This window comes from Ferrimonas senticii DSM 18821, assembly GCF_000422665.1.
Lineage (GTDB): Bacteria > Pseudomonadota > Gammaproteobacteria > Enterobacterales > Shewanellaceae > Ferrimonas > Ferrimonas senticii.
Map to the genome: position 1 here is coordinate 113,737 of NZ_KE383900.1, position 57,671 is coordinate 171,407.

The 57,671-nt window shown below is 54.2% G+C and carries 57 protein-coding genes (1 of these 57 running past the window's edge); 16 read left to right on the forward strand and 41 right to left on the reverse strand.

Translation table 11 applies throughout. The features are described from left to right. Positions 1-287: 287 nt before the first annotated feature. Positions 288-1,949 (forward strand): FapA family protein, encoded by a 1,662-nt coding sequence (locus tag G506_RS20565; RefSeq protein WP_156904939.1) that lies wholly within the window; start codon positions 288-290, stop codon positions 1,947-1,949. A 70-nt stretch (positions 1,950-2,019) separates the two neighbouring features. After that, on the forward strand, positions 2,020-2,628 hold the full coding sequence (locus G506_RS0117275; protein ID WP_028117962.1) for a superinfection exclusion B family protein: 609 nt from the start codon (positions 2,020-2,022) through the stop codon (positions 2,626-2,628). A gap of 69 nt (positions 2,629-2,697) precedes the next feature. On the opposite strand, the gene G506_RS0117280 is transcribed toward G506_RS0117275, so the two are convergent. After that, positions 2,698-3,480 (reverse strand): TetR/AcrR family transcriptional regulator, encoded by a 783-nt coding sequence (locus G506_RS0117280; RefSeq protein ID WP_028117963.1) that lies wholly within the window; start codon positions 3,478-3,480, stop codon positions 2,698-2,700. Between the two features lie 421 nt (positions 3,481-3,901). Here G506_RS0117280 and G506_RS21270 point away from each other — a divergent pair, with 421 nt between their 5' ends. Beyond that, on the forward strand, positions 3,902-4,033 hold the full coding sequence (locus G506_RS21270) for a hypothetical protein (RefSeq protein WP_276197982.1): 132 nt from the start codon (positions 3,902-3,904) through the stop codon (positions 4,031-4,033). Between the two features lie 111 nt (positions 4,034-4,144). On the opposite strand, the gene trmB is transcribed toward G506_RS21270, so the two are convergent. The 5 genes from trmB to G506_RS0117310 form a co-directional block, all read right to left on the reverse strand. Continuing rightward, positions 4,145-4,804, reverse strand: coding sequence for a tRNA (guanine(46)-N(7))-methyltransferase TrmB (gene trmB, locus G506_RS0117290; protein WP_028117964.1), 660 nt, complete (start codon positions 4,802-4,804; stop codon positions 4,145-4,147). Between the two features lie 17 nt (positions 4,805-4,821). Further along, a complete protein-coding gene (locus G506_RS0117295) occupies positions 4,822-5,592 on the reverse strand; it encodes an ABC transporter permease (protein WP_028117965.1) in 771 nt (256 codons plus the stop codon). Further along, entirely contained in the window at positions 5,589-6,524 is a 936-nt protein-coding gene (locus G506_RS0117300; RefSeq protein ID WP_028117966.1) for an ABC transporter ATP-binding protein, read from the reverse strand. The genes G506_RS0117295 and G506_RS0117300 overlap by 4 nt, the downstream gene beginning before the upstream one ends. A gap of 69 nt (positions 6,525-6,593) precedes the next feature. Next, positions 6,594-6,932, reverse strand: coding sequence for a nitrogen regulatory protein P-II (gene glnB, locus G506_RS0117305; protein WP_028117967.1), 339 nt, complete (start codon positions 6,930-6,932; stop codon positions 6,594-6,596). Between the two features lie 15 nt (positions 6,933-6,947). Beyond that, entirely contained in the window at positions 6,948-8,567 is a 1,620-nt protein-coding gene (locus tag G506_RS0117310; RefSeq protein WP_028117968.1) for an NAD+ synthase, read from the reverse strand. Positions 8,568-8,667: 100 nt separating this feature from the next. Between G506_RS0117310 and G506_RS0117315 the strand changes: the two genes are divergently transcribed. Next, complete coding sequence (locus G506_RS0117315) at positions 8,668-9,174, forward strand: GspH/FimT family pseudopilin (RefSeq protein ID WP_028117969.1); 507 nt, start codon at positions 8,668-8,670, stop codon at positions 9,172-9,174. Between the two features lie 15 nt (positions 9,175-9,189). Here G506_RS0117315 and G506_RS0117320 read toward each other — a convergent pair whose 3' ends face one another. From G506_RS0117320 to G506_RS20575, 19 genes are all read right to left on the reverse strand, one after another. Next, a complete protein-coding gene (locus G506_RS0117320; RefSeq protein ID WP_028117970.1) occupies positions 9,190-9,483 on the reverse strand; it encodes a TapY2 family type IVa secretion system protein in 294 nt (97 codons plus the stop codon). Then, a complete protein-coding gene (locus G506_RS0117325) occupies positions 9,483-9,872 on the reverse strand; it encodes a type IV pilin protein (RefSeq protein ID WP_028117971.1) in 390 nt (129 codons plus the stop codon). Before G506_RS0117325 ends, G506_RS0117320 begins: the two co-directional genes overlap by 1 nt. Positions 9,873-9,874: 2 nt before the next feature. Beyond that, the gene (locus G506_RS20105; protein WP_051202234.1) at positions 9,875-12,868 is read right to left on the reverse strand and encodes a PilC/PilY family type IV pilus protein; all 2,994 of its coding nucleotides are present in this window, start codon (positions 12,866-12,868) and stop codon (positions 9,875-9,877) included. Between the two features lie 9 nt (positions 12,869-12,877). Beyond that, positions 12,878-13,291 carry a hypothetical protein gene (locus G506_RS0117335; RefSeq protein ID WP_028117972.1) on the reverse strand — a complete coding sequence of 138 codons (414 nt, stop codon included), beginning with the start codon at positions 13,289-13,291 and terminating at the stop codon, positions 12,878-12,880. Next, on the reverse strand, positions 13,288-13,920 hold the full coding sequence (locus tag G506_RS0117340; protein WP_169628124.1) for a PilW family protein: 633 nt from the start codon (positions 13,918-13,920) through the stop codon (positions 13,288-13,290). Before G506_RS0117340 ends, G506_RS0117335 begins: the two co-directional genes overlap by 4 nt. Continuing rightward, entirely contained in the window at positions 13,854-14,252 is a 399-nt protein-coding gene (locus tag G506_RS0117345; protein ID WP_028117974.1) for a PilW family protein, read from the reverse strand. The genes G506_RS0117340 and G506_RS0117345 overlap by 67 nt, the downstream gene beginning before the upstream one ends. Then, positions 14,249-14,794: a type IV pilus modification protein PilV gene (gene pilV, locus G506_RS0117350; RefSeq protein ID WP_169628125.1), complete on the reverse strand. Its 546-nt coding sequence runs from the start codon at positions 14,792-14,794 to the stop codon at positions 14,249-14,251. Before pilV (G506_RS0117350) ends, G506_RS0117345 begins: the two co-directional genes overlap by 4 nt. A gap of 113 nt (positions 14,795-14,907) precedes the next feature. Continuing rightward, positions 14,908-19,302: a pilus assembly protein gene (locus G506_RS20110; RefSeq protein WP_084631560.1), complete on the reverse strand. Its 4,395-nt coding sequence runs from the start codon at positions 19,300-19,302 to the stop codon at positions 14,908-14,910. A 30-nt stretch (positions 19,303-19,332) separates the two neighbouring features. After that, a complete protein-coding gene (locus G506_RS0117360) occupies positions 19,333-19,725 on the reverse strand; it encodes a type IV pilin protein (protein WP_028117976.1) in 393 nt (130 codons plus the stop codon). Between the two features lie 3 nt (positions 19,726-19,728). After that, on the reverse strand, positions 19,729-20,241 hold the full coding sequence (locus tag G506_RS0117365) for a pilus assembly PilX family protein (RefSeq protein ID WP_028117977.1): 513 nt from the start codon (positions 20,239-20,241) through the stop codon (positions 19,729-19,731). After that, a complete protein-coding gene (locus G506_RS0117370) occupies positions 20,241-21,023 on the reverse strand; it encodes a PilW family protein (RefSeq protein WP_028117978.1) in 783 nt (260 codons plus the stop codon). The genes G506_RS0117365 and G506_RS0117370 overlap by 1 nt, the downstream gene beginning before the upstream one ends. Then, entirely contained in the window at positions 21,020-21,544 is a 525-nt protein-coding gene (gene pilV / locus G506_RS20570; RefSeq protein WP_051202237.1) for a type IV pilus modification protein PilV, read from the reverse strand. The genes G506_RS0117370 and pilV (G506_RS20570) overlap by 4 nt, the downstream gene beginning before the upstream one ends. After that, the gene (locus tag G506_RS0117380) at positions 21,513-22,043 is read right to left on the reverse strand and encodes a GspH/FimT family pseudopilin (RefSeq protein WP_156904940.1); all 531 of its coding nucleotides are present in this window, start codon (positions 22,041-22,043) and stop codon (positions 21,513-21,515) included. Before G506_RS0117380 ends, pilV (G506_RS20570) begins: the two co-directional genes overlap by 32 nt. 371 nt (positions 22,044-22,414) lie before the next feature. Then, entirely contained in the window at positions 22,415-26,758 is a 4,344-nt protein-coding gene (locus tag G506_RS0117385) for a pilus assembly protein (protein WP_028117980.1), read from the reverse strand. 16 nt (positions 26,759-26,774) lie between these two features. Beyond that, positions 26,775-27,167, reverse strand: coding sequence for a type IV pilin protein (locus tag G506_RS0117390; protein ID WP_028117981.1), 393 nt, complete (start codon positions 27,165-27,167; stop codon positions 26,775-26,777). A gap of 4 nt (positions 27,168-27,171) precedes the next feature. After that, positions 27,172-27,696, reverse strand: coding sequence for a hypothetical protein (locus tag G506_RS0117395; RefSeq protein WP_028117982.1), 525 nt, complete (start codon positions 27,694-27,696; stop codon positions 27,172-27,174). Beyond that, complete coding sequence (locus G506_RS0117400) at positions 27,696-28,511, reverse strand: PilW family protein (protein WP_156904941.1); 816 nt, start codon at positions 28,509-28,511, stop codon at positions 27,696-27,698. The genes G506_RS0117395 and G506_RS0117400 overlap by 1 nt, the downstream gene beginning before the upstream one ends. Then, positions 28,496-29,020: a type IV pilus modification protein PilV gene (gene pilV / locus G506_RS0117405; RefSeq protein WP_028117984.1), complete on the reverse strand. Its 525-nt coding sequence runs from the start codon at positions 29,018-29,020 to the stop codon at positions 28,496-28,498. The genes G506_RS0117400 and pilV (G506_RS0117405) overlap by 16 nt, the downstream gene beginning before the upstream one ends. Next, on the reverse strand, positions 28,989-29,519 hold the full coding sequence (locus G506_RS20575; RefSeq protein ID WP_051202238.1) for a GspH/FimT family pseudopilin: 531 nt from the start codon (positions 29,517-29,519) through the stop codon (positions 28,989-28,991). Before G506_RS20575 ends, pilV (G506_RS0117405) begins: the two co-directional genes overlap by 32 nt. Positions 29,520-29,764: 245 nt before the next feature. On the opposite strand from G506_RS20575, the gene G506_RS0117415 reads away from it, so the two are divergent. Further along, complete coding sequence (locus tag G506_RS0117415; RefSeq protein WP_028117985.1) at positions 29,765-30,274, forward strand: GspH/FimT family pseudopilin; 510 nt, start codon at positions 29,765-29,767, stop codon at positions 30,272-30,274. A 6-nt stretch (positions 30,275-30,280) separates the two neighbouring features. Here G506_RS0117415 and G506_RS0117420 read toward each other — a convergent pair whose 3' ends face one another. From G506_RS0117420 to murJ, 10 genes are all read right to left on the reverse strand, one after another. Then, positions 30,281-33,823: a pilus assembly protein gene (locus G506_RS0117420; protein WP_051202239.1), complete on the reverse strand. Its 3,543-nt coding sequence runs from the start codon at positions 33,821-33,823 to the stop codon at positions 30,281-30,283. 2 nt (positions 33,824-33,825) lie between these two features. Further along, positions 33,826-34,293, reverse strand: a complete 468-nt coding sequence (locus G506_RS0117425) for a PilX N-terminal domain-containing pilus assembly protein (RefSeq protein ID WP_240473452.1) — start codon at positions 34,291-34,293, stop codon at positions 33,826-33,828. Next, positions 34,290-35,276 (reverse strand): PilW family protein, encoded by a 987-nt coding sequence (locus G506_RS0117430; protein ID WP_028117988.1) that lies wholly within the window; start codon positions 35,274-35,276, stop codon positions 34,290-34,292. The genes G506_RS0117425 and G506_RS0117430 overlap by 4 nt, the downstream gene beginning before the upstream one ends. Next, on the reverse strand, positions 35,273-35,857 hold the full coding sequence (gene pilV / locus G506_RS0117435) for a type IV pilus modification protein PilV (protein ID WP_169628126.1): 585 nt from the start codon (positions 35,855-35,857) through the stop codon (positions 35,273-35,275). Before pilV (G506_RS0117435) ends, G506_RS0117430 begins: the two co-directional genes overlap by 4 nt. Before the next feature lie 185 nt (positions 35,858-36,042). Beyond that, a complete protein-coding gene (ispH, locus tag G506_RS0117440) occupies positions 36,043-36,972 on the reverse strand; it encodes a 4-hydroxy-3-methylbut-2-enyl diphosphate reductase (RefSeq protein WP_028117990.1) in 930 nt (309 codons plus the stop codon). Then, positions 36,969-37,421 carry an FKBP-type peptidyl-prolyl cis-trans isomerase gene (fkpB, locus tag G506_RS0117445; protein ID WP_028117991.1) on the reverse strand — a complete coding sequence of 151 codons (453 nt, stop codon included), beginning with the start codon at positions 37,419-37,421 and terminating at the stop codon, positions 36,969-36,971. Before fkpB ends, ispH begins: the two co-directional genes overlap by 4 nt. Next, on the reverse strand, positions 37,422-37,943 hold the full coding sequence (gene lspA / locus G506_RS0117450; protein ID WP_051202241.1) for a signal peptidase II: 522 nt from the start codon (positions 37,941-37,943) through the stop codon (positions 37,422-37,424). It lies immediately after the preceding gene. Then, a complete protein-coding gene (ileS, locus tag G506_RS0117455) occupies positions 37,936-40,746 on the reverse strand; it encodes an isoleucine--tRNA ligase (protein ID WP_028117993.1) in 2,811 nt (936 codons plus the stop codon). Before ileS ends, lspA begins: the two co-directional genes overlap by 8 nt. A gap of 22 nt (positions 40,747-40,768) precedes the next feature. Beyond that, a complete protein-coding gene (gene ribF / locus G506_RS0117460) occupies positions 40,769-41,710 on the reverse strand; it encodes a bifunctional riboflavin kinase/FAD synthetase (RefSeq protein WP_028117994.1) in 942 nt (313 codons plus the stop codon). Between the two features lie 88 nt (positions 41,711-41,798). Next, positions 41,799-43,349, reverse strand: coding sequence for a murein biosynthesis integral membrane protein MurJ (gene murJ / locus G506_RS0117465; protein WP_028117995.1), 1,551 nt, complete (start codon positions 43,347-43,349; stop codon positions 41,799-41,801). Between the two features lie 273 nt (positions 43,350-43,622). Here murJ and rpsT point away from each other — a divergent pair, with 273 nt between their 5' ends. Both rpsT and G506_RS0117475 read left to right on the forward strand, forming a co-directional pair. Further along, entirely contained in the window at positions 43,623-43,883 is a 261-nt protein-coding gene (gene rpsT / locus G506_RS0117470) for a 30S ribosomal protein S20 (RefSeq protein ID WP_028117996.1), read from the forward strand. Between the two features lie 167 nt (positions 43,884-44,050). Then, the gene (locus tag G506_RS0117475) at positions 44,051-45,505 is read left to right on the forward strand and encodes a M20/M25/M40 family metallo-hydrolase (RefSeq protein ID WP_028117997.1); all 1,455 of its coding nucleotides are present in this window, start codon (positions 44,051-44,053) and stop codon (positions 45,503-45,505) included. Between the two features lie 59 nt (positions 45,506-45,564). On the opposite strand, the gene G506_RS0117480 is transcribed toward G506_RS0117475, so the two are convergent. Then, entirely contained in the window at positions 45,565-46,050 is a 486-nt protein-coding gene (locus G506_RS0117480) for a YajQ family cyclic di-GMP-binding protein (RefSeq protein WP_028117998.1), read from the reverse strand. Between the two features lie 139 nt (positions 46,051-46,189). Here G506_RS0117480 and G506_RS0117485 point away from each other — a divergent pair, with 139 nt between their 5' ends. Together G506_RS0117485 and G506_RS0117490 are read left to right on the forward strand one after the other, a co-directional pair. Then, on the forward strand, positions 46,190-46,567 hold the full coding sequence (locus G506_RS0117485) for a VanZ family protein (protein WP_240473453.1): 378 nt from the start codon (positions 46,190-46,192) through the stop codon (positions 46,565-46,567). Continuing rightward, the gene (locus G506_RS0117490) at positions 46,543-47,424 is read left to right on the forward strand and encodes a ketopantoate reductase family protein (protein WP_028118000.1); all 882 of its coding nucleotides are present in this window, start codon (positions 46,543-46,545) and stop codon (positions 47,422-47,424) included. Before G506_RS0117485 ends, G506_RS0117490 begins: the two co-directional genes overlap by 25 nt. On the opposite strand, the gene aroG is transcribed toward G506_RS0117490, so the two are convergent. Then, on the reverse strand, positions 47,421-48,476 hold the full coding sequence (gene aroG / locus G506_RS0117495) for a 3-deoxy-7-phosphoheptulonate synthase AroG (protein ID WP_028118001.1): 1,056 nt from the start codon (positions 48,474-48,476) through the stop codon (positions 47,421-47,423). The two genes, G506_RS0117490 and aroG, sit on opposite strands and share 4 nt — an antisense overlap. A 103-nt stretch (positions 48,477-48,579) precedes the next feature. Here aroG and G506_RS20125 point away from each other — a divergent pair, with 103 nt between their 5' ends. Continuing rightward, positions 48,580-49,128 (forward strand): GNAT family N-acetyltransferase, encoded by a 549-nt coding sequence (locus G506_RS20125; RefSeq protein WP_035387500.1) that lies wholly within the window; start codon positions 48,580-48,582, stop codon positions 49,126-49,128. Here G506_RS20125 and G506_RS0117505 read toward each other — a convergent pair. Further along, the gene (locus G506_RS0117505) at positions 49,125-50,057 is read right to left on the reverse strand and encodes a LysR family transcriptional regulator (protein WP_028118002.1); all 933 of its coding nucleotides are present in this window, start codon (positions 50,055-50,057) and stop codon (positions 49,125-49,127) included. The two genes, G506_RS20125 and G506_RS0117505, sit on opposite strands and share 4 nt — an antisense overlap. A 131-nt stretch (positions 50,058-50,188) precedes the next feature. On the opposite strand from G506_RS0117505, the gene G506_RS0117510 reads away from it, so the two are divergent. From G506_RS0117510 to G506_RS0117525, 4 genes are read left to right on the forward strand one after another with little or no spacing between them, the layout of a single operon-like run. Continuing rightward, positions 50,189-50,392 carry a hypothetical protein gene (locus tag G506_RS0117510; RefSeq protein ID WP_156904943.1) on the forward strand — a complete coding sequence of 68 codons (204 nt, stop codon included), beginning with the start codon at positions 50,189-50,191 and terminating at the stop codon, positions 50,390-50,392. 3 nt (positions 50,393-50,395) lie between these two features. Further along, positions 50,396-51,340 carry a sodium-dependent bicarbonate transport family permease gene (locus G506_RS0117515; RefSeq protein WP_028118004.1) on the forward strand — a complete coding sequence of 315 codons (945 nt, stop codon included), beginning with the start codon at positions 50,396-50,398 and terminating at the stop codon, positions 51,338-51,340. A gap of 5 nt (positions 51,341-51,345) precedes the next feature. Then, a complete protein-coding gene (gene purE / locus G506_RS0117520) occupies positions 51,346-51,825 on the forward strand; it encodes a 5-(carboxyamino)imidazole ribonucleotide mutase (RefSeq protein ID WP_028118005.1) in 480 nt (159 codons plus the stop codon). Next, positions 51,825-52,925 (forward strand): 5-(carboxyamino)imidazole ribonucleotide synthase, encoded by a 1,101-nt coding sequence (locus tag G506_RS0117525; protein ID WP_035387485.1) that lies wholly within the window; start codon positions 51,825-51,827, stop codon positions 52,923-52,925. Before purE ends, G506_RS0117525 begins: the two co-directional genes overlap by 1 nt. A gap of 161 nt (positions 52,926-53,086) precedes the next feature. Here the strand turns inward: G506_RS0117525 and thiI are convergent, their stop codons facing one another. The 3 genes from thiI to pomA all read right to left on the reverse strand — a co-directional run bounded on the left by thiI (position 53,087) and on the right by pomA (position 56,381). Beyond that, positions 53,087-54,541 carry a tRNA uracil 4-sulfurtransferase ThiI gene (thiI, locus tag G506_RS0117530; RefSeq protein WP_028118007.1) on the reverse strand — a complete coding sequence of 485 codons (1,455 nt, stop codon included), beginning with the start codon at positions 54,539-54,541 and terminating at the stop codon, positions 53,087-53,089. 134 nt (positions 54,542-54,675) lie between these two features. Next, complete coding sequence (locus G506_RS0117535) at positions 54,676-55,611, reverse strand: flagellar motor protein MotB (protein ID WP_028118008.1); 936 nt, start codon at positions 55,609-55,611, stop codon at positions 54,676-54,678. 5 nt (positions 55,612-55,616) lie between these two features. Then, positions 55,617-56,381 carry a flagellar motor protein PomA gene (gene pomA, locus G506_RS0117540; protein WP_028118009.1) on the reverse strand — a complete coding sequence of 255 codons (765 nt, stop codon included), beginning with the start codon at positions 56,379-56,381 and terminating at the stop codon, positions 55,617-55,619. Positions 56,382-56,565: 184 nt separating this feature from the next. Between pomA and xseB the strand changes: the two genes are divergently transcribed. Together xseB and ispA are read left to right on the forward strand one after the other, a co-directional pair. Next, the gene (xseB, locus tag G506_RS0117545) at positions 56,566-56,802 is read left to right on the forward strand and encodes an exodeoxyribonuclease VII small subunit (RefSeq protein WP_028118010.1); all 237 of its coding nucleotides are present in this window, start codon (positions 56,566-56,568) and stop codon (positions 56,800-56,802) included. Positions 56,803-56,804: 2 nt separating this feature from the next. Then, positions 56,805-57,671 carry the 5' portion of a (2E,6E)-farnesyl diphosphate synthase gene (ispA, locus tag G506_RS0117550; RefSeq protein ID WP_028118011.1) on the forward strand. 21 nt of this gene lie beyond the right edge of the window, so only the first 867 of its 888 coding nucleotides appear in the window; its start codon is at positions 56,805-56,807; the stop codon falls past the right edge of the window.

A 57,671-nucleotide genomic window follows, 5' to 3' on the forward strand; every position in this document is an offset into this window, starting at 1 on the left:
GTGGCGGAATTGGTAGACGCGCTAGCTTCAGGTGCTAGTGTTCGAAAGGACGTGGGAGTTCAAGTCTCCCCATCTGCACCAGATTTAGACCCCTTGAGTCGAAAGACTCGAGGGGTTTTCTGTTTTTGGCTCATTGCCTCAATTTCCCTCCCCTACCTCAACAGTTCAGAATTCATTCAGATTGTACTTAACTCTGAAACATTTCTGTGACCTGGCTGACATTCGACCACGTCGTAACTGTACTTCCCATAACGCTTCACACAACATGGACAACACATTGATCTGTTTTGCTTTTGTCTATGCTCGCCGCCGATATGCTGCAGTGGGATCCCTCATTGCGCCACCTTACTTTGACGCTACACCCCAACCAGCAACCGCACCCAAGCAGTGCCGATATCGAGCGCGTATTTCAGCACAGCCGTTTTAACGTTTTGCAACCGCAACCGCGCGAATGGCAAGCGGGACTCGATCGCTTAAATCAAAGCACCAGTGCCGTTACCATAGAGATCGCCAAAGCCGTTGACGGTTACTGGCAACTGGAACTAAGCCCAGATTATATGGAGCTTACCGCCAGTCTGACCCTGCCCTGCGGTGGCCAGGCTGCCAGCATCAATGATCTGCTGTTGCTGTTAAAGCAGAAAAAGATTGAACGCGGTCTTAGCCGCAGTGCCATCATCGGCTTATTTGAACGGCACAAACAGGGCAATCCTGGCAGCACTTATCAACAAGTGATCGCCAGTGGTAAACCGCCACAACACGGCCAAGATGGCTATTTAGAAAAATTAGTTACCCTTGCCAGTGAACGCCATCTGACCCCACAGGCGCGCGATGTTAACCGCGTTGATATGCGCGATCTGGGCAGCAACTACGGCATTGAGCGCGGCCAACCACTGATGCGTCGCCATCCACCAACCACAGGTGCGGATGGTTATGATCTGCTTGGCCGGCCTCTTGCGGCACATGTTGGCCATCCGGTGCCATTAGTCGCAGGCTCCGGCACCATCATCAGTGACCAAGATCCCGACCTGTTGCTGGCTACCTGTGCCGGCATGCCGATCGCCGTGGCCAACGGCATGGCGGTCGAAGAGCAACTGCAACTGGCACAGGTCGACATTCGCAGTGGCCACATCAACTTCAATGGCTCGGTCGAAATCACCGGCAACGTCGACGAAGGCATGAAAGTCATCGCCAGTGGCAACATTGTGGTTCGCGGTATCGTTGAGGGTGCCAGCTTACAGGCTGGCGGCAACATCGAGGTGCACCAAGGGGTGATCGGTCGCCAGCGGGACGATGGCAGTCTCAATTGTCAGCTTGCCGCCGGTGGTGACATCAAAGTCAAACGCGCGCAGTTTTGTCAGTTGCAATGCTTTGGCAATATCGAAGTGCAGTTGCAGTGCAGCCACAGCCAACTTCGCAGTGACGGCACGGTGCACGTCGGTGAACCGGGACGGATGCAAGGTGGCCTTTACGGCGGGGTGGTTGAAGCGCGGCTCGGCTGCACCTGCGTTGAACTTGGCACTAAGGCAGGGGCGGAAACCACCGTCAAGGTCGGTACCGACTACAGCAAAGTCAAAAGCAAGCTGGATCAACTGCTACAGCAGCGGACCGAGTTTTCCAAACAGATTATCGCCACCCAAGCGCAGCAGAAACAGAAGCTTCGAGAGGGCGCCGAACAGGCGGAGATCGAGCGCTTAAAAACGCTAGTAGAAGAATATAAACAACAGTTTAGCGATAACAGCCACGCCATCGATGAACAGCAGCAAAAGCTTGATGAGTTCTACAATCAGATCGACATCAAAGTGTTGAAGCAACTGTTCCCACGAGTACTACTTGTGGTCGGTCAAGAGCGACAGTTGACCGAAAAAGAACACGGCCCAAGCCAAGCCTTCGTCGATCATAGCGGCTTTAACCTTGACGCCTACATTCCTGCCCCGCGACGCCGAAAATAACCACCAATACGCCACTGGCATAGCTTTTGCTAGTGGCGTGTCATTGTCATCATCGTCAATGAGTTGACCTATGAACCTACAACAACATTTGGCCACACCACTGGCCAATCGACAATGGCTAACCTTGGTTGCGCTTTGGCTGCTGCTCACCGCTCTCACGTTGCTGTTGCTACCGATGTCGATGCTGCAATCGCTGCTCCTGCAACAGTGGGCCAGCAACCACGGCTTTTGGATCGGGTTAACCGCACTGGCCAGTGGCAGCTATCTGCTAGCCGAAGTGCTGCATTGGCAGTTTCGGCGTCACAGCGACAAACGCCAACAACGACATCAATTGGCACAGTTAGAACGCAAAATTGGCCTATTGGATAATCAGGAACGAGCGGTATTACGTGAGTTTTTCCTGCAAGCCAACAGCCTAGTACGAATGCCGTTGGCTAACATCGCCGTCAATGAACTGCTGCATTACGGCGTCATCGAACAGATTGGTGACAGCGAGCACTACGCCATCGAGGGGCGCGTTGCCCAAATGCGGATCAGCGATTATGCCAAGCCATTATTGAATCGGCAGATCTTGCGGATCCCAGAGGGCACCATGACCGAAGCGCAGCGCAACCAACTGTTGGCTGCACGCCCTGAGTTCATTATCTCCCTCGGCCGTAGCCGTCGCAAAGCTGCCTAACTTTTTAAGCGATGAACGACAACAGCCACCGTAAGGGTGGCTGTTGTCGTTTAACGGCTGTGGTGTCGATTACGATGCCGCACGCATCGCGTTTAGCACCTTGCGCTCTTCCTCACGCTCGCGTTCACACTCGGCCAACTGGTGCTCAACTTCCGCCATCACTCGGGTAAAGGAGTCGGCACGCAGCGGCGCAGTCCATTCCAGCGAATTAATGAATACCGCAAACGCATCAAACAGTTGGCGAGGATCCAAATTGGTGATTGCGGTCACCATCAATGGATTGTCGCGCGAACCACAAGCACCGCGCTCTAGGTAGGTCAGCATGCTATGAACCATATTGACTTGGCTGTCGCTGGCGTTCAATTCCCCTTGGATACGGGCACTTTCCACCACTCGCAAAATGGTGCTGTAGAACTGATCGATACGCATCTGCAGTTGCTGAATTCGATATTCGCTGGCTTGCTCCAACACTTTTGGCGCAACGCCAAGGCCATTTAAGCCTAGGGTCCAACTCGCTTGCTGACTCGCCAACACCGCGAACAGATGCATCGCCACCCAACGCTCGGCGTAGCTCAACTCACAACTCATCAGGTATGGCTGACGTTCAACAATGTGCTCCATGTGCCGAGCAAAGATCGCAATCAACAGATCTTCTTTACAAGAAAAGTGCTTGTACAGGGTTCCAGCACTGCAACGGGCCTCTGGTGCCAGTTCAGAGAAGCGGAATGAAACCAGACCTTGCTCTTTTAACAGGTCTTCGGCAAAGCACACCAACATATGATCGCGCTGACGAAAACGAGCTTGGTTTGGAGAGCCCCAACTCATCGATGAACCCAATTCCATGGCTGCCATTGTCAATATCCCCTAGGTGTAAGTTTTTGTTCGCAATTGCGGCTACTTTAATCAGCAAGCGAATAAGTGACTGTGCGTTAGCGCTAATTTTTTCATTTTCACGCGGACAATTTGTCAAAAGTTGATTTGGCCGACATTTTCAATTTTGCTAAAAACAGCCACAAACACCCCAAATATCACCCTTAAACACCCAGAAACGCCACTACCACCAAGACACTTTGTCGCACAATGAGTAATAACTTTCAATTTTCCGGCAAACCGCGTCGTAATGACCACAATGCAATTCAGCGTTTCGGTTGGGATTCAAAGCTGGCTTGCAGTCATTAGACTTTGGTCTAGACCAGCACGTTTAGTGATAGCGCCGCTGCGCCGGCAATGCTATTTATCTGATTCGGTTCAACGGTCACGCAGAGGTATTACCATGGAACAACAGAACGACAGCCAACCACAGCACGGCACCGAACAATCTTGGCGCGATGGCGCTGTTGGCCAACAATTGGTTGATCTGCTAGAGCAGAACCTGGGCGGCGAGGATACCTCGACAGCGGATTAGGCCAGCCTGAATTGACGTTACACAAAGCCCTGCTCGCGCAGGGCTTTGTGGTTTGTGGTTTGTGGTTTGTGGTTTGTGGTTTGTGGTTTGTGGTTTGTGGTTTGTGGTTTGTTAGGACAAATTAGCTTGCAGTTGATACAGCGACTGGCCGGAATCTCGATATTTGCGCTCGAACGGGGTCAATGGCTCAACCACCTCAAGAGCAGCAAGTTGCCCCTGATGGCCGGCCACAGCGAGTGCCTGTTGAAACTCTTGCAGGTAGATAAGCCAGTTGGATCGCAGTTGCAACTGGCCACCTAACGCTAACAGTGACGGGAACAGCGGCCCGCCATGCCAACGCCGCTGCAGATGAGCCGCCTTCGGCCACGGGTTAGGATAGAGTAGATAGTGATGGCTTAGCCGCCAGTTGGCATCGACCATCAGTCGCCACAGATCATTCAGATCACCACGCACGACCCGATAATTATCAACGCCATTGTGGTAATGGCTGTGCTTATCGATACGCAGCGCCGATTTATCGATCCCCAGCACGATGGCCTCTGGATGACGTTTGGCGAGATTGGCCGTGGATTCGCCGACACCACAACAGGAATCGAGCACTAACGGTTTAGGATTGGCCTGACGCCAATCGCTTAGCTCGGCAAACAGTTCGCGACTGCGCTCAGAGATGGGCGCTAGGAACCGCTGCCCAAGGTGGCGGGCAACGGTGGTAGCGAGATTATGGTGTAACCCCGGCTGATTGGAGACGATCGTCCGTGATCGGTTGTGCATTAATTGTCCTTACTTTATTAACTGCGTAGCCCGACGCCTTTATCAATCAAGCGGTATGCCACCGCGGTCAGTGCCACAATAAAGGCCGCCATCAACGCAAAGGAAGCACCAAGACTAACGTCGCTGATCCCAAGGAAACCGTAGCGGAAGGCGTTGATGGTGTACACCACCGGGTTAAGCTGCGACACGCCCTGCCAGAACTCCGGCAACAAGCTGATGGAGTAGAACACCCCGCCCAGATAGGTCAGCGGCGTCAGCACAAAAGTCGGAATGATGGTGATGTCATCAAAGGTCTTGGCAAACACCGCATTGATCAGACCGCCCAACGAGAAAATGATCGCCGTCATCAATACCGTCAGCGCCAACACCCACAGGTTATGGATCTGAATATCAACGAACAACAATGCCACCGCCGTCACGATAACCCCAACGCACAGACCGCGAGCCACGCCGCCAGCGACGTAACCGCCAATGATCAACAGATTCGGTACTGGCGCCACTAACAGCTCTTCGACGTTACGCTGAAACTTAGAGCTGAAGAATGAACTGGCAACGTTGGCGTAAGAGTTGGTGATCACCGCCATCATAATCAGTCCCGGCATGATGAACTCCATGTAACTGAAGCCCTCCATCTGGCCGATGCGGCTGCCAATCAGGTTACCGAAGATCATAAAATACAAGGTCATGGTGATTGCCGGTGGCACTAGAGTTTGCACCCAAATGCGGGTAAAGCGGATCACCTCTTTGCGCACCAACGATTGCAGCGCTATCCAGTATGGATGGTTCATGCGTTGGCCCCCCGTCCGTTTTCAACCAAGGTCACAAACAACTCCTCCAAGCGGTTGGCCTTATTACGCATCGACAGCACATTGATGCCCTGCGCACTCAATTGGCTAAACACCTCATTAAGACTGCGGCTTTTCGGCACATCCACCGCTAAGGTGTGGCTGTCTTCAACCCGATAATCAAAACCGTCCAACACCACCGCCGCCGGATCACTGGCGGTATCCAATAGGAAGGTTTCAATATCCAGTTTCGCCAGCAACGCTTTCATGCTGGTGCATTCCACTAGTTGCCCCTTGTCGATGATGCCGATGTTGCGGCACAGCATCTCGGCTTCTTCCAGATAGTGGGTGGTCAAAATGATGGTCACCCCCTGCTGGTTGATCTCTTTTAAAAACGACCACATCGAACGACGAATTTCGATATCCACCCCGGCGGTTGGTTCGTCTAAGATCAACAGCTTAGGCTGATGCATCAGCGCCCGGGCGATCATCAAGCGGCGCTTCATGCCGCCGGACAGCTCACGAGCTCGGGCATCACGTTTGTCCCATAAATCCAACTGAGTCAGATAGGTCTTAGCGCGCACTTTGGCTTCGGCATAGGGCACCCCATACAGACCAGCTTGGTTAACCACTATCTGCTGCACGGTTTCAAACTGGTTGAAGTTAAACTCCTGCGGCACTAAGCCGATGCAGCGCTTAGCGTCATTAATATGGGTGTCGATGTTGTGACCGAACACCTCAACGCTGCCGCTGGTCTTATTCACCAACGAGCTGATAACGCCAATGGTGGTGGACTTACCAGCGCCATTGGGCCCCAGCAGCGCGAAGAAGTCACCCTGAGCGACCGTTAAATCAATGCCACGCAGCGCTTCGGTGCCGCCAGCGTAGGTCTTACGCACCGCCTTGAGCGACAGCGCGTGAGCGTTGTTAGTCATGGTTATCCCCACAAAAACCATAAAAAATAAAGGCGCCACTGGGCGCCTTGGAATCGAAAATGGGCGGAATCACACCGCCTCGTCGTTCTCTTCGCCGGTACGAATGCGGATCACCCGCTCGATATCTGTGACGAAGATCTTACCATCGCCAATCTTGCCTGTCCGTGCGGTCTCAACGATTGCCTCAATGGCTTGTTCCAGCAGGTCATCAACGATAACCACTTCAATCTTCACTTTCGGCAAGAAGTCGACCATGTATTCTGCACCACGGTACAGTTCGGTATGGCCTTTTTGGCGGCCAAAACCTTTGACCTCCTGAACGGTCATGCCGGTGATACCGATCTCCCCTAGCGCTTCACGCACGTCGTCGAGCTTGAATGGTTTAATAACCGCTTCGATCTTTTTCATTGTGGTCCTTTACTGTTACCAGTTCTGTTTGCCAAAGCCGGAGGTGATCGGATAACGACGATCCTTACCAAAGGCTCGTGGCGTTACTCGCGGCCCGACGGCCGCCTGACGCCGTTTGTATTCATTTAAGTCTACCAGTCGGATCACCCGCCGAACATCCGCTTCGACGTGTCCTGCCACAACGATCTCGGCCACGCTCTGATCGTGCTCGACGTAACGTTCCAGCATGTCATCCAGCAGATCGTACGGCGGTAAGCTGTCCTGATCGATCTGATCCGGTGCCAACTCCGCTGAAGGTGGGCGGGTAATCACCCGCTCTGGGATCACCGGCGATATCGTATTGCGGTAGCGTGCTAAGCGGTAAACCAACTGCTTCGGCAAATCTTTAATCACCGCAAAACCACCACACATATCACCGTACAGAGTACAGTAGCCGACCGCCAGTTCGCTCTTATTGCCGGTGGTCAGCAAAATCTTGCCGGACTTGTTCGACAACGCCATCAGCAACACACCGCGAATACGCGCTTGCAGATTCTCTTCAGTGGTGTCTTTGCCTTTGCCGCCGAACATTGGCGTTAACTGACCAATAAAGGCATCGAACATCGGTTCGATAGAGACATTATCGTAAGCGACGCCCATCGCCTGCGCTTGCTCGGCGGCGTCGTTCTGACTCATGCCAGAGGTGTAGGTAAACGGCATCATCACCGCTTGCACCTTTTCGGCACCAATGGCATCGGCGGCAATCGCCAGAGTCAGCGCCGAATCAATGCCGCCGGAAAGCCCGAGCACTGCGCCATTGAAGCGATTCTTGCCAACGTAATCGCGTACCGCCAACACCAAGGCGTTGTAGATCTGCGCATCCAAGCTTGGCAGCGGTTGACGCTCACCCGCCTGCGGCTGGCCGTCAACGAATTCGACCAGCGCTAAGGCTTCAGCAAACTGCGGCAGTTCATGGGTGATCTGGCCATGGCTATTTAGCACCAGCGAATGGCCATCAAAGATCAGCTCATCTTGGCCACCAATCAGATTCAGATAAACCACCGGAACCTGCGCTTCGGCGCCACAAGCTTCAATGACATTCAGGCGCTCATCAAGCTTGGTCATGTTAAACGGCGAAGCGTTCAGCGACAGCAGGATCTCGGCCCCTTGCTGATGCAGTTTGGCCACCGGCTCGGCATGCCAAATATCTTCGCAGATCAAGATCCCAAGCTTGTGGCCAGCAAACTCGACCACGCAAGATTCGCTGCCGCTAGCAAAGTAGCGCTGTTCATCAAAGACGCGGTAATTCGGCAGTTGCTGCTTATGTGCCAAAGCAACCACGGCACCACCAAACAGCAAACTGGCGCTGTTATACAGGCTATCGTCTTGCTGGTGCGGGTGGCCAACAAGCACCCCAATGTCGGGGTTATGGCCAGCGATCAACGCCAGTTGTTGCTGACAACGCTGCAGCAGATCTGGCCGCAGCAACAGATCCTCCGGCGGGTAACCGGTCAGAGCCAGTTCAGGGAACATCACCAAATCGGCGCCCATCGCGGCCGCTTGATCAATATCGTTACGGATGGCAGCGGCATTGCCTTCAATGTCGCCCACCAAATAATTCTTTTGCGCCAGCGCGATCTTCAACGACTTAGTCATACCTACACAAGCTATCCTTTTTTAAGCCTCGCAAGTGTACGGCAAAGGGCAAACGCCGCAAAGAGGCGCAGGAATATCAAGCAATCACAGGAGCGTAAGGATGCGCTATGACAATCAAGGACTGACCTTAGTCGAGATGTTGGTGACCATGGTGGTGGCGGCGATCTTATTGGCTATCGCGGTGCCGGCGATGGAGGGGATAAGCGAAGACAGCCGCGGTCGCAGTGGTGCCGATGTGCTTTATCAAGATCTGATGCTGGCGCGGCAATTGGCGGCCAGTTACCAAAACGCCGTAACCATCTGTCATTTAGATGGCAGCGACTGCGATGGCGATTGGGATCAGGGCTACACCATTTTTATCGACGCCGATCGCAGTAACTCATTCACCAGCGGCGATGAACAGATCCAGTTGCGTCGCCTTGCCAGCGACCAAGATTTTCTTAATTACGACGCCAACTTTGTCCGCTTCAACGCCGATGGCAGCAGCATCAATAACGGTGACTTTAATTACTGCCCTAACAGCCAAACCAGCAGCTACAGTCGCACCGTAAGGCTGGCCAGTTCCGGCATGTTGACCCACTTGGGCTTAAGCGGCAGCTGCTCTTAAGTCAGCCAAGGCACGCTAGCGTGGGGTGTTCTCATCCAAAAGTTGAGCGTCGCGACTGGCAAACTGCGATTGGGTGCGGACGCACTGCTCAACCTTGGCGATCTTAGCCTTCGGCTTTCCATAGCCATCCAAAACCCACTGACCGGGCAACTGGTCAATCGCGGTTAGTCGCAAACTGGGTTTAAACGAGACAAAGTGGATGTGCGCCGTACCCAAGTCATCCAGCACATGGCATTTGTGATCTTGTGGGTAATCGTTGGCGTGCACGGTGACAGCAACCCCAATAAGTCCGAACAACAATGGTTTCATTACCAGCACTCCGTTGGGGTTTTCGTCCCTTCCATGGTTAACACCAGCGCACTGCAATCTGAATCGATGGTCGCCTGACTGCCCTGCGCTGCTGCGGTTAAGGTATAACTGCTGCCACTGACCACCGCCGTGATTTGATAGCGAGCGCTGTCGGTAACATAAGGGCTGGTGGCCAACCCCAAATCGGTCAAGTCGCTGGTAAAGCTGCGATTATCTAAGAAAAATTGCTCTTGCAAATTGGCCACCCGATTTAACTGAGCGTGCGCTTCGCCACGGTAGCCGCGGCCCACATACTGTTGATAAGACGGGTAGGCAATCGCACTGATGATGGCAATAACCACCACGGTAATCATCACCTCAATAAGGGTAAATCCTTTCCCTTTTACCACTGTCAGTTCCCTCCATAGTGGTAATAGATTTGACGGGGCGCCAAGGTCAGCCCGGTAGCAAGGGTACCACTGCGATTTTCACCGGCACCGACGCCTACCAAGCTTAGTGCAGGCAGCCAAGACTCTGAAACTTGTTGCGGTGCTGGTGGCACTAGCCACTGCGGCGAATCCGGTAAACGTTGACCTAACGCCAGTGTCAACTGCCGCTGACCATAGTGCAGTTGCAAACCATGCAAGTTGCCATAACCGAGCGTCGCGCAGGTATCGCCCTGCGCCGACTGCGGCAGATAAGTGCTGAAATAGGCGATGCCATTGATTAGCACCGGCGCAGACAGCGATTTCTCGCCAACCGCGAGCGGGTAATACCAGCCTCGCTGTTGACTAAATCGCTGTAAATCTAAAGTCGGTTGCAGTTGCTCTGGCAACGTCGTCGCTACATTGTGCAGATCTGCCACGGTCAGCGGTTTCGGAAAGGGGTTGCCCGCATGCCAGTGCTGGGTATCGATGTGGCGGTCTTGCAACACATACAAATGATCCTCGGTATCTTGGCCGTTGGGGTGAGCGCGATTACCCGAACCGACCACCACTGCGTCGTAGGCCAGTGGTCGTTGGCTCACAACCTGACTACCATCGGCAAGCGTCGCAGACTGTGGCAGCGTCAGTTGCGTTTGCGCGACCGCCACTTCGGCAAAAAAACGACGGTCATCAGTGATCGTCTCGCCGCCTAAATCGGCAAACAGATTTGCCGACCACTGGCGCCGATCGGCGCTGGGCATATCAATCCGCCAGATGTGGCCGCCACTGTCACCGACATACAAGCGATCACTCACGCCATCGTAGTCACTATCAAGGGCACTGACGTTGCCCGGTATTGAATCAACCACGGCCATCAGGGTGTTATCAACGCCCGCTTCGCTGCTGAATTGATGCAACAACTGACCACTGCCGGCATCGATCACCAACACCGCCCGACCACGAACATCATTACTGCCAACTTGCCGCTGATCTTTGTTCGGATCGTAACCGGCCGCCACCAGCAATACTGGTTGCGCAATACCGGGCAAGCGGGTGATCAGTGGCTCCGACCAACTTTGGCCTAGCTGCGCAAAGCCAGCCATTTCTGAGTCGATCTGCCACATTAGCTGCGGTTGATCGGGCTGCGAGATATCCAAGGCGTAGTAGCTGCTGCCACCGCGCCGTAAGCCAAAAAACAGCCAAGCGCTGTCATCAACGCCAATTCGACCGTCGCCGTCGTTATCGCGCAGGTAAGCGACCGGTACCCCATCAACACCATAGACACTATGGCCAACACCAGCAGCATTGCGCCGTAAGGTGGGTACATTGCCAAGCAGTTCCGGCAGATAGAGCGCCCAACTCTCGCTAACGCTGGTGCCATGATCTTGGAACATGTGCAGATAGCCGTGATTGGTGCCAATCAACAGTCGCACATCGTCACTTTCATCGCCGAGAGCGTGCCCAAAGCGCAGTGCCAGTGGCTTAGAATGCAGCGGATCGCCAAAGACACTGGCGCGCCGTTCGCTGACATCGCCGTCGCTATCTTCATCATCAACATCAATGCCTTGCAACCACTGCCAGTAATCGTCCAGAGGCTGCCCTTCGGTCAGCCCTAAGCGTTGACGCAGATTCGCCTCACCGTTGAAATGACCAAGCATATTGACACCGCTTAACGCCACAATCTGATCATGATTTAACTGCAGCAGTCGCCGCTGCGGCTGGTTTTGTAAGGCCGCGGCAACGCCGCCAACACTCACCTGAGCGCCATCACCACCGGTTCTGGTCGCTTGGCATGCCAAGGAACTAGTCCACAGAGTGCAAGCCTCAGCGGCGATATCACCATCGCCATCAATAGCGAGATTGCCTTGTTGGTCGACTACGGTGCCTTGCGGCGTAACGACTAATTTTTTAAGGTTGCCATGCCAACGCGGGCGGTCACTTGGGGCAAACACCCCGTAATACAATGCTTCGCCGGTATTGGTACGGTCGCCAGCACTGAACGCCACCGCAGGCGAAGTGAAACCGCCATTGGCCGCTAGCACCTCGGCGACAATTTGCTGTAGCGACCGCTGCAGAGCACTAACGTCAGCGGCAGCGTGATAGCGGCCGCCGCCGCGGTTGGCGGTTTCAGTTAGCACCCCTGCGGCTTCGACAGCACCTTCGGCAAAGCCGATGGTGTGGGTGACCACCCGCTGCTGCCCCGCCAATTGCGGTTGTAAATCCTGTTGAAACAGAAACTCGGCCACCACCGGCAGATATTGTTCGCTTACCAACTGGTCGCTGTATGGCTTAAGTACAAAACCGGCGGCGCTAAATTCGGTGATGATCTGCTGGTTATAATGACTGTCTCTAGTGGGGTTACCATCGCTGATCAGCACCACATAAGCCGGCGCCTGACAGCGCGTGAGCGGCGACCGATAGCGCCCGTCAGCATCGACGATGCGACGATCCGCCAGCGGCAAATTATGGTCGTTGCCACTGTTGCTGTCGTCTTGTTGATAACGGTCGTTAAAAACCGCACCACCACTAAAATAGCGATAACTTTCAAATAGCGTTTCACACAGCGGCGTCCAACCTTTTGCTGGTAATGCTTCAATAGTGCCAAGTAGTGCCGCCGGATCGTCACGATTGGCATCAATACCCTGCACAATCCGCCCGCCATTATCGCGTTTGTTGCCATCGGCGATCCCCTGCTGATCCTCATTGAAGTTAAATACGGCCAAACCAAAATCCACCTCGGGGTTGGCGAGCACCAGTCGCTGCAAGGTGTCTTTGGCTAATCGCATCCGCGTTTTGTCGGTTCCAGGTTCGACGGTGGTCATCGAACCGGAGTTATCCAAAATCAGCAGCACCTGCGGCCTAATGGCACTTTGCGCACTAATACCAAAAAAGATCTCGGTATCATCAGCCAGCGCCACGACCGAGCAAAATCCAACGCTTAACGACCACAGCCAGCGGCTTGACAGCCTAAACAGGTTCATACGGTCTCCTTAACGACGTAGCAACGGCTGCTCGATACCGGTGATAACCGACCACTGGCCACGCTGATTGCGGCCATAGTGAACCGTGGTGGTCAGTTCATTGTGGCGACAATTTACTACCCCAACGGCGGTCGCATTGACCCGGCGGCGGCAACCGGACTCAACCAGTAACCGCAGTTGGTGATTCGCGGGAACCACTGGGTTATCCGCCAGCCAAAGGCTACCCGCTGGACTTTGACGCTGCGCCGATAACAGCGCCTGCTGTAGCGAATCGGCTTGTTGCTGGGCTTGCTCTCTGGCGATACTGGCGGCCGTCATCTGCACCGATAACCGACTGCGCTCCGCCAGCGCTACCGCGATGACCGTCAGTACCAATAGCAATAACACGCTGGTGAGTAGGGCGATCCCTTGCTGATAGTTCATCTCCTCCCCCCAGAGCCAAAGATCGGATTACGCAGCATCACCGTGGTTGATAATTTATTACGACGACGACCGTCGCTAGCAAAGGTGCGATCACCACTGGGCATCAGGAAGCGTGCTGGTGCAGGGGCACTACGATCCTCGCTGACGCTGCTGAGCAGCAAATGGATCTGCACCGCAATAATCTGCGCGGCGGCGCTGCGATCCCACACCGCCGCACTGATCTGATCCGCACTGAGATACTGATCAATGGCTGAGTCATCATCCAGATCGATGCCAAATCGATATTCAATCGCGGCAACGCCCTCGACCAATTGCTGCGCCCGTCGCATCCCGGCGCGATTAAGGGCCAACATATACAGCGCCGGATTACCACTGGGGCTTTGGCGAACAAAATAGACCCGATGATGGTAGCGATACACCCGATGAAGATGATTCGCAGACTCAAGCCAATCGGGCTGGCCATCACTGCCGACAAAGAACTCGCTGCGATCTGGACTAAGCCCCAGATATACCTCATGCGGCTGCAACGGCTGGTCTTTCACGTTAATGCCATCAAGGCGCTTCAGCTGCAGCAGATCCGATTGCGACAGCTCGCCATTACGGAAGCTGCGACAATTCGTTCCGCCCACAGAGTACGAAAATAGCCAATCGCGGTTGGATAACTGCCGTTATTTAAGCCGCCACCCAAGCAATCATCGGCAGCAGGTAACGGCGGGATCGCCACCGTAGTACTGACTAAATCGGTGCCAGTTAGATCAGCGAAGAACCCCTGTTGAGCCAGATCCTGCTGCAATATTCGTAGTGCCATACGGCCACTTTGTTGCAGTTGGCTGTGTTGCCCGGTGCTGCCAACACTGCGAGCAGACATCGAAAACACACTGTAACTGCCAGCAACAACTAGCAAGCCAATCAGTAACGCCACCATCAACTCGACCAGAGTAACGCCTGCTTGCCGGTTCACAGCGCCACCACCGTACTGACCAGTGCCAGTCGTCGTTTCGTACCGCTACTGCCACAGCTTTGAATGGTGCTGCCATAGCCTGCAGCGCTATCTTCACTGGCTACCCGCCCCTGCCAAGCAACGACCACATCGACTCGATCCGCATCGACAAAGACACAACCGGTGGTGGCTGTGGGGGTGCCGAGATTGCGACCAGCAAGCTGTTCTGCGCTGCCGCTTAAGCGTTGATCCCATTGGTAGCGATCCCAGGCCGCTAACTGGGCCGGCGAACAACGACTGATGGCACCGGTGCAGTTAATGGTTGGCGCCACCAAGACCCCACTACCGTAAGAACGGGACTGATAACCGTCACGCTGTGATGAATTTAGCCGGATTCGATCGGCCATATCAGCGGCGGCAACCAGCGCTTCGGCGTAGTTTGCCGCCGCACCACTGCTGCGCTTGGCGTAACTGTGCAGCGCAAATACCCCAAGCAAACCAACCACTAACAACAATACCGCGATCAGCACTTCAATCAGGGTTAATCCCGTTTGTCGTATCACCACTTATCCAGGTATTCCGAAAACCGTGCTAGCAATAACGCAAAACAACGACAAAAGCGCCAAGGTTTCCCTCGGCGCCAGTCCGTTACTTTGTGAATGTTGGCGAAGTTAGCTCAGAACAAGCGGCGCCAGTTGAGTAGCCCCAGCGGTGGAGCGGCATTTTCAAATCGATCATCGCCGACGAAAATCAACTGCTTAGCATCACAGTCATCGACGCAAGGTACGTCCGGATTACTGGGATCGGCCGGTACACCGGCATCGGCAGGCGGCTGAATAATCAGGCTTGGCGCGGGCGGGATGTAATCAAACTGATAGCTTTGCTCGAGCTGTCCCGTTCGCAGGTTAAGCTGCATAAACCAGCCCTCGCCACCGCTGCCACATGGATCTTGATTCGGCGTCATGGTGGTAAAGCTAACCGAATCGGTCAGCGACAAACTGGTGGTCACTTGCCGTTCGCCAAGGTTATCGGTATTGCCATCTTGGGTGTTGATGAGATCCAGATAGAACCCCGCATGCGTGCTCCAGTTCACCGCACTTTGCGTTAACGTCCGTGCCCGCCCTTGCTGGCTAATGATGGCCTGCGGCATCAGTTCGGAATAGGCGTAACCATCAGCAATCGTGCGTTCATCATCAATACTGCTGCCATCAAGCTTATCCCAGATGACGTAGAAGCTCTGGGTCGGCTGTCCGGTCGCTGCGGCATCGCTGCCACTCACGTACAGGCCGGTACCAAACGACAGCAAAATGCCGTTGGCGAGGCCGGTTGGATGCACCGCAAATGACGGCCTAGAGGTGATCGACTGCGACTCAAAATCAAAGCCTGCCACTGTCATTGTTGGGCTCTGCGCGGTAAACAACGGACCGTTGTCGTTGGTTGCCATGCCCCATTCGTTAGGATCAGCATTACGCACATCAAATACCCACATATTGCCGTACAGATCACCAGCGTAGATGCGATCAGCGATGCCATCACCGTCTTCATCAAGCACCGCCGGTTCCGCCAATGCATTGGAGCGCGCACCACCGGTTGGATCGACTTGAGCGCCAACGCTGAGTTTGCGGATCAAGCTGCCATCATCTAGGTCAGCAATGTACAGCGCACCATCACCTGCGGCATTAAAGCCGTTAGGGAAAATAACCCCGTTTTTACCATTCGCCAATCTGGCGATGGTGGGCTGCGCGCGGCTATAACCGATGTCGCTATAATCACCGCTGGCGGTGATCTCCCACTTTGCCACACTGGCATCGATGCTAGACAGATCAGAGAGATCTAGCGCATACACCCCTTTAGCACCATGACCAAGACTGCCGACAATGGTGGTATCGCCATCGTCATCGGTAAAGCCGGTGATGGCACCGTCAACATAGTAACGATGGCTATAACCGGAGTTGGGATACTCTCCCAGATGTTCGTACACCGCACTGGGAAGGTACGCCACCAGTTCATTACCAGTAGCCAGATCAAACACATGCACCATGCCATCATTGGCGCCAGCCACCACCACCGGCTTGCTGACAATGTGACCATTTACGCCATTAACCACATAAGGGGTGGCATGGACGATATCCCCCAGCACTGAACCGCGCTGGCGCATCGAATAGGCCGATCCCGCCGCTTCATTGCTGCGGTCGCCACGCAGGTAGTTTATCGCCGCTTGCAGATAGTTAAGCTTGTCGCTGGTATCACCGGAAGCGCCATTAAGTAGCGCGTTGACTTGCGCCAAACTTAACCCTGCCGTGGTACCAGCCAGAGCCGCAGCCGATGTCGGTGCGGTAAACTCAAATACGCTGCCACTGGTGTCATTGCGACTGTAGATCTTACGACTGCTGACGACCTGAGCATCCAGTTGAGTGGCAGCGCTCCAACTGGGGCTGCTGGAAAACCGGCCGCTTTCGTCGGCGGCATAGGCTTTCACGTCGCCAGACCAAACGCCATTTTGATAACTGCTTTGATAACGCACCGCATCGGCAGTTAAAAACTGGCTGTTGAAAGTTGAAATACTGGGGGCTGCTTGCGCCGCGATGTTTTCAAAGGCGCGCCGTAGGCTGTCGCCCAACTCACCGGCATTGGTCACCGGGAAGTAGTTGTCGGGCACCCCATCACCATCGCTGTCCCACTCCTCTTGCAGATCCGGTTTTAGGTTGCCATTACCCACTTCGTTGTCTTCGACAAACCCACCATACTTGGCGGCGTAATACAGCGGCGATGGCAAAAATTCGGCGGCGGCAGAGGAACTTGGGAAAAAGTTACGAGTTCGCAGATAGCCTAATGTAGTGGTTTTCTGTTCAGGACTACCTACGCTTCTGAAGTTATTTGGATATGGGACATCATCTGGTCCAATCGTGTCTAAATAGTAGGGAACATCATCACCATTGCCACCATCAGGGCGATCTAGAACGTCTAAATAAATACCATCGAACTCTGTGCCCGAAACAACATAGCCAGCATGTTGATGAATACTACCTGCGGCATAATCTGAGCTTAGGGTAACTTGCAAGCCGGTCTTTTGTTCGCTGGCACTACACGCCTGGCCATAGATAGGACAAAGATCGTCTTTCACCTCATAGGTGTAGGTGACGATCATATCCATGTCGTGATCGGCGCCTTGCTCGACATCTTCAAAATTAATCCGAAATACCCCTTTGGTTGGGGTCAACTCCTGAACGTAAAAATCAACGATGGTGTTGGTCGGTTGAAAATCAGCAGTTGGGCTGATGCCAGACCCTGAGGTCGATTTGGCGTAGGGCACTAACCGAATTTGGTTATCGCCAATTGGCACGTTGATTTCAGGCAGCGGCGAAGAGATCCCAACGACGGTGGTCGCTATCCCTTGATGGCCACTTTTAGAGGGGAAACGATCGGTCACTCGACCATAGTAAGCCGCTGCTGCCGAGGTGTATGACCCCTCTTTGGTTGGCTCTTGCGGCGCCAGACCATAAATACTATTCAGGTCGTTAACCGTTTTAGCCGTCGGCGCCCCATCATCATCACCAGAGTGAGCACCGGAGTGGCCAATAAAGAACTGGCCATTAATGCCCTCTTGGGTGGAGATATCGGTTAGCAAGGTTTTGGCATTAAAACCACTAAGATCGCCACTGATGCCGCTGCCTTTGACCGCTCCGGGAAGTTCATCGGCATCGAATGAGGGATAGATGTCACTGATCACCAAGTTATTTGGTTTAGCGCAGTAGTTACGGACATCAAACGGTTTATCCCAAGCTGAAATTGGCAGATTGACACTGTAACTTCCGGAATCCGCAGGCGGGATATAGTTCGAGGTGGCTGCCCCTTTGTCGTTAAAATAGCGCACACTTTCATACAAAATTTCCCCCAGCGGATTGCCCCAGTCGATAAACTCGCCGCTGCGCATCGGTCGCTTAGTCACCCAACCTGCATCTTGATTATTTTCATCGGTGAAGTTGATATGGATACCATTGCCCCGATTGGGTGAAAAACCGCGTATTCGAAAACCATCTAAGCTGGCGATAATGCCATCGACATTACTGTTAAAGGTGCCATCACTGGGATCAATCTCATCAAACGCTTTGACTTGATGACGCAACACCCCGCCAGAGATATTGGCACGGTTGCTGCCAGTCATCAGACCAAAATCCATGCCACCGTTTTCACCAAATTCATGCAGCAAGCCAATCGGTTTGGCATTGCCGCTTGGGTAACCTTTGCAATTTGCCTCTAACTTGCCAGCCACACACACTTGCACCCGCACACTGTATTGATGGTCTTGCTCGTAACTGCCACAGCCATTGGTCAAATTATCCCGCAACACAGGCCCTTCAGTACTGGCCCAGTTCCAAACATCACAGCTTTCACCATCTTTAGGTTGCTGATTTACAAGAACGATTAACTGCGGCTGCGGCGATTTCCAAATAAGTCCGTTACGTTCAAAGGTCGCATTACCAAAAAAATGTTTTTTGCCATTTCCCGGTACCGAGAACGGGCTGTAATCGGCAATGTCATAGCCGCTTTCGGCCACTGATACATATTGCTTGGCCCAACTGTGGGCATCCAAAGGGATATAGCTACGTTCCAACACGGTTTCACTGCTGCCATCAACATCGCGGGTGCCGCCGTACAACACCTTGCGCATCAGATCGATGCGCGACATGGTCAGATAGTTTAGGAAGTCACCGCTCCATTCATTGCTACCGCTGCAGGTTTTCGCTGGCGCAGCCGTTTGCGGCTCAAAACGTTCATCACTGCTGTTGTAGATGTAACAGCGGAAGGAGTTAAAGTAACCGTCATAATCGATGCTGCTTGGCTCGTAGCGATAATCAATCACCCCATCGCCATCCAGATCTGAAGCGTCGTTATAAGCCTCATAATAGAGGGTGTGATCACGGCTCATCACCAACATGACTAGTGGCGCCGCATCTTGACCTGAGTTCAGCGGTGCAGTCGCCAATGGCACCGTACCCGCCATCGAGGTTGGGGCTAGCGCGGCTGTCCCGAATAAGGCAACCAGTCGTCGAATCATCTTCCCTGTCATCAACTTGTCCTTGTTATTTGGCGGGTCGAATTACCAGCAACTGCTCAGTGAACCCGTGGTTTGATTGGTATTGGCGATGGTCAACGTGCCACACTCATCCGATGCCTGCGCCCCTTTGGGCGCCGCCGACAAGGTAAAGGTGTTGGCTGCCGCCGTTGCCGTTAGCGTGTAGTAATCGCTGAAATCGCTGCTGGGGCTAATTAGGGTTAAGGTACTGCCGCTGACTGCACCACTGAAATTGAGGTTTTGGGCGTAGTAGCGCTCCAATCGCTGCGCCCCCTCAATCAGCGTTTGTTTGGCCACCTGACGGCGACTGTCCTGGACATAATCGCTATAACTGGGATAAGCGATGGAAGCCAAAATCGCGATAATCGCCACCGCAATCATCACTTCAATTAGGGTAAAGCCGGGTTGTCTATTCATCGGTTACTCCATCACCGCCACATAGGCCTGCACTAAGGCTTGAGCTTGGCCGTCACCATTGGCGCGGGTGGTCACTTTGATAAACCGGCGCGAAGGCAGGCTGCGACCAAGGTCCAAACTGGGTTCGCGGCCACCATCTTCCAACAGATACTGCGGTGCGCCGGCTAAGTTAGCATTACTGCCATCTTGCAAGGTCACCGCCGCCGTCCAGTTGCCGGCGGTCTTCCACCAATCGGCACTGGCAAAGGTGGCACTAACAATCGAGTTGGCGGAAGCGGGATCCAACCTATCGTTTACTGAGGGGTGGTTGTCGTTGATGATCGCTTGTGCCTCCGACAGCGCCGATTGCGCCCGCACAAAACTGTTAGTCATATCATGATAAACGGTGGTGTTACGGCGCGAGTCCAGTACCTGTTTACCGACGGCCACCCCCAATATCGACACGATTAACAACACCACTAACGCACTTAATAAGGCGATTCCTTGCTGCTGAGCTTGCCGTTGTAATCGCCTCATTACACACCTCGGTTATTAAGCAAATTGATGTTATCGCGGACCACTTGCCGCACTTTGCCTTCGCCATCACTGTCTTTGGTTACCGCGGTACCCAACACGTCGTAGGTTTGATTGGCGGCAATCGGCGCACGGCTCATCTCTCGGCTCACCAGCAGCGCCAGGCGCAGATGGCCGATCTGGCTCCAATCAGCGACGTCATTGGCGGTTTGATAGCGATAGATGCCATCGCGGTTCGGGGCAAAATCAAGCTGCATCTGCTCAATCCCCTGTTCAAACCGATGGGCGCCAGTACCGTCCTCACAGAACAGTTCCTCGGCAGCGGACAGATAAAACACCATGGTATCGATGACACCAGCTGCCAGCGTGCTGCCATCGCAGCGGTACACTTCGCCATTGGCTGGATCGGATCCGAAAAAACGGATGGCGATCACATCACTGCCCGCTAGTATCCCAGCGGCAGCGGTGTTGTCGATCGCTTGGATTATTTGGCCATCATCCCAATCGAAATTGATGCCAGCGACACTGTTATTTTGATGATTCGGCACTTGCTGATCGGTAACGATTTGGTCGAATTCACGATAGCCCGCTTGTTGCAAATACAAGCGCATCGAATGCAGGCTCATCCGACTTTTATGGATAAGTTGATTGCTACTGCGACTGGCTTCATAGGTGGCACCATCTGCCAGTACCGAGGTAAACACCAAGCCCATGATCATCAAACTGAGCATCAGGGCGATCATCAGTTCGATCAGGGTTAACCCCCGCTGACGTCGCAAGATCATTCGCGGATCCATAATTCCATCTCCACACATTGATGGCTTTGGCCGTCAACGGCACAACCGGCAAAATCGGTCCCAGTTCCAGTTAGGGTGGCATCCCAGGTAAGTTGCAGCCGGATTAAGTTGGTTTCTGGCTGCAACACCGCAAACCGCAATTGCGGGATAACTTGGCGGGCGCTTTGGAACCATTCAAACAGTTCGTATTCGGCAAACTGTGCCCGCGTGCAAGTGGTGGCGGCCGCTTGGCAATCGGTCACCGCCGCCATGGTGCCGGTAGCGAGATTGGTAAAGTTAAAATCGCTGTTGATGGCGGCTCGAGGTTCGGCACGGATCCGCTCGCTTAGATCTAATGCGGCACTATAGGCTTGCTGAGAAAAACGCACCTCTCGGGCGTTTTGCAGCGACGACACCTGCATTCGAGCAAAACCAAGCAAGCCAATCGCCACCACCAACACCGCAATCAACAGCTCAATCAAGGTAAAACCTTGTTGCTTAGGCGCAATCGCTGCTACTGGCTTTGGCATAAGTCACCCTCCCATTCAGGTCGATGCTGACCAGATATTCATCGACATCACTGTTGGCCGAACAGATCGCAAAGCTAGCGGCGACACTACGACCGCTGGGGAAAAAACGCTGGCTAACTGCAGCCGACTTGATCTTTTCAGCCGCAATGCGCTGCTGCACCGTAATCAGTTGGTCATTGGCGGCACTGAAACTGTTGCTGCGATCGTCATCGACATACAGCAGCCAACCGTTATCGGCACTCCAACTGGCTGCACAACTGTTGCCATTACGGGTGGGGCATAGATAGGTAGAACGAGTATTAGCCAGTGCTTCCTGCTGGCCGCGTTGCAACGCCGATACCAGTTGATCGCGGCTGGCTTTAACTCGATGACTGTCAACCAAGGCAGTTAATGACGGCACGGTAATCGACAACACAATGGCGGCAATCGCCACGGTGATCATCAATTCAATCAGCGTGAATCCGTGATTTCGATTGGTTCTCTCAATAGCATTTTGCACAACGACGCTGTTCCCTTAGCGAATATTGAACCACCGCCGCACTGTTGCAGTTACGACAGCAAAGGCAAATCCGTGACTCCATTACAGATCCGACTTTTGTTCAAGATACCATCAAAAAACGCCATTGATAACAGTCACTAAAATCCTCATAACGAGAGCGATAATGAGTATCTGCCACAACCAAAGTGATAACGTTTATCAATAAAAGCCAAATTAGCGCGATCAACTAACAATCAAAAAAAAACGGCCCAAATATATAAAACAGCAAGGTTTACTAAGTAATTACGATAGCGACAACAAGCGCAATTGCGACCAACAAAAAAGGCATGCTCGATAAGCATGCCTTCCGATTTTGGAACTTTTAACCCGAATTAAAACAACCGTCGCCAGTCGAGCAATCCAAGTGGTGGATTTTGATCTTCAAACACCTTATCACCGACGTAGATCAGTTGCTTGGAATCGCAGTCTTTGTCACAAGGCGCATTCGGATTACTGGGGTCGTAGCTGTCACCGACACCCGCTGGCGGTTTGACGATAACCGATGGTGCCGGCGGAATATGATTAAACTTATCGCTTTGCTCTAATGCCCCGGTATGCAAATTAAGTTGCATAAACCAACCATCACCACCAGAACTGCATGCATCGGCATTCGGCATCAGGGTAGTAAAGCTAACCGTATCAGTTAACGACAGGCTGGTGGTGACCTGACGCTCACCGAGGTTGTCGCGATTATTGTTGTCGGTGTTTATCAAATCAATATAGAACCCTTGTTGTTGATGCCAATTGATAACATGGTTGGTGAGCGTACGCTTACCATCAACCTCTTCGACAATACGTTGTTGCAGCAATTTCCCGTATTGACCAGAACCGTTATTGCCGCTGCGCTTATCATCAACTGCGGCGTTGTTGAGTTTGTCCCAAATGGTATAAAAACTCTGGGTAATCTGATCGGTCGCCGCCGCATCGCCATGGCCGACATACAACCCTGTGCCAAATGACACCAATACCCCACGGTTAAGGCCGAAGGGGTGCACCGCAAAGGATGGCCGCGAGGTGATCGGCTGGGCGCTAAAACCGCTGGAGCCATTGGGGTGGCGCATTGGACTTTGCGCCGTAAACAGCGGCTTACCAGAAGTCGTCGCCACTCCCCAATTGTTGGGATCGCTGTGGCTGATATCAAATACCCATAGGTTACCGAACAGATCGCCGGCGTAGATCCGATCAGCGATACCGTCACCATTCAAATCAAGCACTGCTGGCTCTGCCAGTGCATTGGGGCGATTTAAGCCGGTTGGATCGGTTTGTTTGCCGACGCTTAATTTCTTGATGAGTTTACCGTCGTCAAGATCAGCGATATAGATAGCACCATCACCACCGGCATTAAAGCCGTTGGGGAAGATCACGCCGACATCACTGTTGGCAAGTTTGGCGATGGTTGGCTGTGCTCGGGTGTAACCGATCTGGCTGTAATTCGCTTGCTTGGAAGTGATCTCCCACTTAATGACATTGCCATTGATGGTGTTTAAGTTGGATACATCTAAGGCATACAACCCCTTGGCGCCATGGCCAAGCGTGCCAACCACAGTGGTGCCATCCGTGTCGCTATAACCGCTAATGTTGCCATCAACAAAGAACTTATGCTGATAGCCAAGTTTTACGTAACTGCCTAAATGGCGGTATACCTCGCTGGGAACGTACGCCATCAATTCGTTACCACTATCTAGATCAAACAGGTGCACCATGCCATCGTTGCCACCGGCAATAATTACCTCTTTATTAACCTGGTGGCCATTGACGCTGTTGACCACATAGGGGGTTGAGTTAACGATATCCCCCAACACCGAACCACGAGCACGCATAGAGTAGTGAGAATCGGATGATTCATGGGTACGCTCGCCACGCAAATAGTTCACCACCGCTTGCAGGTACTTTAGCTGCTCGTTGTTGTTGCCGGACTTACCATCCAGCAGCGCATTAACTTGGCTTAAGCTAAAGCCGTTAGCTTGACCATCAAGCGCCGTGGTGGAAGTTGGGGCAACAAAGCTAAAGCGTTTGTTACTGTCTGAATTAACGGAAAAAACCTTACGTTCTGCGACGCTTTGCTGGTCCAACTGCTCGGCGGCGCTCCACTTGGCGTTGCTAGCAAAGCCACCTTTGTCGTTAGCCGCAAACGCCCGCAAATCACCAGACCAATCGGCACTTTCGTAGCTACTTTGGAAACGCACGGCCCCAGCTGTCAAAAACTGGCTATTAAACGTTGAGGCGCTGGGTGAATCTTGGCTGGCGATGTTTTCAAACGCCCGCCGCAGACTGTCACCCAGTTCGCCAGCGTTGGTGACCGGGAAGTAATTGTCGGGCACGCCATCACCGTCGCTGTCCCAATCGGTGATCAGCTCTGGCTGTTGCTCATTCTCGACCACACCACCGTATTTGGCCGCGTAAAGCAGCGGTGATGGCAGAAACTTAGCCGCAACGCCGCTTGCTGATGGGAAAAAGTGCCGTGTTTGGTTATAGGTCAGTACGGTTTTTTTCTGTTGCTCGCTACCGATGGTACGAAAATTATTGGGATAAGGTCGGTCATCCGGGCTGATGGTATCAAGGTAGTAAGTCACCGGTGCTTTATTGCCGCCATCAGGTCGATCCAATACATCCAAATAGATGCCGTCGTGCTCCGTACCCGACACCACATAACCAGCGTGCTGGTGAATGCTGCCGGCGGCGTAGTCCGAGCTTAACTTAACCTCGACCCCTGTACGGCGCTCCTCTGGTTGGCAACTCTCGCCAGCGATTGGACAAAGATCCCCCTTAACCTCGTAGCTATAGGTAACGATCATATCCATGTCGTGATCGGCCGCCTGTTCGACATCCTCAAAGTTAATCCGAAACACCCCTTTGGTTTTGGTTAACTCTTGCACATAAAAATCAACGATGGTGTTGGTCGGCTGAAACTTACCGTTACGATCAATGCTGTAGCCATTGGTTGATTTGGCAAACGGCACCAATCGAATGGTTTTGTCATCGATTGGGATAATAATCTCTGGCAGCGGCGACGAGATGCCCACGACGGTGGTGGCGATCCCTTGATGACCATCCTCGTTCGGAAACAGATCGGTGATCCGCCCGTAATAAGCCGCAGCCGCCGACGAATAGGAGCCCTCTTTGGTCGGCTCGTTAGGCGCCAATCCATAAATATTGTTTAAGTTGTTAACTCGTTTGGCGGTTGGCGCCCCCTGCCCCAAGCCGGTGTGCACACCGGAGTGACCAATAAAGAAATCCCCATCAATGCCCTCTTGCGCCGAAATTTTGGCAAGTAAGTCTTTGGCACTAAAGTTCGGCAGATCGCCAGTGAGCCCGCTGCCAATCAGTGCTCCTGGTAACTGATCGGCGTCAAAGGAAGGATAGATATCGCTGATCACCAGATTGTTTGGCCGCGCGCAATATAGCCGCGGTTCGCTGCCGATCAGATCGCTGTACGGTTTGCCCCAGTTGGCAATAGCGAGGCTGTCGGCTTTTTGAGGTATAAAGTTACTGGTTGGTTTACCCAGATCATTAAAATAGCGCACGCTCTCGTACAGCATCTCACCAACCGGGTTACCCCAGTCGATAAATTCACCGTCTTTCATTGCTCTCGTAGTTACCCAAGAACCACCACCTAATTGATTTTTATAGGTGCCGTTGGATTGAAAACCACGGATCTTAAAATCGTTGATGGTGGCGACTAAGCCACCGCCAGTTTTAAAGGTGCCATCGTCGGCATTCACCTCATCAAAATTTTTGATGTTGTGGCGCAACACGCCGCCGGATTTGTTGGCCATATAGCTGCCACTTAGCAGACCAAACTCCATCGCATTGTTTTCACCAAATTCATGCAACAAGCCAATCGGTTTGTAATTGCCATTGGGGTAACTTTTGCAGTTGGCCTCTAACTTGCCCGGCTGGCAGACCTGAACCCGCACCGTAAAACGGTGCTCAGTAGCATCATTGGCACAGTTACCAATGGGAGGGATCCGCAACACTGGGCGTTCGGTGCTGGCCCAGTTCCACACATCACAGCGCTTATTGGCTTCACTGCTTTTGCTGCCTTGGTTTTGCAACACCACCAATTCTGGTTTGCCATTAATGCTAAAGCTGGCGGTACCAAAGAAATGTTGATGGTTGGCGCTTGGCTGGCTAAAGGGGGCATATTCAGCAATGTCATAGCCGCTGACCGCTTCAGATATGTACGCCTTCGCCCAACTGTGGGCATCGATAGGAATGTAAGCTCGCTCGAGTACGGTAGCACTGCTGGTATCGGTCGAACGCCGACCGCCGTACAGTACTTTGCGCAGCAGATCGACCCGCGACATGGTCAGATAGTTAAGAAAATCGCCACTCCACTGGCCGCTGCATTTTTTATCGATGGCGGTCTGCGCTGGCGAAAACTGTTCATTGGCGTAGGTATAACAACGGTGTGAATCGAAATAGCCATCGTAATCAATTTCGCTAGGCTTATAGACGTAATCCACCACGCCATCGCCGTCCAAATCAGAGGCATCATTGTAAGCTTCATAGAACAGCGTATGGTCTCGCCCCATCACCAGCATCACCAGCGGCGCAACATCCATCCCCATATTTAGTGGCGTGTCGGCCAAATCGACGTTGTTCGCCGAGGCCAGTGGCGCCAGCGCTCCGGTCAGCAGCAGTACCGTGAATTTACCTGTTATCGTTGTTGCCATAGGTCATCCTTACCTATCACCAGCATCCAGTTTGAGTGGGCGTCGTTTGATTAGTGTGAGCCAGCGTTAAGGTGCCACACAGATCCGTGGCTTGAGCCCCTTTCGGGGTCGCCGTTAGGGTGAAGGTGGCCGCTGCGGCCACCGCAGTGAGATCGTAAAAGCCGCTAAAATCCGCGCTGGGGCTGAAAATAGTCAAACTGCCGCCGCTAACCGCACCGGCATAATTAAGATTCTGGGCGTAATAGCGCTCCAGTCGCTGCGCCCCCTCGATCAGCGTTTGTTTGGCCACCTGACGGCGGCTGTCTTGCACATAATCGACATAGCTTGGATAGGCTATCGCCGCCAAAATGCCGATGATGGCGGTAGCGATCATCACCTCTATCAAGGTAAATCCTTTACTGTTCGCCATTGGCTTACTCCATTACCGCCACGTAAGCTTGAATCATCGATTGTGCCTCGCCGTCACCATCGGCTTGGCTTACCACTTTAATAAACCGCCGAGTCGGCAGATGACGCCCCATATCCAGTGAAGGCTCTTTGCCGCCATCGACCAACATATATTTTGGCGCCCCCGCCAGCGTCGCATTTTGGTGGTCGGTCACGGTCACGGCGGTTGCCCATCGCGACGGCGTTTTCCACCAATCATCCCCGCCCAGTTCAGTGGCTTTGGTGACGATTGGCGTAGCCGAATCAGGATTGAGCTTGTCATTGATAGAGGGGTGATTTTCATTAATCACTGCCCGCGCCTCTGACAGTGCCGATTGCGCCCGCAGATAACTGTTATTGAGGTCGTAATGTACGGTGGCATTACGGCGGCTATCGAGCACCTGCTTGCCAACAGCCACGCCCAGTACCGAGACCATCAACAGCACCACTAGGGCACTAAGGAGCGCCACTCCATGCTGCTGCGACAACGACGGCTTCGCAAATGGATTCATCAAACACCTCGATTATTAGGCAGACTAATGTTGTCTCGCACCACCTGCCTCGCTTTGCCGGAGGTTTCACCGGCTACGGTAACGCTGGTATCCAACAGTTGATAACTCTGCGACACCGCCGCTGGCGCTCGTGCCATATCTTGCGACTGCAGCAGCACCAGTCGCAGGTGGCCAATCTGCGACCAGTTATCAACGCCAGAACCGACCTCTGCCGCATTGAGATAGCGATATTGGCCGTCAAGATTTGGCGCATATTCAACCTGCAGTTGTTCCACCCCAACCTCCAGCACGACGCCTGCGGTTGCAAAGCTGTCGGCGCACATCAGTTGATTGCCATTGGTGACATACACCACCAGCGTATTAAGCTCGCCCGATAGCAGTCGTTCACCATCGCAGCGATAGACCTCGCCGTTATCGACATCCGAACCGTAATAGCGAATGGCAATCACATCGCTACTTGCCTGGGTATGACTGGCACTTTGATTATTCAGCCCCTGAAGTACTTGACCGTGGTCCCACGTCCACGCAAAGCCGCCAATCTGTTGCACAGCGGTCACAGGCTCTGGGATAACGTTATTTAAAATCTGCTCAAACTCGCGATAGCCTGCTTGCTGCAGATACAACCGCAACAGGTGCAAATTCATCCGACTTTGGTGAACCAGTTGATTGCTGCTGCGAGTGGCTTCATAAGCAGCGCCATCGGCTAATACCGAGGTAAACACTAACGCCATCATCAGCAAGCTCAATGACAGCGCAATCATCAACTCGACAAGGGTTAACCCGGCCTGCTTTAACCTCTTTATCCGCGGATCCACAACTCTACCTCCACACACTGATGCGTCTGGCCATCGGCACTGGCACTGCAATCGGCGACCCCGCTGCCAGTTAAGGTGGGATCCCAAGTAAGCAGCAATCTAAACAGGTTGTCTCGCGGCTGTGATACCGCAAAGCGCAACTGTGGCACCATGGTCGCGGCGTTGCGGTACCACTGCGCTAACTCGTAGGTAGCAAACTCCGCTCGAGTACAAGAGATGGCACTGGCGCTGCAATCTATCGAAGTGGGGGCAACACCGTCAGCTAAGTTGCTGAAGTTAAATTCATTACGAATTGCGGCAGCGGGTTCCGCGCGGATCAGCTCCCCCAATTCCAACACGGCACTGTAGGCATACTGGTTAAAGCGCACTTCACGAGCATTTTGTAACGACGTCACCTGCATTCGAGCGAACCCGAGCAGTCCAATCGCCACCACCAGAACCGCTATTAGTAGCTCTAATAAACTGAAACCACGTTGATTAACCACAGTGGTTATTGGCTGGCACGACATGGCTCACCCTCCCACTGCGACTTAGCTGAAAACGCAGGTCCTCAACCCCACTGTGCTGACCACAGACCGAGAACGTCTGCTCGGTGGTATGACCGCTGGGCAGAAATCGAATCAGCGCCGAGTCAGCCTCTATCGCCTGCGCCGGCATATCGCGTTCAACCAACACAATCACATCGGTTGCGGCGGTGTAACTGCCATCGCGATTACGGTCGACAAACACCATCCAACCGGTCACTCCGTCCCACTGACTGGCACAGCTGTTGCCGGAATCCGATGGACATAGGTACGCCGACACACTCTGGCTCATCGCTTGTTGCTGGGCACGTTGCAATGAACTCACTAAGGTATCTCGAGTTGCCGCCAGTCGATTACTGTCGAGTAGATTGATGAAGGATGGCACGCTGATCGACAGCACTATCAGGGCGATAGCAATGGTGATCATCAATTCCAATAGCGTAAAGCCACGCGCTGATAGCGTGGTTTGATTGCTGTTTCTCACTATAACGCTCTTTCCCTTAGCGAAAACCACAGGACAAACACGTTACCCAGCTGAAGTTCCATCTTCCGCCAAGCAACACAACGATGACCATAACAGCAGCGCAGGGAGGTTGACCCTGCCCTAGGTCAATAGTTGCTCAATTAATGCGAATTCAACGTCGATGATTGAGCAAACCAAAAGAGCAACCGTCGGCGAAAACGACGTTAGCTTTAACACATCAACGGCGTGAAAGGAGATGATTGGCAATGAAACCGCAAGCAGAGACCGGCATCACCTTGGTTGAACTATTGATTAGCCTGGCGGTATTAGCGCTGTTATTAGGCTGGGGCGCCCCTAATCTGGTGGAGTTGCAAGCGCGCGCCAGAGCTAAGTCGCAGATTGATGATCTGTATCAGGATCTGCGCGGAGCCAGAGAATTAGCCATCACTTATGTAAACAGCGTGACGGTGTGTCCGTTGGACAGCAATAACCGCTGCCACAACGATTGGCACAGCGGCTATCGAGTATTTATCGACACCTCACCGTTTGGGGAGTTTTCCAGTGATGATGAACTGATTTTTGAACGAGGCAAGATCGCCACCGGCGACTTTATTAGTTCAACCGAAAAGATGTTTCGCTTCACCACCGACGGTTTTACCAGCGATGCCGGTAACATTCGCTATTGCCCGCGCTCTGTCGACAGCAACCATCGCCAGCAACTGACCATCAGCACCACAGGCGGCGTGCGCTATAACGATACCCCGAACCAATGCTAATTGGAGTTAATCCTGTCCAGCATGGTAGTAGATACGTGATGGCGTCATCAGCTGATCGGTAGCGATGGTGCCGGTGCGACTCTCACCAGCGCCAACGCCGATTAAGTACAGCTTAGGGTCCCAATCCTGCGGCGTTGGTGACGGTGGCGGCGGTACAATGATCTGCGGCGTATCCGGCAGTCGTGCCCCTAAGCTGACAACTCGGGTGGAGATCCCCTGTTGCAGGGTAAATTGATACAGTTTGCCATCCCCAGCGGATACGCAGCTGCTGCCACCGCCGCTGGTATCGCCGGGGATAAAACTGGTGAAGTAAGCGGAACCGGCGATCACCACCGGCGCCGCTAATGATTTCTCTGTCGCCGCCAGCGGATAAAACCAACCAAGTTTAGCCCCCAGCGCCAATTCCGCCGCCAGTTGCTCATCAGCAGTGCTGGCGTTGGCAAAGGGATCACTGCCAATGTCGTACAGATTGGCGATAGTAATGGGATCGGGGGCCGGATTGTCATCAGTGCCAAAGGTCTGAGTTAACACGTACCGATCCTGCAACATATACAGATGATTGTCGGTGCCAGCGGCATTGGGATGGGCGCGGTTGCCGCTGCCAATCACCACCGCATCGAACGGTATTTCAGTGTTGGTGATCACCGTTTGCTGACTGCCATCGGGGTTGTCCAGCAACACCTGCTGACGCAGATCAAAGCTGGTTTGGGCAACACTGGCTTCGGCATGAAAACGCCGATCGCTGGCGGTATCAGTGCCACCAAGCTCGGCAAACTTAAATACGCTCCAATCGTCACGATCGCTGCTTGGCATATCGATCCGCCAAACGTTGCCACCGGTATCGGTGGCATACAGACGGTCGGTAACGCCATCGCCATCACTATCAAGGCCGGCCACTTTGGCTGGGATCGAGTCGGTCGCGGCCAATTCGGTGGTGCTATTGGTTTGGCTTAAACCGTAACCAAAGCGGTGCACCATGTCGCCAGTTTCGGCATCTAAAATAAACACCGCCCGTCCCATGCTGTCGGCACTGCCGACCGTCAACTGGTCTTTGTTTAGGTCATAGCCACCACCCAGCACCAACACCGGCTTGCCGTCATTGCCAGGAATGGTGGTCAGTAGCGGCTCCGACCAGCTTTGACCTAATTCCGTCAAATCGCTGTCGGCGGCACTGCGATGCCACATCAACGACGGTGCATCGGGATCGCTGATATCCAAACCGTAGTAACTACGACCGCCACGACGCAAACCGAAAAACAGCCACACCTTATCGCTGTTGTTGATCTCACCGTCGCCATTTTGGTCATCAATGTGGGCTACTGGCGCGCCATCGACACCGTAGACGGTGTGACCACCGGTCTGCTGGTTTTGCCGCAGTTCGGTTAGCGAGTCCGCGAGTTCAGGCAGATACCAATTCCAGCGTTCAACTACGCTATCCCCCTGATCTTCGAACATATGCATAAAGCCACTATTGGTGCCGACCAGCAAGCGCACGCCATCATCACCGCCATAATTGATCGCCAACGGCTTGGAGTGGAGCGGATCGCCAAACAGATCATCACGCTTATCGGTGCGGCTAAGATCTTCATCTTGATCGTCGACATCAATCCCTTGCAGCCAACTGAGGTAATCATCCAGTAAATTGCTATCAGAGATCCCCAGCGCCGCCATCAACGCCGACTCGCCCCCCAGCGCGTTAGCTAAATTACTGCGGCTAAGCGTGACCAAGTCACCGCTGCCGGTTAGCGGCGAGGTCAAGAAGCGGCGACTGCTTTGCCCTTGTAACGCCCCCAGCACCCCGCCCAGCGCGACCTCATTACCATCACCGCCAGAGGATGCCAAATTGCAAACCTCGCTGGCAGTCCAAACGGTGCAGGCGTTGTCACTGATGTTGCCGGCGATGTCGATCGCTTTGTCGCCGCTGCTGTCGACCACTTCGCCGTTACTGTTGATCTTCAGCTTCTTCAGATTACCAAGCCAACGTGGCCGGTCACTGGGTAAAAACATCGCGTAATAGACCGCATCCAAGGTGCGGGTGCGATCAAAACTGTTGGCAGCAATTGATGGTGAGGTGAACGAGGCATTGACCGCCAAAATCTGATTAAAAATCTGCTGCAATGCCCCTTGCAGAGCCTGCGCATCGGCCGCCGCATAATATTCACCGCCGCCGCGCAGCGCCGTTTGCTGCAACAGGTTGGCGGCATTGCTGGCACCGTCAGAAAAGCCAATGGTGTAGGTCACTACGCGCTGCTGTCCCTGTAGAGTGTCATTAAGATCAGTGTTGTAGAGCCTATCGGCCACCCCTGCCAGCAAGTTGCCATCAACCTTGTCGGCGTCGGTGAGCCCCAGTTCTGATTTGATCAAATTATCGTAGCTGTTGTCGCGGGTTGGCTCACCGTCAGTAATCAACACAATGTAAGCCTGTGGTTGGCAAGCCAACATTGGCGTCAGATAGTTGCCGTTGCTGATGACACTGCTGTCATAACTGGGCACGCGACCGGGCTCCAATGTGCCCTGATGTACCGCCTTACCGGCGTAATAACGGTACGCTTCAAATAAAGTCTCACACAGTGGTGTCCAAGTTTCGGCCGACAGCGAATTTACGGTGCTGACCAAACTGTTGCGGTTGGCGTCGGTCATCTCGCGAATGCCGTATACGATCCGCCCCGCATCTTGAAAGTTAAACACCGTTAACCCGAAGTCGACCCCGGCAGTGCTAGTCACCAAATTGGTGATGGTATCTTGGGCAATCTCTAACCGTGGTTTGCTGGTGGTACTGTTATTGTGGAAATAGCTCAGGTAGTTCTCAGTAAACAAGGTGACAGTGTCATTGCTGCCAAAGCGGGTGTCGGCAATGGCAACGTCCGCCGCTGCTTGGCGATCCGCCAATGACGCGCCAACGGCGGTACCGTCATAAGGCTCGGTGCGACTTTGATCAATGCTGAAACCACTACCTCGCAGTGACGAATTGGGATGATTGGGCGCGTTGACCGCATTGGCGCTGTCCAGATCGGCCTTACAATCAATCACATACTGGCTGCGAATGTCATTGCTGATCGAATTAGGCAACCGTCGCCAAAACACCCCGTTGTTGTAGTTTTTATTGTAACGAAAGGCGCGAATGTTGTTGGTATATAGGCCACCATATTGCAGCAGACTGTAGCTGCTGTTATCCGGGTGTGGCTGTTGCGAATCACCACAACCATTTTGCTCGGGCTCAATATAACGCCGCTCGTCACTGTCCGCGGGATCAGGATAGTTACTGGAATTGACCGCGCCTTTAACGTAGTAGATGCGGTCGCCACCATCACCGGTGTAGTCAAAGCTGGGATCAAACGGCGGTGGTGCCAGTGATTCTTCGGTACGCATCGAACCGGAATTATCAAAGATGATCATCACTTGCGGCCGCGAGGTGTTCAGCACCGAGCCGCCAGCAACATAAAGTTCGGTATCATCAGCGCTGGCAGCAAATGCCAGTGCTCCTCCCAGCAGCAACGCTTGCAGTTGCTGCCATCGTATCGCTTGGCGATAGCGCCATTGCCCATTCATCCCTAACCTCCCCCTGAGATCAGCACCGGCTGTTCAACCCCCGACGTTACCGCCAAACTGCCACGATTATTGCGCCCAAAATTGATCCGAGATTCGACATCGCTCTGCCGGCAATTGATCACCCCACTGGCTGTCGCAGCGCGGGCACGACGACAACTGCTTTCAACAATGAACTCTACTTGGTTGGTCACCCCCGCCAGTGGACTTGCAGCAGAGGCAACCCCAGTGGTGCTGATCAGCAAACTGCTACCTCGCGCCAAACGCTGATCATCAATAAATCGTTCCTGACCGCCATTGGCCAACTGCAGCGCCTGTTCACGCGCCATGCCCGCGACCGCCATCTGACTGCTGCTGCGGCTGTTTTGCGCCACCCCAACGGCCACCGTAGTTAAGATCAACAACAGCAAGATGCTGACCACCAGCGCGATCCCCTGTTGCCTAGCCAAGCGCTGCTGTTGCTCGCCCATCATCCCTTCCTTGACGTCAATATCGGGTTACGCAGCATCACCGTGGCGCTTAACAAACTGCGCCGATGTTGATCGGCCACTATCATCCGGGTACTGCCAGCCATCTGATAACTGGTGCTGCCACTGGTTGGCATGCTGTTATCGCTGTCGTTGCTGCGCAGCAACAGATTAATTCGCACCGCGACGATGCGGTTATCACCAACCTGATCCCAAATATCGTTGCTGACTTGCGCCGCCGTTAGATAGCTATCCACCACTGAATCACCATCAGCGTCGATGCCAAATTGGTAGCGGATCTCCTCGACCCCAGCAACCAAAGCTTCGGCGCTACCCATCAGATCGGTGCTGCTTAAGCTGCGTCGGTACAGCGTCGGCACGCCGTTGTCGTCCGCCACGTAATAGACCCGATGTTGGTACTGCCAAACGCGACCACCCGCTAACGTTGGAGTGCCACTGCCGCCGTTATAGAAGCGGCCTTGGCTTAAGTTATTGATGAAGTAGTAGCGATCAGCTTGTTCGCTGCCGGGGGCCTGTTCTGGCCCGAGCAACCGTTTGATTTGCAACACATCCGACCCCGCCGAGATAGCGGTTAAACAGCTGATGCCAGTGCTGCCACCAGCGGTAAACGCCCACAAGGTTCGAAAATGACCAACCCCACTGGGAAAACTGCGATTGTTAGTGCCAACGCCATTACAATCGGTACCTGTCACCGCCGGTATCGCTAATAAGTTACTGCCATTAACCAGATCGATGCCGGTCATATCAGCAAAAAAGCCCGCTTGCGACAGATCCTCTTGCAGCATTCGCAGTGCCATTCGACTGCTGTCTTGCAGTTGCGTGTACTGACCGGTTGACTGCACGCTACTGGCAGACATGGAGAAGATGCTGTAGCTGCCGCCCACCACAAACAAGCCGATAAGCAGTGCCAGTAGCAATTCAACTAGGGTTAAGCCGCATTGTCGGCGGCAGAGGTGCATGCGACTCATAAGCGATCCATCACCACGCTAGCCAGTACTACTTGGCGCCGATAAGCGTTGGCCGTACCGCAGCTTTGGGCATCACTGCTGTTAGCGGCAGCGCCATCGCTAGATTGATGCATGCCGCGCCATGAGATCACCACTTCAACATTGATACCGTTTACAAAAACACAGCCGGTAACTGATGGCGGGGCGCCAATATTGGTGCTAGCACGCTGTACTGCGGCGCCCAGCAACTGCTGATCCCATTGATAGCGATCCCACAACGCCAATTGTGCCGCACTGCACTGATTGGTGATCCCCGCCACTTGCTGACAAGAGACCGTAGGCGCAACTATGCTGCCAGCGCCATAAGCACTGCCAACGTAATCATCGATTTGGGTTGGATTCAGACGCAGCCGATCAAGCAGATCCGCAGCCATCACCGTCGCCTTGGCGTAACTGGCGACATCAAAACTGCTGCGCTTCGCCTGAGTATGCAGTTGAAAAACGCCCAGCAAACCGATGCTGGCAACCACCGCCGCGACCATCACCTCGATCAAGGTGACCCCACGCTGGTGGCAGCGCAAACCGCCTACTTGTCGCGTCACTGATTTGTGCAGCCATCCTTGGTGCATAAGCCAGATTACCTCTTACTACGCCAACTCCATTTGGCAATAGCAAGCCTAGACCAGCTTCCACAGGCTTTTCGGAAGAACTCTACAAACCACTGAATTAGCGATATAAAAAATCCCCTTAGGGCGAACCATAAGGGGATTTATGAAGCGAAAACGACTTAGCGCAGCTCTGCCGGTACGTGGAATACCACATCCTCTGGGCGGCCATTGGCTTCGGCCACATCAACCGCGCCGTAACTCTTAAGCGCCTCGACCACGCCTTGCACCAGCACCTCTGGCGCCGATGCGCCAGCGGTAACACCGACCCGTTCAATACCGTCAAACCAAGCGGCATCAAGGTCATCAGCACCGTCGATCAGATACGCTTGGCTGCCGGATTTGATCGCCACATCGCGCAAGCGATTAGAGTTGGACGAGTTCTTAGATCCCACCACCAACACCAATTCACTGATCGCCGCCAACTCCCGCACCGCGTCTTGGCGATTTTGGGTGGCGTAGCAGATGTCGTCTTTGCGTGGCCCTTCGACCGCTGGAAAGCGCACTTTCAGCGCCTCAATCACCGCCGCGGTATCGTCCATCGACAAGGTGGTTTGGGTAACGAAGGTCAGGTTGGTTTCATCTTTGACCTGCATGGTCGCCACATCGTCTGGCGACTCAATCAGGTAGATGCCACCCTCGGCGTTATCGTACTGGCCCATGGTGCCAACCACTTCAGGGTGACCAGCGTGACCAATAAGTACACACTCGATACCTTTACGACTGGCGCGGGTCACCTGCATGTGCACTTTGGTCACCAACGGACAGGTTGCATCAAACACCTTCAAGCCGCGATTCTTGGCCTCTTGGCGTACCGCTTGCGATACCCCGTGGGCGGAAAAAATCACGATGCTGTTGTCCGGCACTTCGCACAGTTCGTCAACGAACACTGCGCCGCGTTGCCGCAAACCGTCTACCACATAGCGGTTATGCACCACTTCGTGACGGACATAGATTGGCGGTTCAAACAGTTCCAGCGCTCGTTCAACGATGGTGATCGCCCGATCTACACCGGCGCAAAAACCGCGAGGATTGGCCATTAGGACTTTCATTGCGCCTCCTTGGCGATGATGTCCAAAATCTCCACATCAAATACCACGGTTTGACCCGCCAACGGATGGTTGAAATCAACGGTGACCGAGTCGCCTTCGACCGCGCGGATAACCCCTGGGTATTGGTTACCGTCTGGCGCCGTGAACGCCATGATGGTGCCGTTGCTCAGATCCGCATCGGCAGCAAATTGAGTGCGATCCAGATATTGAATGTTGTCCGGATTGGACTGACCAAAGGCCTGCTCTGGCGGCAGCGAGAAACGCTTTTTATCGCCTTTCGCAAGCCCTAACAGTTCCTTTTCCATGCCCGCACTTAAGCTGCCATCACCGAGAGTCAACCGCGCCGGTTTGCCGTGGGCACGGGTGCTGTCAGCAACGCTGCCGTCCGGTAACTCAACATTGAAGTGCATAAACACTTGGGCGCCAGGGCCTACTACTAACTCAGTCATTTATGCCTCCTCAGATGGCTTTGGCTGCTTAAAGGAATCAATAATCATCAACGCCGCACCGATACAGATGGCGCTGTCGGCAATGTTAAACGCTGGCCAGTGCCAGTTACCGACGTAAAAATCGATAAAGTCGATCACATAGCCGTAGGCCAAGCGGTCGATCATATTGCCAATAGCACCACTGATGATCAGCGCGTAGCTGATGTTGATCAGCCGATTATTTTTCGGCTCAGTGCGCAGCATCACCAACAACGCCGCGGTCACCGCCAGCGCGAACACCGCAAAGCCCCAACGCTGCCAACCACCGGCGTCCGCCAGAAAGCTAAAGGCGGCGCCCGGGTTGTGCACGTAAGTCAGGTTGAGGGACGGGATCAGCGGCAGGCGCACGCCATACTCAAAGCTGGCGGCAACCCACAATTTGCTGGCTTGGTCGGCCAGCAGCGAAATCGCCGCCAACCACAACCAAGCCAAACCGCTGCACGTCCATTGTGCTGGGCGCTTTGCCCATAATCCTTTAAGCATAAACGCGCGCTTCCCCATCACCGTCGACGTTGCTTACGCAGCGACCACAGATGGTTTCATGACCGGCGTGGCTACCAACGTCTTCACGGTGGTGCCAGCAGCGCTCACACTTGGCCGCTGCAGTCGGAGTCAGACCAATCATCAGACCATCGATGTCGGTGGCTTTAACATCGCCCGCTTCGCTCAGTGGCTTAACGGTAACGTTGGAGGTGATCAGCGCAAAACGCAGCTCTTCGCCCAGTTGCTCAAGCAGCGCTTGCAGCTCGCCATCAGCGTACAGAGTCACGTCCGCCGCCAGACGGTTCTTAATGCCGTCAGCCTTAGCCGCTTCCAGTGACTTGTTCAGTGCAGCCAGTACGTCAACCAGTTGCTGCCACTGACCGTCAGACAGTTGCGCGTCGTCGTTCATTGGCGCCAGACCGTCGAACCAGTACTGGGTGAATACAAACGGGTCGCGCTCGCCTGGCAGTTGCTGCCAAATTTCATCAGCGGTGAAGCTCATGATTGGCGCCATCCAGCGCACCATTGCTTCAGAGATCAGGAACAGCGCGCTCTGACAAGAACGACGCGCCAGACCATCGGCCTTAGCGGTGTACTGACGATCTTTGATGATATCCAGGTAGAAGCTGCCCAGTTCCACCGAGCAGAAGTGCATCAGTTTTTGGGTTACTTGCAGGAAGTTGTACTGATCGTACGCTGCCACAATCTCTTGCTGCAGTGCGTGGGCACGACCAACGATCCAGCGATCCAGTGCCACCATGTTATCCAGCTCAACCATGTCAGTGGCAGGGTTAAAGCCGTTCATGTTGGCCAGCAGGAAGCGTGAGGTGTTACGGATACGGCGGTAAGCGTCAGCGGCACGGTTCAGGATCTGATCCGATACAGTCATCTCACCGGTGTAATCGGTAGAAGCCACCCACAGACGCAGAATGTCAGCACCCAGCTTGTTCACTACCTGCTGCGGGCTCATTACGTTACCCAGCGACTTAGACATCTTGCGACCGTTGCCATCAACGGTGAAGCCGTGGGTCAACACCTGACGGTATGGGGCTTGGTCTTTCATCGCCACAGAGGAGATCAGCGACGACATAAACCAGCCGCGGTGTTGATCCGAGCCTTCCAGGTACAGATCGGCGCTGTGGCCGTGGAACTCTTCACGAGCATCAACCACCGAATGGTGAGTCACGCCAGAATCGAACCATACGTCCAGGGTATCGGTTACTTTGTCGTAATCGGCGGCCTCGTCACCCAGCAGCTCTGCGGAGTCCAGATCCCACCACGCTTGGATGCCTTGCTGTTCAACCAGCTGAGCCACTTGCTCCATCAGCTCGGCAGAGCGAGGGTGCAGAGCTTGGGTCTCTTTGTGGGTGAACAGCGCGATTGGCACACCCCAAGTACGTTGACGAGAGATACACCAGTCAGGACGGTTCGCCACCATGGTATCGATACGCGCTTGGCCCCAATCTGGCAGCCACTGCACTTTTTCGATCTCTTCACGAGAACGTTGACGCAGACCGGCTTGATCCATGCTGATAAACCACTGCGGGGTAGCACGGAAGATGATTGGGGTTTTGTGGCGCCAGCAATGTGGGTAGCTGTGACGGAATTTTTCGTGGTGCAGCAGTGCGCCACGCTCTTCCAGTACCGCAATCACGCTGTCGTTGGCTTTGAATACATGCTGGCCGGCAAACAGTTCGGTATCTGGCAGGTAAACGCCGTTGTTACCCACTGGGTTAGCCACTTCCAAACCGTATTTTTGGCCCACCACGAAGTCGTCTTGACCGTGACCAGGCGCGGTATGTACTGCACCGGTACCAGAATCGGTAGTCACGTGCTCGCCCAGAATTACTGGCACCGAGAACGCATAGAATGGGTGGTTGAACTGCATCAGCTCCAGCTCGGCACCAACACAGTGCCCCAGAACTTCGAATTGCTCGATGCCAGCGCGCTCCATCACTGACTTAACCAGATCCGCGGCTAGGATCAGACGCTGGTCACCGACTTGCACCAGCGCGTACTGCACTTCAGCGTGCATCGCAATGGCGCGGTTAGCCGGCAGAGTCCATGGGGTGGTGGTCCAGATCACCGCGTTGATTGTGCCGTGGCCTTGCTCGCCATCAAAGGCAAACTTAGCCGCCACCGCGTCGCTATCAACCGCAGTGAACTTCACATCAATGGCTGGGGAAGTTTTGTCTTCGTACTCCACTTCCGCTTCCGCCAACGCTGAACCACAGTCGGTACACCAATGCACCGGCTTAGCGCCTTTGTGCAGGTGACCGTTGTCGATGATCTTCGCCAAAGAGCGGATGATGTTGGCTTCGGTGTCAAACGCCATGGTCAGGTATGGCTTGTCCCACTCACCCAGTACGCCCAAACGGATGAAGTCAGCCTTTTGGCCTTCCACCTGAGTCGCGGCGTATTCACGGCAGTGTTGACGGAATTCCGCGGCAGTCACCTTATGACCCGGCTTGCCAACTTTGCCTTCCACTTTCAATTCGATTGGCAGACCGTGACAGTCCCAGCCCGGGATGTACGGGGCATCGAAACCAGCCAAGGTCTTAGACTTAATGATGATGTCTTTCAGAATCTTGTTGACCGAGTGACCAATGTGGATATCACCATTGGCGTACGGAGGACCATCGTGCAGCACAAACGGCTTGGCACCTTGACGGCTGGCACGGATCGCTTTGTACAGCGCCTTCTCGTCCCAATTTTTCAACATTTCCGGTTCCCGATTGGCAAGGTTGCCGCGCATCGGAAAATCGGTCTCTGGCAAATTCAACGTTGTTTTGTAATCAACCATTTAGGGCATCACCAATAAGGGTCTAAAGTGAAATTGACGCGTCCGCTAGGCGCTCACGAGCGGCCTTAGCATCGGCACTAATCTGTTGTTTGAGTGCCGCAAAGGACTCAAACCGTTGTTCCGGACGCAGGTAGTCACGCAGTTCCACCTGCAACTGCTGACCATAGATATCAGCAGCAAAATCAAATATGTGCACTTCAAGTCGGCACTCTTGGCCAGCCACCGTTGGGCGTTTACCAACGTTAGCCACACCATCAAATTGGCGACCATCGGCGAACTGCACCCGCACCGCAAATACGCCGCTGATGGGATTCACCCGCCGCTTTAAGGCGACATTGGCGGTTGGGAAATTGATGGTACGCCCCAGCTTGTCGCCGTGGGCCACCCGGCCACTGATGGCATAACCATATCCCAGCATCCGCTTGGCTTCATCCAGTTGTCCCGCCGCCAACGCTTGGCGGATCAAGGTACTGGAGATCCGCGCTTGATTCAGCAGGCAACTGGCGGTGTCTTGCACCCCAAAGCCATGTTGCTGCCCCGCGGCTACTAAGGTCTCGAAGTTACCGCTGCGGCCTTGGCCAAAGCGAAAATCGTCGCCGACCACCAAATGCTTCACACCCAGCTGAGTGACCAGCAGCTGCTCGACAAAATCGGACGCTTGATAGTTGGCAAATTTGTCACAGAAACGGACGCACAGCACTCGCTCAACGCCCAATTCCGACAGACGTTTAAGCTTATCTCGCAAGGTGCTTAGCCGAGCCGGAGCGCGGTCACCGGCAAAGAACTCCAGTGGTTGTGGCTCGAACAACATCACCGTCGCCGGCACTTGATGTTGCTTGGCCATGGCCACCACATGCTCAATCACCGCCGCATGGCCTAAATGCACCCCATCAAAGTTACCGATGGTAAGCACACAACCGTGATGGCGATCGCGCAGGTTGTGGATCCCGCGTACTAACTCCATAGAAAAAGGAACCGTCTGTCTTCTGTGTCGAAAATCGCCGGATTATACCTTAGCCACCGGTTTATACCAACGCACAGACGGTGCTATCTCAGCCGCGAAGATGGCGAGGGCGGAAGCCCAAAAGCACCAAGCTCGCAAGGTAGGCCAGCGCACCAATGCCGATGTAGCCAAACAGCATGCCGCTACGTTCGGCCAGAGACCACGCCAACCACTGCGATTCTGCTGGCACCAGATAGGCTAACAGCGCCGTCATCACCGCCCCAGCCAATACCATTCGCGCGATCAGCCCAAGGCTCTGTTTCGATAACTGATAGACGCCCTGCTTGTGCAAACCACGATACAGCAGCAGCGCATTTAAGGTCGCTGAACCCGCCGTTGCCAGTGCCAGCCCAACGTAACCAAACGGGATCGCCAAGATGATGTTAAAGCCCATATTGGCGACCATCGCGATGATGCCGTAGCGCACCGGTGTCTTGGTGTCTTGGCGGGCGAAATAGCCCGGCGCCAACACCTTCACCAACATAAACGACAGCAACCCCGAGGCGTACGCCAGCAAACTGGCCGCCGCCATTTGGGTATCGGCAACGCTAAACGCGCCGCGCATAAACAGCACCATCAGCATCGGCTGCGCCAGCGCCATAAGTCCCAGCATCGCTGGAATGCCGACTAGCAGTACCGAGCGCACCCCCCAATCCATGGTGGAGGCAAACTGAGTCGGATCGTTACTGGCTTTATTGCGCGACAGCGCGGGCAGGATCACCGTGGCGATGGCGATGCCGAACAGCCCCAGCGGGAACTCCAACAAGCGGTCGGAGTAATACAACCAACTGATCGAGCCAGTCATCAAGAAACTGGCGATAAAGGTATCAAACAGCAGGTTGATTTGGCTGACGGAGACCCCAAACATCGCTGGGATCATCAAGGTGCGAATTTTTACCACTCCAGGGTGATTCCAGCCCCACTGCGGCTTCACCAGCATGCGGTTTTGCCGCAAAAACGGGATTTGGAATAAAAACTGGATTAAGCCGCCCAAAAACACGCCCCAAGCTAGCGCGAGTTCTGGCTGGGCCAAGGTCGGCGCCAGCCACAGCGCACAGCCGATGATAGCGATGTTCAAAAACACCGGAGTAAAGGCCGCCACCGCGAACTTGCCTAAAGTGTTCAAAATCGCCCCAGACAGCGCCGTTAAGGTGATAAACCACAGGTAGGGGAAGGTGATCTTCAGCATCAGCGCCGCCAAAGTGAACTTCTCGCCCCCCGGCGCATCATTAAGGTAATCGACGAACCAACCGGTACTGAACAACGCCGCCAACACCGGCGAACCAATCACCCCGAGCAAGGTGACGATGGTGACAATCCCGCCCAAGGTGCCACTGACCTTAGCAATCAATTGGCGCACCTCATCCGGTTTGTCGTGCTGGTATTCGGTCAGCACTGGCACAAAGGCTTGCGAGAACGCGCCTTCGGCAAATAAGCGGCGTAAGAAGTTGGGAATTTTGTTGGCTAAAAAGAATACGTCGGCGGCGGCGCCAGCCCCCATCAGGTTGGCCACCACCACATCCCGAACTAACCCCAATACGCGGGATACCAACGTCATGGCACTGACCACCATGCCGCTGCGGATCAACTTCTTACTCAATGGAAACACTCACTTAAAATGACCGAAACGGCGGCTTCGGTTGTTGCTGGCGTAATTGTCGGCAAAAAAAATCCCCGACCACTGTCACCACGGCGGGAATGCTGCTAGAATTTCGCACCATCTTAAACCCAGGGGTCGCAATAGACCAAAGAACGCTGCTCGCAGCTTCAGATTGGCGCTATTTTGCACGTCGTCATTGACATCAACGCGTGAAATCAGTAAATTCGCGACCCTTGAAAATATCCAGATCGTACCGTTTTTAGGAGTTTGCACTTGGCTAACATCAAGTCTGCTAAGAAGCGTGCCATCCAAGCTGAAAAGCGTCGTCAACACAACGCTTCTCGTCGCTCCATGATGCGCACCTTTACCAAGAAAGTTATCGCTGCTATCGCAACTGGCGACAAAGAAGTAGCTACCGCTGCTTTCGCTGCTGCACAGCCAATCCTGGACCGCATGGCTACCAAAGGCCTGATCCACAAGAACAAGGCTGCTCGTCACAAGAGCCGTCTGGCTGCTCAAATCAAAGCAATGTAATTTGCTTTTGAGCTGATAGCTTTTTTGAAAAACCGACCTTAGGGTCGGTTTTTTTATGCCGGTTTACAGGCCCCTCTCCCTTAGCGACTTGTTCCCTCTTTCGGTTCGCTCTGGCTTTGTTACAGTGTCATCACTCATGGATGAACTTATCAATGCCAAGGAACCGCATGCGATCTCTGTCTTTCATTACCAAAGCCACTCTATCAGGACTTGCCTTACTCAGCAGCAGTCTCTATGCCAGCCCCTACAGCAGCGCCACTCTGGATGCCGCCGAGGCTCTGAAGCAGCAAGCCCTCAACTCGAGCGACGCCTATCAAATCGTGGAAGATCTCACCACTGAGATTGGCCCGCGCTTAACCGGCAGCGACAACGATCTTCGCGCCGTCGATTGGGCGTTGGCGCGAATGACCACCCTTGGCTTCAATAACGTCTACAAAGAACCCGTGGAAGTGCCGCACTGGGTGCGCCGAGTCAATCAAGCCGAAGTGATCAGCCCCTACCCGCAGCCGCTGGTGATCACCGCTTTGGGTAATTCAATCAGTACGCCCAAGGCCGGTCTGACCGCCGCCATCGTTCGCTTTGCTGACTTTGATGCCCTAAAGGCGGCGCCTGAGGGTAGCCTTACCGGCAAACTGGCGTTTATCGATCATAAGATGGAGCGCTATCGTGATGGCCGTGGCTATGGCCCGGTGGTCAAAGCTCGTAGCCAAGGGGCTTCCGTCGCCGCCAGCAAGGGCGCGGTGGGGTTATTACTGCGCAGCGTTGGCACCGACAGCGCTCGCTTTGCCCACACCGGCACCATGCGCTACGCCGATGGCATCACCAAGATCCCTGCCGCGGCGTTATCAGCCCCGGATGCCGATCAGCTGACGCGGATGCTCGCGCGCCACAGTGATATTCAAATCAAGCTGGATATCCAAACCGAAATCCATCCGCCAGCCACCTCATACAATGTCATCGGTGAGATCAGCGGCAGCAGCAAAGCCGACGAGATCGTGCTGATTGGCGCTCACTTAGATTCCTGGGATGAAGGCACTGGCGCCTTAGATGATGGCGCCGGGGTTGGTATTGTCTTGGGTGCCGCCAAGCAGATCATCGATGCCAACTTAACCCCAGAGCGGACTATCCGGGTGGTGCTGTTTGCCGCCGAAGAGGTTGGGCTGATCGGCGCTAAAGCCTATCGCGATGCCCATAAATCGGAATTGGATAAGCACTACATCGCCGCCGAAGCCGACTTTGGTGCTGGGCCGATTTACGCCCTACACAGCCGCGTCAGCGAAACTGCGCTGCCACAGATGGATCAGCTCGCAGCGCTATTGGCCCCGCTGGGGGTTGAGCGCGGCAACAACAACAGCTGGGGCGGCCCCGATATGTCGGTACTGCCGCCACTGGGGGTTCCCGTTGCTGGTCTGGCCTTAGATGGCACTGACTACTTCGATTACCACCACACCCCAGATGACACTCTGGATAAGATCCCGCCTAAGGCGATCCAACAATCGATGACGGTCTACACCCTATTCAGCTGGCTGATGGCCAACAGCAACACCGAGCTGCGCCCCATTCCACTGCCCAAGGCCGGCGAAAGCCGCCGCGCTCCGCCAAAGCCGAAAGCAGATAAATAACCCCCCAGAAACAGCAAAGCCTCCGCATGCGGAGGCTTTGTTCATTCAATAACGGGCAATTAATCGCGGAAGTTATCGAACTGCAGTGGCTGCTCTTGTTCGCTGGAGCGCAGCAGCGCAATCGCTTCTTGCAGATCGTCACGCTTCTTACCGGTCACGCGCACTTTCTCGCCTTGAATAGAGGCTTGTACTTTCAGCTTGGCTTCTTTGATCTGCTTAACGATCTTCTTGGCGTAATCTTTGTCGACGCCCTGCTTGAAGGTCACCTGACGGGTTACGGTCTTACCGGTAAATTCGCACTTCTTGGCCAAATCCATGGAGTTGGCATCGACGTTTTGCTTAGCCAAGTTGCCACGCAGGATGGTTTCCATCTGGCTGATCTGGAACTCCGCTTCCGCTTTGATGGTCACCACCAGATCTTTCTGGGTGAACTCGGCATCAATACCACGGAAATCGAAACGAGTGCTTACTTCGCGATTGGCGTTATCTACGGCGTTACGAACGTTAACGGTATCGACTTCCGATACGATGTCGAATGACGGCATGAGGGACTCTCCACTAAAAATTGTCGAATTGACGCAATTTTACCGAAAAAACACCGTTATTGGCTTGTTCAATTTCAGTATTCGCATGAGCTTGGCCGCAGGTGACAGCGATCGGCCTTTTTCGTAACATCGAACCATGATGAATTTTGTTATTGCCCCAAACCGCCAACAGCGCCTAATGGCACGGATGCTATTTATGGTTGCCATCGCGGTCACTTCATATTTGGTGTTTTCGCGGCCGGTGCACAGCGGCGTCAGTCTGCCCCATTTTGATAAAGTGATGCACTTCAGCGCGTTTTTTGCTTTAGCGCTGCTGATGCAGATCGCCAGTGGCATCAAACAGCGCTGGCAAATTCTGCTACTGGCCTTGTATGCACTGCTGATTGAAGCAGTGCAATACCATCTGACCTATCGCAGCGCCGAACTACTCGACTTTGCCGCAGATGTTGGCGGTGCCTTGCTGTTCTATGCGCTGTTGCGCGCCCTAAAACTATGCCAGCCCGAATTGCGATCTTAGGCGCAGGTGCCCTTGGGCAGCTGTACGCCGGATTACTTGCCCAAGCGGGGCTCAACCCGCTGCTATTGACCCGCCCTGGTACCCAAGCCAAGGCACAGTGCCATCAACTGCAATGGCTTGATGGCAGCGTCAGCAACCTTGCGCTCGAACATCACCCCAGTGACCAAGCCATTGGCAATATCGACGCCCTATGGGTGCTAACTAAAGCCACCAACGTCGACACTGCCCTGCTGCCGATATTGCAGTGGCTGCCGACCGCTGTGCCGATTGTACTGCTACATAACGGCATGGGGCCGCAGCAGCGCTTGCCCAAACGCTATCCCAATCATCACTGGTGGGCCGGCAGTGTTACCGATGGTGCTGAACGCCTAGGGCCGTATGGCGTAGCCCAACGTGGCGTTGGCCAGCGTCTGGTAGGCCATCTGCAACCACTCACCCAACAGCCGCCGCGGAGCTTGCCTCCGGGCTGCCAGGCGCTGGGATTTCGCTATAGCGATGAGATTGCCGCGGTGCTGTGGCGCAAACTGACGGTTAACGCCATCCTCAATCCGATCTGCACCCGCGAACGGATCTGCAATGGTGAGTTGATCCACTTTGCCGATGAGGTGAACGCCTTGGCTACCGAACTGGCAGCACTGGCGAAAACCTTGGGTTTTGCGGATCGGCCAGCACAAATCAGCCAGCGCGTGCTCGAGGTCGCCAACCGCACCGCCGGCAATCGCTGCTCAACTCTGCAAGATGTGGAGGCCGGCCGGCCAACCGAGATGGCAGCGATCTTAGGCTTTGTGCTTGAAACAGCAAAACGGCAGCGATTATCGCTGCCGTTATTTGAAACGCTATATCAGCCCTATCGCTAGCGCGACATCCGCACCTTGGCCGCCTCAGCTAATTGCGCTAACAACGCTTCGCTGTCCCCCCAACCGAGGCAGCCATCGGTGATGCTCTGGCCGTAAGTCAGCGGCTGGCCGGCAACTAAGTTTTGCCGCCCCTCAACTAAGTGAGACTCGACCATCACCCCTTTGATCGCCGCTTCACCGTCCCGCAACTGCGCGGCGATATCGCTGGCCACATCCAGCTGCCGCTTAAACTGCTTGGCGCTGTTGGCATGACTAAGATCGACCATCACATTGGCAGCCAAACCGGATTGCTGCAGCTCGACGCTGACCGCTTGCACGTGCTCACTGCTGTAGTTGGGCTCGCGACCACCACGCAAAATGATATGACAATCGGAATTGCCTGCAGTGTGGACAATGGCGCTGTGGCCATACTTGGTCACCGACAAGAAGTGGTGCGGAGCATTGGCGGCACGAATGGCATCAATGGCGATACCGGTGCTGCCATCGGTCCCATTTTTAAAGCCAACCGGACAAGACAGCCCTGAGGCTAACTCGCGGTGCACCTGCGATTCGGTGGTGCGCGCACCAATCGCCCCCCAACACATCAGATCCGCCAAGTACTGCGGGGTGATCATATCGAGAAACTCGCCAGCGGTGGGCATGCCACTGTCATTTAACGCCAGCAACAGTTGCCGAGCACTGCGCAAACCGTCATTGATCTGATAGCTGTCGTCCAAGTTAGGATCGTTAATCAGTCCTTTCCAACCTACTGTTGTCCTCGGCTTTTCAAAATAAACCCGCATCACAATCTCCAGCGACTCGGCATATTGCTGCCGCAGTGCCAGCAGTCGCTGACCATACTCCAGTGCCGCTTGTGGATCGTGAATCGAGCAAGGACCAATCACCACCAATAGGCGCGGATCATCGCCCCGCAAAATAGCACTGATGGTGTCCCGCGCTTGCTGCACCGTGTTGGCCGCCGCCTCGCTGGCGGGAAATCGTTCTAGGATCGCCACCGGTGGTAACAGTTCTTTGATCGCTTCAATCCGCAGATCGTCATTGCGGTACGGCATGATGGTCTCCTTGTCTCACCTCGGCCAAACCCCCACGGTAGCAACCTGCGCTGTTGTGGTATAGCTTGGAATGCTACCGTCAAATCAATGGATTGATAACAAAATGAGCGATTCAAACCACCTGATAGTAACCCCACGACTGGCGATGCGCCGGTTTACCCTTGACGACGCCGAAGCGGTGCTGGGGTTTTCAGGCAACACTCAAGTGACCCGCTACACCGGTGATGCCGGGATGGTAAAAACCCTCGAAGATGCAAAGCGTATTATCGAAACCATCTGGTTGGCGGAGTATGCCGAACATGGTTACGCCCGCTACGCGCTGCTAGATAAAGCCCGCGACCGAGTGATCGGCTTTTGCGGTTGGAAGTTTGAGCAAGAAGTAAACCTACCGGATCTGGGCTATCGGCTGCTGCCGCAATATTGGGGCCAAGGCCTCGGGATGGAGGCCGCCAGCGCCGCTATGGTTTATGGCCGCGATACCTTAGGGTTTAGCGAGGTTAGCGCCGAACTGGTGCCAGAAAATCTGGGCTCGAAACGAATTATTGAAAGGCTCGGCTTTACGCTTACCGACCAATACCACTATCGCGGTGGCGGCCTTGATTGTTTGATCAACCGTTATCGTCACAACCTCAAGCACTGGCAAGCACCCTAGCGCATGAGTTCTTGCTGCAGCCGCTGCTTGCCCTCGCCATCGACGTATTCCAAAAACTCAGTCGCCAGCGCGGTTTTGCGTTTGGATCGTGACCACACAAAGAACCAGTGCGAGTCAATCGGCAACTCTCGCACCGGCAACTTCACCAGTCCCGCTTGGCCACCGTAACCCAAGGTATGAGCAGACACGATTGAGATCCCCAATTTTGACATCACCGAGTGCTTAATCGCTTCGTTGCTGTCGATGGTCATTTTTACGTTCAAGCTAACGTCGTGTTTTTTTAGAAACTCCTCCACCGCAAAGCGGGTGCCGGAGCCCTGCTCGCGCATGATAAAAGGTTCGTCCTGCAACTGCTTTAAGGTCACCGGCTTACCGTGGGCCAATGGGTGGCCATCATAGGCGATCGCCACCAATGGGTTGTCCAAAAACTCGATACTGTCGCTGTCACTGTCTTTGGGGGGGTGGCTAAACACATAGAAGTCATCAATCCCGCGCTTCAATCGCTCTAGGGTTTGCTCGCGGTTGCCCACTTTTAGCTGAACATCGATGCCGGGGTAGAGCTCGCAAAAGGGGCCGAGCAAATGGGGAATAAAGTACTGCGAGGTATTCACCACCGCCAAGCGCAAGGTCCCGGTTTTCAGCCGTTTCATATCCCCCAAGGCGCGATCAAGCCGAGCAAAGCTATCCAGCACCTCGACCGCGGTTTTAACCACTTTCATCCCTTCATCGGTAAACACTAAGCGCCGCTGCGAGTGGTGATACAGCGGCACACCGACCGCTTCGGTCAGCTTCTTCATCTGAATAGAGACGGTTGGTTGAGTCAGAAATAGCGCCTTGGCAGCGGCGTTAATACTGCCGTGATCGTGCACCGCCAACAGGATCTCTAGCTGTCGTAAGGTGCCAATATGGGCGTGCAGACGCGAGGTCATTTTTTATCCACTTTTCAGCCTAGATCCAATTGACATAGATAAACATCTATGCAACATCTAGGCAATATCTATTATCGGCTATTCCTGCATCTGTGGATAATGCGTTCATCAAAACCGCAGAGGGGACAACCATGAAACTCAAACAGCTGCAATTTAACCTGCTGGTAAGCATTAGCTTAATTGCCATTGGTTTGTGGGTAAGTCAATTCGCCGCGGTCGGTTCCACCTTAGTGGGTGTGGCAGCTTCCCTTGGCGTTATCAGCTTGCTGAACTACCTACCACAGCGCCGCCTAGCCAAAGCTAAGCTGGCCAGCCATTCCGGTTTGGGGCGCTAAACCATGCAGTTGGATGTCGGTATCGCCTTTTTCGTGTTGGGGCTGCTCGCCACCCTACTGAAATCCAACATTCACTTTCCTAAATCACTGTATCAATCGCTGGTGTTACTGTTAATGCTGGCGATTGGCCTTAAAGGCGGAGTTGCCTTAACCGAGCACGCATCATGGCAACTGCTTGGTGAATCCCTAGCGATTATCGCGCTTGGCCTAGTGCTGCCACTGATCGCTTTTCCCATTCTCAAATACATTGGCGATCTGCCGCGAGTTGATGCTGCTGCCATTGCCGCCCATTACGGCTCAGTCAGTGTTGGCACCTACGCCGTCGCCGTGGCGTTTTTAGAAGCGCAACAGATCCCCTACGAAGCCTACATCCCCCTGTTTGTGGTACTGCTGGAGATGCCCGCCATCGCCGTTGGCATTGCCCTAGCGAAATGGGGCACTAAAGCCGATGACGATAAGGTCAGTAACAAAGCCTTGCTGCATGAAGTACTGTGCAATCAGGGCATGGTACTGATGGTCGGGGCGCTGGCCATCGGTTATCTGGCGGGGGATCAAATCGACCGCATCAGCCCACTGTTCTTCGATCTATTCAACGGCATTTTGGCGCTGTTCCTACTGCAGATGGGGATCACCGCCGCCAGTCGCCTCAACGACATCAAACGGGTCGGCAGCTTTATTGTCGCCTTCGCCATCGCCATGCCGCTGATCGGCGGCCTGCTCGGCGCTCTGCTCAGCATTGCTCTGGGCTTAAGTCAGGGCGGCACCATCTTAGTCGCCATCTTAGGCGCCAGCGCTTCCTACATTGCCGTACCCGCCGCGATGCAGGTAGCGCTGCCGCAAGCCAATCACAGTTTGTCGATCAGCGCCGCCCTAGCGGTGACCTTTCCCTTCAACGTACTTATCGGCATTCCGACCATCACGGTTATCACGCAGCAGTTAATAGGATAAAAACAATGAGACCTCTGAAAGTTGCCATCATTATGGGTTCCCAATCGGATTGGCCAGTGATGAAACACGCCACTACCTTACTGGCGCAGTTCGAGATTGAGTTTGAAGCCCAAGTGATCTCTGCCCATCGCACCCCGCAGCGGTTGGTGGAATTTGCCGAGAATGCCGAACAACAGTTTGATGTGATTATCGCCGGTGCCGGCGGTGCCGCCCATCTGCCGGGGATGACCGCGGCGATGACCAGCCTGCCGGTGGTCGCGGTGCCGGTCACCAGCAAAGCGCTCAACGGCGTTGATAGCCTGCTGTCGATTGTGCAGATGCCCCGTGGTGTCGCCGTCGCCACCCAAGCGATTGGCGAACCGGGCGCGTACAACGCCGGCCTATTAGCAGCGCAGATCTTGGCGACCGGTAACCCAGAACTGCGCCAACGCATCAATCAGTGGCGCAGTCAGCAGACCGCCAGCGTGCCGTTTGAGGTGGAATAATGCGAGTCGCCATAATCGGTTGTGGGCAACTGTCACGGATGATGGCCTTAGCCGGCTTGCCGATGGGGCTAACCTTTAGCTTTGTCGCCGAAGCGGATGAGGACAGCCGTTGTGTCGATGGCTTGGGTGAGGTGATCCGCCGCAGCGAGGCGAGCAGCGCCGCCGAACTGTTCGCGGCACTCGGCAAGCCGCAAGTGATTACCGTTGAGCGCGAGCAGGTAGATATCGAGTTACTACGCCGCTTCAGTAAGTTATGCCCGGTGCATCCCAATCCTGACGCGGTCTATCAGTGCCAGCATCGTGGCCGCGAACGGCAACTGCTGGCCAAAACCGGCATCGATTGCGCGCCCTATCAGCTAGCTCTGCCCGGTGAATTAGCGCAGATGTCCATCCCGCTGCCGGCGGTGATCAAATCCTGCGATGATGGCTACGATGGCAAAAATCAGTGGCGCTTAAAGCAGCCTAAAGACAGCAAGGTGTTCGCCGAGTTACCACGACAGGATGTAGCCTATCTGGTGGAATCTTTTATTCACTTTGACCGTGAACTGTCGCAAGTCTCGGCGCGGGATCGCAACGGCAACATCGTCCACTACCCGCTGGCCGAAAACGTCCACACCCAAGGGATCTTAAGTCATTCGACCGCACCCGCGCCGGATGTTTCAGCGGAACTTGCCCAGCAAGCACAGCGGATGATCAGCACCCTGATGACCGAGATGGACTACGTTGGGGTATTGGCGGTGGAGTGCTTTGCCGTCGGCGACAAGCTGCTGGTAAATGAGCTAGCGCCACGGGTGCATAACAGCGGCCACTGGAGCCAATCCGGCAGCCAAACCTGTCAATTTGAAAATCACCTTCGGGCAATCACCGGCTTGCCGTTGGGCGCCACCGATACCCACGGCGTCACCGGCATGGTCAACTTAATTGGCACCGATGGCGCGCCGCTGGATTCCCTCGACAGTCATAGCCAACTGCACTGGTATGGCAAAACCGTCCGCGCAGGCCGCAAACTGGGGCACATCAATATCAACGCCAGTGGTCATGATGTGCTGCAGCCACAGGTTGTGGCGACTCTGGAGCAGATCAAGCCTGAAGGCGAATAAGCAGTAATTAACTTGCAGTCGTTGGCTATCAGTTAAGAGCAGATAGAAGCGAGCTTGCAGAGCAACAGCTAAGCCAAACGGCAGATACAGCAACGGAGCCCTCACGGCTCCGTTGTCTTATTTCGGCACGCAGCGCACTAAGGCGCCAGATAGCTCAGCCGTTATGGACGATATACTTTAACGTTATCGTGCCCTTGTTCCTTCAAGTACAAGGCTTGCAGCTTGCTCATTACGCCGCGGTCGCAGTACAGCAGGTAGGTCTGTGATTGATCCAACTTAGCGAACTGGCTGCCGAGCTTGAAGAACGGCAGGTGCTGCACTTCTACGCCGTCGATAACCAGTGGCGCTTGCTCCTGCTCTTCTGGAGCACGGATGTCCAACACGATTTCGGTGGCGGTGGCCGCCGCAACGGTGTCGATCTCAACCTTTTCGGTGTTACCGATGTTGGCCAGATCGCGGATGTCGTAGTACTGAGTTTCTTGCACGATACGCTCCACCAGATCATCAGAGAATTTTGCTTCTTCTGCTTCAATCTTAGCCATTACCGCTTTAACGGTCGGTTTTTGCGAGATCACGCCGCAATACTCTGGCATCACTTCGGCATACGGCTGAGTACCAATCTTCTTGGCCAAGTTGATGATGTCTTGCTTGTCCCAGTTGATCAGCGGACGCAGGATCAGCTTTTCAGTGGCACGGTCGATGACATTAAGGTTGGTTAGGGTCTGGGAAGACACCTGACCAATTGCTTCACCGGTCACCAGCGCCGGGATGTCGTAACGCTCGGCCAAGGCACCAGCGACTTTCATCATCATCCGCTTCAGCACCACGCCCATCTGACCGTTGTCGACTTTTTCAAGGATTTCGCCAACCACCGATTCAAACGGCACCGACAGAAAACGCACCTTGTGCGAGCTGCCGTATTTCGACCACAGGTAGTACGCTACCTCTTTAACGCCGCGCTCGTGATCACTGCCGCCCAAGTTGAAGAAACAGAAGTGGGTACGACAACCGCGCTTGATGGTCAAGAAACTGGACACGCCAGAATCGAAGCCGCCAGAGATCAGGCTCAGCACGTCTTCTTGAGTGGCCATTGGCATACCGCCTAAGCCCTCGTGGCGACGCTCTACCAGGTAGGCCAGATCTTCTTCAATCTGAATGTGTACGGTCACATCCGGATTTTTCAGCTTAACGCCGACCGCGTCGGTGTGCTGATTCAAGCCGCCACCCACGTACTTTTCCACATCCAGCGAGCTGAAGTCTTGCTTACCAGAGCGCTTAACGCGAACACAGAAGGTCTTGCCAGCCAAACGCTCAGCAAACGCCAGTTGCGCCGCTTGGTAGATGTCGTCGATGGTTTCGTAACGGTGCTGAGTCACTTCATAGAAGTGGGCAATACCTGGGATCGATTGCAGCGCCTCAACCAACTGGTCGCGCATCGCCTCATCGGCGTGGCGGTTGTTGACCACGATGTGATCCCAGTTAAAGCTAACGGCGGTCTCCTCATCCACTTTGCGCAGCACATTGCGGATGTTAGATACCAACAGTTTGGAGAAACGAACCCGCACCGACTTGGATTTGATCATCACTTCCGGGTGCAGCTTGACAATAAATTTCATGAGGAGCCTGCGACTGCAATATAAAGGCGCGGGAGTATACACCAGCAACGTAAATGCAGCATAGCTGAAAACCGCCGTAGGGTTGCTGCTAGTGTAGCTCGGCTAGGTCAGCGTTGGTTTACGGCGGAAAAGCGTTACTGGGTCACGGCAATCGGTGCGGATTCGTGCGCTTTGCCTTGTTCAATGGCGATCTCTACCCGGCGATTGCGTTTGCGGCCAGTCCAGGTGCCGTTGTCGGCAATCGGATAATACTCAGCCAACCCTTGCACCCGCATGCGGGCTTCATCAAAGCCATCCACCGAGCTCATCTGATGCGCCACCGCCACCGCTCGCTGGCTGGACAGTTCCCAGTTCGAGCCATACAGCTCATTATTGATCTTGCCAGAGTCGGTATGACCGCTGACGGTGATGATCCCCGGCACATCCTTGAGCAGTTCGGCGATTTTATCGATCACCGGTCGAAACTTTGGCTGCAAAAACGCCGAAGCGGCAGGGAAAGCCCCTTGCTCTTGCACCCGAATAATCAGTTGCTGACCTAAGGATTCAATCTCAATCGCCCCATCTTCTATTTGTTCCTGAAGCTCAGCGGCGATCCGCTTGGCTAAGGTATCCTGCTGCTGACCGGCATTGTTGGCATCGCGACTGGCATTGGCTTGCTGTTGGTCCTGTTGCTTGCGGGGCGAATCGGCCCCGCCCTTTTGTGAGGCGTTGCCCTCTTTAGCACCGCCAACTCGGTCTGATTTGCCATCTTGGTAGTGCAAGCTGTTGCGGGTCAATTCGACGGTATGCTGTTGGATCACCTCAATCGGGGTGGGATCCGGACGACCGGGACGAAACTCCATGGCGATCACCGAGGTGCCTTTGGGGATGTCGCTGACCTCAATCCGATTTTGCACTCCAAAGGCGTACTTCATCGAACCGGCTACCTGCTTAAACTTGAGCACATCCATCTCGGAAAACGCCAACAGCAACACGAAGAAGCACATCAACAGCGACATCAGATCGGCGAAGGTTGCCATCCACGCTGGCGAGCCGGCTGATTGTTTCTTTTGCGGCAACTCTAAGCTCATGAAGATTACTCTTTCAGGGCGTCAATGGTGCGGGCTGTCTCTTTGAGGTAGTTCTTCAAAAAGCCCTCAATCACTTTCGGATTCTGGCCATCTTGAATCGCCAGTACCGCATCCATAATCAAGCGGCGATTAAGCATCTCCTCATTCATTCGCAGTTCCAGCTTATCGGCAATGGGCAACGCCATCATATTGGCGATGATAGCCCCGTATAAAGTGGTTAACAGCGCGATCGCCATCGCAGGGCCAATCGATTTCGGATCATCCATGTTGTTGAGCATCGCCACCAAGCCGATTAGGGTACCGATCATCCCCATCGCCGGGGCGATATCCCCAAGTTTACGGAAGATATCAATGCCAACATTGTGACGCTCAATGGTCAGAACGATATCTTTACTAAGGGCACCACGCACCACCTCAGCATCGTGGCCATCCACCAGCAGATCGACCGCTTTTCGCATAAAAGAGTTATTCACCTCCACCTCTTCCAGCGCCAAGAAGCCGCCTTTACGGGCAGAATCGGCCATCGCTACCGCTTGTTCAATCAGATCGTCGGGTTTGTCGATGCGGAACATAAACGCTTTAGCGGCGATCTTTACCGAACCAAAAAATTGGCCGATGTTGAACTTCATCATCACCACAAACAGGGAACCACAAACCACAATCAGCAAACTGGGCACGTTAAAGAAGATGGCTGGGTCGCCACCATCAAACATCGCCATCACTACAAACGCGAAAGCCCCGATAATGCCAATTAATGTCGCTAGATCCACAGCTGCTCCTCACTCACCTTAGACTGCCTCTAAGATCGCCAAATAAAACCGGATATACCTCGGTTATCGGACGTAGGTCAGCCAAGCTTGAGGAATATTTCACAGGCTGGAAGTGGCTCAATTGAATCTATAACGGCAACCAAGTACCTTTGGCGGCCAGAATCAGACGATGGGAATGGCAGAGATGGCCAAGAAACCGGAAAACCTCAGCTTTGAAGAATCCGTGCAGGAGTTAGAGCAGATCGTGGCGCAGCTGGAACAGGGCGAAATTCCACTGGAACAGGCACTTAAACAGTTTGAGCGGGGCATCACCTTGGTGCGCGCCAGCCAGAGCAAACTCGACCACGCCGAACAACAAGTCGCGATTCTGTCACGTAACGATCTCGACGCGCCATTGCTGCCATTTCAAGGCGAGGAATAACCATGCTCGACCGGGCAATTTGCCACTACCAAACTCGGGTCAATAACACCCTAGCCACCATCTTCAATCAACTGCCCATTACCGATGCTAAGCTGCTGGAAGCGATGCGCTACGCGGTGCTGCTGGGCGGCAAACGGGTGCGACCGTTTTTGGTGTACGCCAGCGGCGAGATGCTGGGCGCTAAAACTGAGCATCTGGACGCGCTGGCGGCGGCGGTTGAGTGCATTCACGCGTATTCGCTGGTGCACGACGATCTGCCGGCGATGGACAACGACGCGCTGCGCCGTGGCCAGCCGACGGTTCACATCGCCTTTGATGAAGCCACCGCGATTTTAGCCGGCGACGCCCTGCAAACCTTGGCGTTTGAGATTATCGCCGAGTGCCCACTGCCAGCTTATGCCGAAGCCAATCGCATCAAGATGATTCAGGTATTGGCCAAAGCTTCCGGCTATCAAGGGATGTGCGGTGGCCAAGCGATCGATCTGGCCAGCACTGGCCAGCGTATCGACATCAATAAGCTGACCCAACTGCACCAACTGAAAACCGGCGCGCTGATCCGCAGCGCGGTACAACTTGGGATGTTAGCGGCGCCCAATGGCAGCGCCGAAGAACACGCTTCGTTGGTCGATTACGCTGAAAAAATTGGTCTTGCCTTCCAAGTGCAAGACGACGTGCTCGACATCGTTGGCGACACCGAACAGCTGGGCAAACCGCAGGGCAGCGATCTGGCCGCGGACAAAAGCACCTACCCGGCACTACTTGGTCTCGATGGCGCCCGTGATGTAGCGCAGACTCTCTATCAAGACGCCCTGACAGCGGTCACAAAGTTGCCGTACAATAGTGAACTACTGGAGCAGTTCGCCCGCTAT

What these genes read in the sequence shown, in the direction of transcription:
- G506_RS0117365 (WP_028117977.1), bottom strand. Translation starts at nt 20,241, where the DNA reads ATGAGGCGATTACAACGGCAAGCTCAGCAGCAAGGAATCGCCTTATTA.
- G506_RS0117360 (WP_028117976.1), bottom strand. Translation starts at nt 19,725, where the DNA reads ATGAATAGACAACCCGGCTTTACCCTAATTGAAGTGATGATTGCGGTG.
- ribF (WP_028117994.1), bottom strand. Translation starts at nt 41,710, where the DNA reads ATGGAGTTAGTACGCGGGATCCACAACCTGCGCGATCGCCATCACGGT.
- glnB (WP_028117967.1), bottom strand. Translation starts at nt 6,932, where the DNA reads ATGAAAAAGATCGAAGCGGTTATTAAACCATTCAAGCTCGACGACGTG.
- G506_RS20105 (WP_051202234.1), bottom strand. Translation starts at nt 12,868, where the DNA reads ATGAACCTGTTTAGGCTGTCAAGCCGCTGGCTGTGGTCGTTAAGCGTT.
- purE (WP_028118005.1), top strand. Translation starts at nt 51,346, where the DNA reads ATGAGACCTCTGAAAGTTGCCATCATTATGGGTTCCCAATCGGATTGG.
- G506_RS0117395 (WP_028117982.1), bottom strand. Translation starts at nt 27,696, where the DNA reads ATGAATCCATTTGCGAAGCCGTCGTTGTCGCAGCAGCATGGAGTGGCG.
- G506_RS0117335 (WP_028117972.1), bottom strand. Translation starts at nt 13,291, where the DNA reads ATGAACTATCAGCAAGGGATCGCCCTACTCACCAGCGTGTTATTGCTA.
- G506_RS0117280 (WP_028117963.1), bottom strand. Translation starts at nt 3,480, where the DNA reads ATGGCAGCCATGGAATTGGGTTCATCGATGAGTTGGGGCTCTCCAAAC.
- G506_RS0117295 (WP_028117965.1), bottom strand. Translation starts at nt 5,592, where the DNA reads ATGAACCATCCATACTGGATAGCGCTGCAATCGTTGGTGCGCAAAGAG.
- ispH (WP_028117990.1), bottom strand. Translation starts at nt 36,972, where the DNA reads ATGAAAGTCCTAATGGCCAATCCTCGCGGTTTTTGCGCCGGTGTAGAT.
- G506_RS0117275 (WP_028117962.1), top strand. Translation starts at nt 2,020, where the DNA reads ATGAACCTACAACAACATTTGGCCACACCACTGGCCAATCGACAATGG.
- G506_RS0117310 (WP_028117968.1), bottom strand. Translation starts at nt 8,567, where the DNA reads ATGACTAAGTCGTTGAAGATCGCGCTGGCGCAAAAGAATTATTTGGTG.
- G506_RS0117515 (WP_028118004.1), top strand. Translation starts at nt 50,396, where the DNA reads ATGCAGTTGGATGTCGGTATCGCCTTTTTCGTGTTGGGGCTGCTCGCC.
- thiI (WP_028118007.1), bottom strand. Translation starts at nt 54,541, where the DNA reads ATGAAATTTATTGTCAAGCTGCACCCGGAAGTGATGATCAAATCCAAG.
- G506_RS0117370 (WP_028117978.1), bottom strand. Translation starts at nt 21,023, where the DNA reads ATGATCTTGCGACGTCAGCGGGGGTTAACCCTGATCGAACTGATGATC.
- G506_RS0117415 (WP_028117985.1), top strand. Translation starts at nt 29,765, where the DNA reads ATGAAACCGCAAGCAGAGACCGGCATCACCTTGGTTGAACTATTGATT.
- trmB (WP_028117964.1), bottom strand. Translation starts at nt 4,804, where the DNA reads ATGCACAACCGATCACGGACGATCGTCTCCAATCAGCCGGGGTTACAC.
- G506_RS0117430 (WP_028117988.1), bottom strand. Translation starts at nt 35,276, where the DNA reads ATGAGTCGCATGCACCTCTGCCGCCGACAATGCGGCTTAACCCTAGTT.
- G506_RS0117390 (WP_028117981.1), bottom strand. Translation starts at nt 27,167, where the DNA reads ATGGCGAACAGTAAAGGATTTACCTTGATAGAGGTGATGATCGCTACC.
- fkpB (WP_028117991.1), bottom strand. Translation starts at nt 37,421, where the DNA reads ATGACTGAGTTAGTAGTAGGCCCTGGCGCCCAAGTGTTTATGCACTTC.
- G506_RS0117480 (WP_028117998.1), bottom strand. Translation starts at nt 46,050, where the DNA reads ATGCCGTCATTCGACATCGTATCGGAAGTCGATACCGTTAACGTTCGT.
- G506_RS0117510 (WP_156904943.1), top strand. Translation starts at nt 50,189, where the DNA reads ATGAAACTCAAACAGCTGCAATTTAACCTGCTGGTAAGCATTAGCTTA.
- G506_RS20110 (WP_084631560.1), bottom strand. Translation starts at nt 19,302, where the DNA reads ATGACAGGGAAGATGATTCGACGACTGGTTGCCTTATTCGGGACAGCC.
- G506_RS0117525 (WP_035387485.1), top strand. Translation starts at nt 51,825, where the DNA reads ATGCGAGTCGCCATAATCGGTTGTGGGCAACTGTCACGGATGATGGCC.
- lspA (WP_051202241.1), bottom strand. Translation starts at nt 37,943, where the DNA reads ATGCTTAAAGGATTATGGGCAAAGCGCCCAGCACAATGGACGTGCAGC.
- G506_RS0117490 (WP_028118000.1), top strand. Translation starts at nt 46,543, where the DNA reads ATGCCAGCCCGAATTGCGATCTTAGGCGCAGGTGCCCTTGGGCAGCTG.
- G506_RS0117475 (WP_028117997.1), top strand. Translation starts at nt 44,051, where the DNA reads ATGCGATCTCTGTCTTTCATTACCAAAGCCACTCTATCAGGACTTGCC.
- G506_RS0117385 (WP_028117980.1), bottom strand. Translation starts at nt 26,758, where the DNA reads ATGGCAACAACGATAACAGGTAAATTCACGGTACTGCTGCTGACCGGA.
- ileS (WP_028117993.1), bottom strand. Translation starts at nt 40,746, where the DNA reads ATGGTTGATTACAAAACAACGTTGAATTTGCCAGAGACCGATTTTCCG.
- G506_RS0117505 (WP_028118002.1), bottom strand. Translation starts at nt 50,057, where the DNA reads ATGACCTCGCGTCTGCACGCCCATATTGGCACCTTACGACAGCTAGAG.
- G506_RS0117485 (WP_240473453.1), top strand. Translation starts at nt 46,190, where the DNA reads ATGAATTTTGTTATTGCCCCAAACCGCCAACAGCGCCTAATGGCACGG.
- G506_RS0117300 (WP_028117966.1), bottom strand. Translation starts at nt 6,524, where the DNA reads ATGACTAACAACGCTCACGCGCTGTCGCTCAAGGCGGTGCGTAAGACC.
- G506_RS0117535 (WP_028118008.1), bottom strand. Translation starts at nt 55,611, where the DNA reads ATGAGCTTAGAGTTGCCGCAAAAGAAACAATCAGCCGGCTCGCCAGCG.
- G506_RS0117320 (WP_028117970.1), bottom strand. Translation starts at nt 9,483, where the DNA reads ATGAAACCATTGTTGTTCGGACTTATTGGGGTTGCTGTCACCGTGCAC.
- xseB (WP_028118010.1), top strand. Translation starts at nt 56,566, where the DNA reads ATGGCCAAGAAACCGGAAAACCTCAGCTTTGAAGAATCCGTGCAGGAG.
- G506_RS0117315 (WP_028117969.1), top strand. Translation starts at nt 8,668, where the DNA reads ATGCGCTATGACAATCAAGGACTGACCTTAGTCGAGATGTTGGTGACC.
- G506_RS0117425 (WP_240473452.1), bottom strand. Translation starts at nt 34,293, where the DNA reads ATGATGGGCGAGCAACAGCAGCGCTTGGCTAGGCAACAGGGGATCGCG.
- G506_RS20125 (WP_035387500.1), top strand. Translation starts at nt 48,580, where the DNA reads ATGAGCGATTCAAACCACCTGATAGTAACCCCACGACTGGCGATGCGC.
- pilV (WP_028117984.1), bottom strand. Translation starts at nt 29,020, where the DNA reads ATGTCGTGCCAGCCAATAACCACTGTGGTTAATCAACGTGGTTTCAGT.
- pilV (WP_051202237.1), bottom strand. Translation starts at nt 21,544, where the DNA reads ATGCCAAAGCCAGTAGCAGCGATTGCGCCTAAGCAACAAGGTTTTACC.
- G506_RS0117420 (WP_051202239.1), bottom strand. Translation starts at nt 33,823, where the DNA reads ATGAATGGGCAATGGCGCTATCGCCAAGCGATACGATGGCAGCAACTG.
- G506_RS21270 (WP_276197982.1), top strand. Translation starts at nt 3,902, where the DNA reads ATGGAACAACAGAACGACAGCCAACCACAGCACGGCACCGAACAATCT.
- aroG (WP_028118001.1), bottom strand. Translation starts at nt 48,476, where the DNA reads ATGCCGTACCGCAATGACGATCTGCGGATTGAAGCGATCAAAGAACTG.